This is a genomic window from Streptomyces dengpaensis, assembly GCF_002946835.1.
Lineage (GTDB): Bacteria > Actinomycetota > Actinomycetes > Streptomycetales > Streptomycetaceae > Streptomyces > Streptomyces dengpaensis.
Map to the genome: position 1 here is coordinate 1 of NZ_CP026654.1, position 54,130 is coordinate 54,130.

The 54,130-nt window shown below is 71.0% G+C and carries 63 protein-coding genes and 1 pseudogene (1 of these 64 cut by a window edge); 11 read left to right on the forward strand and 53 right to left on the reverse strand.

Annotation, left to right across the window (positions count from 1 at the left end):
• Positions 1–522: 522 nt before the first annotated feature.
• Together C4B68_RS40530 and C4B68_RS40535 are read left to right on the forward strand one after the other, a co-directional pair.
• A complete protein-coding gene (locus tag C4B68_RS40530) occupies positions 523–1,785 on the forward strand; it encodes a hypothetical protein (RefSeq protein ID WP_240634791.1) in 1,263 nt (420 codons plus the stop codon).
• Positions 1,782–4,463 (forward strand): DEAD/DEAH box helicase, encoded by a 2,682-nt coding sequence (locus tag C4B68_RS40535; protein WP_099505646.1) that lies wholly within the window; start codon positions 1,782–1,784, stop codon positions 4,461–4,463. The genes C4B68_RS40530 and C4B68_RS40535 overlap by 4 nt, the downstream gene beginning before the upstream one ends.
• A gap of 132 nt (positions 4,464–4,595) precedes the next feature.
• On the opposite strand, the gene C4B68_RS40540 is transcribed toward C4B68_RS40535, so the two are convergent.
• A complete protein-coding gene (locus C4B68_RS40540; RefSeq protein WP_099505645.1) occupies positions 4,596–5,417 on the reverse strand; it encodes a hypothetical protein in 822 nt (273 codons plus the stop codon).
• A 101-nt stretch (positions 5,418–5,518) separates the two neighbouring features.
• Here C4B68_RS40540 and C4B68_RS40545 point away from each other — a divergent pair, with 101 nt between their 5' ends.
• Positions 5,519–6,499 (forward strand): ATP-dependent DNA ligase, encoded by a 981-nt coding sequence (locus tag C4B68_RS40545; protein ID WP_099505644.1) that lies wholly within the window; start codon positions 5,519–5,521, stop codon positions 6,497–6,499.
• Positions 6,500–6,783: 284 nt separating this feature from the next.
• Here the strand turns inward: C4B68_RS40545 and C4B68_RS40550 are convergent, their stop codons facing one another.
• Positions 6,784–7,173 (reverse strand): hypothetical protein, encoded by a 390-nt coding sequence (locus tag C4B68_RS40550; protein WP_167459355.1) that lies wholly within the window; start codon positions 7,171–7,173, stop codon positions 6,784–6,786.
• Between the two features lie 10 nt (positions 7,174–7,183).
• The gene (locus tag C4B68_RS42310; protein WP_167459356.1) at positions 7,184–7,471 is read right to left on the reverse strand and encodes a hypothetical protein; all 288 of its coding nucleotides are present in this window, start codon (positions 7,469–7,471) and stop codon (positions 7,184–7,186) included.
• A 438-nt stretch (positions 7,472–7,909) separates the two neighbouring features.
• Between C4B68_RS42310 and C4B68_RS42615 the strand changes: the two genes are divergently transcribed.
• The 3 genes from C4B68_RS42615 (at position 7,910) to C4B68_RS40565 (ending at position 10,426) form a co-directional block, all read left to right on the forward strand.
• Positions 7,910–9,244 carry a 3'-5' exonuclease gene (locus C4B68_RS42615; protein ID WP_099505642.1) on the forward strand — a complete coding sequence of 445 codons (1,335 nt, stop codon included), beginning with the start codon at positions 7,910–7,912 and terminating at the stop codon, positions 9,242–9,244.
• 388 nt (positions 9,245–9,632) lie between these two features.
• Positions 9,633–10,088: a hypothetical protein gene (locus tag C4B68_RS40560; RefSeq protein WP_099505641.1), complete on the forward strand. Its 456-nt coding sequence runs from the start codon at positions 9,633–9,635 to the stop codon at positions 10,086–10,088.
• Between the two features lie 92 nt (positions 10,089–10,180).
• The gene (locus C4B68_RS40565) at positions 10,181–10,426 is read left to right on the forward strand and encodes a hypothetical protein (RefSeq protein ID WP_099505640.1); all 246 of its coding nucleotides are present in this window, start codon (positions 10,181–10,183) and stop codon (positions 10,424–10,426) included.
• Between the two features lie 43 nt (positions 10,427–10,469).
• Here C4B68_RS40565 and C4B68_RS40570 read toward each other — a convergent pair whose 3' ends face one another.
• The 4 genes from C4B68_RS40570 to C4B68_RS42315 are packed head-to-tail and all read right to left on the reverse strand — an operon-like array spanning position 10,470 to position 13,543.
• Positions 10,470–11,306, reverse strand: a complete 837-nt coding sequence (locus tag C4B68_RS40570; protein ID WP_099505639.1) for a hypothetical protein — start codon at positions 11,304–11,306, stop codon at positions 10,470–10,472.
• Positions 11,287–12,201, reverse strand: a complete 915-nt coding sequence (locus C4B68_RS40575) for an aldo/keto reductase (RefSeq protein ID WP_099505638.1) — start codon at positions 12,199–12,201, stop codon at positions 11,287–11,289. Before C4B68_RS40575 ends, C4B68_RS40570 begins: the two co-directional genes overlap by 20 nt.
• Positions 12,198–13,373: a cupin domain-containing protein gene (locus tag C4B68_RS40580; protein ID WP_099505637.1), complete on the reverse strand. Its 1,176-nt coding sequence runs from the start codon at positions 13,371–13,373 to the stop codon at positions 12,198–12,200. Before C4B68_RS40580 ends, C4B68_RS40575 begins: the two co-directional genes overlap by 4 nt.
• A 20-nt stretch (positions 13,374–13,393) precedes the next feature.
• Positions 13,394–13,543, reverse strand: coding sequence for a hypothetical protein (locus tag C4B68_RS42315; protein ID WP_167459357.1), 150 nt, complete (start codon positions 13,541–13,543; stop codon positions 13,394–13,396).
• 165 nt (positions 13,544–13,708) lie between these two features.
• On the opposite strand from C4B68_RS42315, the gene C4B68_RS40585 reads away from it, so the two are divergent.
• Complete coding sequence (locus C4B68_RS40585; RefSeq protein WP_099505636.1) at positions 13,709–15,037, forward strand: NsdA family TPR-like regulatory protein; 1,329 nt, start codon at positions 13,709–13,711, stop codon at positions 15,035–15,037.
• Here the strand turns inward: C4B68_RS40585 and C4B68_RS40590 are convergent.
• The 3 genes from C4B68_RS40590 to C4B68_RS40600 all read right to left on the reverse strand — a co-directional run bounded on the left by C4B68_RS40590 (position 15,014) and on the right by C4B68_RS40600 (position 17,326).
• On the reverse strand, positions 15,014–15,520 hold the full coding sequence (locus C4B68_RS40590) for a hypothetical protein (RefSeq protein WP_099505635.1): 507 nt from the start codon (positions 15,518–15,520) through the stop codon (positions 15,014–15,016). The two genes, C4B68_RS40585 and C4B68_RS40590, sit on opposite strands and share 24 nt — an antisense overlap.
• Positions 15,521–15,686: 166 nt before the next feature.
• Positions 15,687–16,739, reverse strand: coding sequence for a PIN domain-containing protein (locus tag C4B68_RS40595; RefSeq protein WP_099505634.1), 1,053 nt, complete (start codon positions 16,737–16,739; stop codon positions 15,687–15,689).
• 71 nt (positions 16,740–16,810) lie between these two features.
• The gene (locus tag C4B68_RS40600) at positions 16,811–17,326 is read right to left on the reverse strand and encodes an AAA family ATPase (protein WP_099505633.1); all 516 of its coding nucleotides are present in this window, start codon (positions 17,324–17,326) and stop codon (positions 16,811–16,813) included.
• A 91-nt stretch (positions 17,327–17,417) separates the two neighbouring features.
• Here C4B68_RS40600 and C4B68_RS40605 point away from each other — a divergent pair, with 91 nt between their 5' ends.
• Positions 17,418–18,245 (forward strand): endonuclease/exonuclease/phosphatase family protein, encoded by an 828-nt coding sequence (locus C4B68_RS40605; RefSeq protein ID WP_099505632.1) that lies wholly within the window; start codon positions 17,418–17,420, stop codon positions 18,243–18,245.
• Positions 18,246–18,258: 13 nt separating this feature from the next.
• Here C4B68_RS40605 and C4B68_RS40610 read toward each other — a convergent pair whose 3' ends face one another.
• The 3 genes from C4B68_RS40610 to C4B68_RS40620 form a co-directional block, all read right to left on the reverse strand.
• On the reverse strand, positions 18,259–18,795 hold the full coding sequence (locus tag C4B68_RS40610) for a hypothetical protein (RefSeq protein WP_099505631.1): 537 nt from the start codon (positions 18,793–18,795) through the stop codon (positions 18,259–18,261).
• A complete protein-coding gene (locus C4B68_RS40615; protein WP_099505630.1) occupies positions 18,792–19,541 on the reverse strand; it encodes a hypothetical protein in 750 nt (249 codons plus the stop codon). Before C4B68_RS40615 ends, C4B68_RS40610 begins: the two co-directional genes overlap by 4 nt.
• A gap of 127 nt (positions 19,542–19,668) precedes the next feature.
• Positions 19,669–20,928, reverse strand: a complete 1,260-nt coding sequence (locus C4B68_RS40620) for a replication-relaxation family protein (protein ID WP_338059756.1) — start codon at positions 20,926–20,928, stop codon at positions 19,669–19,671.
• A 458-nt stretch (positions 20,929–21,386) separates the two neighbouring features.
• On the opposite strand from C4B68_RS40620, the gene C4B68_RS40625 reads away from it, so the two are divergent.
• Positions 21,387–21,857 (forward strand): hypothetical protein, encoded by a 471-nt coding sequence (locus tag C4B68_RS40625; RefSeq protein ID WP_099505629.1) that lies wholly within the window; start codon positions 21,387–21,389, stop codon positions 21,855–21,857.
• A 436-nt stretch (positions 21,858–22,293) separates the two neighbouring features.
• Here C4B68_RS40625 and C4B68_RS40630 read toward each other — a convergent pair whose 3' ends face one another.
• From C4B68_RS40630 to C4B68_RS40645, 4 genes and pseudogenes are all read right to left on the reverse strand, one after another.
• On the reverse strand, positions 22,294–22,620 hold the full coding sequence (locus C4B68_RS40630) for a hypothetical protein (RefSeq protein ID WP_099505628.1): 327 nt from the start codon (positions 22,618–22,620) through the stop codon (positions 22,294–22,296).
• The gene (gene mobF / locus C4B68_RS40635) at positions 22,617–24,389 is read right to left on the reverse strand and encodes a MobF family relaxase (RefSeq protein ID WP_099505656.1); all 1,773 of its coding nucleotides are present in this window, start codon (positions 24,387–24,389) and stop codon (positions 22,617–22,619) included. The genes C4B68_RS40630 and mobF overlap by 4 nt, the downstream gene beginning before the upstream one ends.
• Positions 24,390–24,616: 227 nt before the next feature.
• A pseudogene (locus C4B68_RS43985) lies at positions 24,617–24,784 on the reverse strand (excisionase family DNA-binding protein); the annotation flags it as partial.
• 271 nt (positions 24,785–25,055) lie between these two features.
• Positions 25,056–25,433, reverse strand: a complete 378-nt coding sequence (locus C4B68_RS40645) for a hypothetical protein (protein WP_143674469.1) — start codon at positions 25,431–25,433, stop codon at positions 25,056–25,058.
• A 449-nt stretch (positions 25,434–25,882) separates the two neighbouring features.
• Between C4B68_RS40645 and C4B68_RS40650 the strand changes: the two genes are divergently transcribed.
• The gene (locus C4B68_RS40650; RefSeq protein WP_167459358.1) at positions 25,883–27,031 is read left to right on the forward strand and encodes a ParA family protein; all 1,149 of its coding nucleotides are present in this window, start codon (positions 25,883–25,885) and stop codon (positions 27,029–27,031) included.
• Positions 27,028–28,137 (forward strand): ParB/RepB/Spo0J family partition protein, encoded by a 1,110-nt coding sequence (locus C4B68_RS40655; RefSeq protein ID WP_099505626.1) that lies wholly within the window; start codon positions 27,028–27,030, stop codon positions 28,135–28,137. Before C4B68_RS40650 ends, C4B68_RS40655 begins: the two co-directional genes overlap by 4 nt.
• A gap of 144 nt (positions 28,138–28,281) precedes the next feature.
• Here the strand turns inward: C4B68_RS40655 and C4B68_RS40660 are convergent, their stop codons facing one another.
• The 36 genes from C4B68_RS40660 to C4B68_RS40835 all read right to left on the reverse strand — a co-directional run.
• A complete protein-coding gene (locus tag C4B68_RS40660) occupies positions 28,282–28,809 on the reverse strand; it encodes a hypothetical protein (RefSeq protein WP_099505625.1) in 528 nt (175 codons plus the stop codon).
• On the reverse strand, positions 28,806–29,486 hold the full coding sequence (locus tag C4B68_RS40665) for a hypothetical protein (RefSeq protein ID WP_099505624.1): 681 nt from the start codon (positions 29,484–29,486) through the stop codon (positions 28,806–28,808). The genes C4B68_RS40660 and C4B68_RS40665 overlap by 4 nt, the downstream gene beginning before the upstream one ends.
• On the reverse strand, positions 29,483–30,256 hold the full coding sequence (locus tag C4B68_RS40670; protein WP_099505653.1) for an HIT family protein: 774 nt from the start codon (positions 30,254–30,256) through the stop codon (positions 29,483–29,485). Before C4B68_RS40670 ends, C4B68_RS40665 begins: the two co-directional genes overlap by 4 nt.
• Positions 30,257–30,346: 90 nt before the next feature.
• Positions 30,347–31,240 carry a hypothetical protein gene (locus tag C4B68_RS40675; RefSeq protein WP_099505623.1) on the reverse strand — a complete coding sequence of 298 codons (894 nt, stop codon included), beginning with the start codon at positions 31,238–31,240 and terminating at the stop codon, positions 30,347–30,349.
• Between the two features lie 158 nt (positions 31,241–31,398).
• The gene (gene dnaN, locus C4B68_RS40680) at positions 31,399–32,541 is read right to left on the reverse strand and encodes a DNA polymerase III subunit beta (protein ID WP_099505622.1); all 1,143 of its coding nucleotides are present in this window, start codon (positions 32,539–32,541) and stop codon (positions 31,399–31,401) included.
• Positions 32,542–32,655: 114 nt separating this feature from the next.
• The gene (locus C4B68_RS40685; protein WP_240634792.1) at positions 32,656–33,405 is read right to left on the reverse strand and encodes a hypothetical protein; all 750 of its coding nucleotides are present in this window, start codon (positions 33,403–33,405) and stop codon (positions 32,656–32,658) included.
• Entirely contained in the window at positions 33,402–34,481 is a 1,080-nt protein-coding gene (locus C4B68_RS40690; RefSeq protein WP_099505620.1) for an RNA polymerase sigma factor, read from the reverse strand. The genes C4B68_RS40685 and C4B68_RS40690 overlap by 4 nt, the downstream gene beginning before the upstream one ends.
• Positions 34,478–35,125, reverse strand: a complete 648-nt coding sequence (locus C4B68_RS40695; RefSeq protein WP_099505619.1) for an ASCH domain-containing protein — start codon at positions 35,123–35,125, stop codon at positions 34,478–34,480. Before C4B68_RS40695 ends, C4B68_RS40690 begins: the two co-directional genes overlap by 4 nt.
• Complete coding sequence (locus tag C4B68_RS40700) at positions 35,122–35,856, reverse strand: GGDEF domain-containing protein (RefSeq protein WP_099505618.1); 735 nt, start codon at positions 35,854–35,856, stop codon at positions 35,122–35,124. The genes C4B68_RS40695 and C4B68_RS40700 overlap by 4 nt, the downstream gene beginning before the upstream one ends.
• A gap of 92 nt (positions 35,857–35,948) precedes the next feature.
• Positions 35,949–36,251 carry a hypothetical protein gene (locus C4B68_RS40705; protein ID WP_099505652.1) on the reverse strand — a complete coding sequence of 101 codons (303 nt, stop codon included), beginning with the start codon at positions 36,249–36,251 and terminating at the stop codon, positions 35,949–35,951.
• 107 nt (positions 36,252–36,358) lie between these two features.
• Positions 36,359–36,673 (reverse strand): hypothetical protein, encoded by a 315-nt coding sequence (locus tag C4B68_RS40710; RefSeq protein ID WP_099505617.1) that lies wholly within the window; start codon positions 36,671–36,673, stop codon positions 36,359–36,361.
• Positions 36,674–36,858: 185 nt separating this feature from the next.
• A complete protein-coding gene (locus C4B68_RS40715) occupies positions 36,859–37,140 on the reverse strand; it encodes a hypothetical protein (RefSeq protein ID WP_099505616.1) in 282 nt (93 codons plus the stop codon).
• Positions 37,137–38,135, reverse strand: a complete 999-nt coding sequence (locus C4B68_RS40720; RefSeq protein WP_099505615.1) for an ATP-binding protein — start codon at positions 38,133–38,135, stop codon at positions 37,137–37,139. Before C4B68_RS40720 ends, C4B68_RS40715 begins: the two co-directional genes overlap by 4 nt.
• Positions 38,132–38,476: a hypothetical protein gene (locus C4B68_RS40725; protein ID WP_240634793.1), complete on the reverse strand. Its 345-nt coding sequence runs from the start codon at positions 38,474–38,476 to the stop codon at positions 38,132–38,134. The genes C4B68_RS40720 and C4B68_RS40725 overlap by 4 nt, the downstream gene beginning before the upstream one ends.
• Positions 38,477–38,486: 10 nt before the next feature.
• On the reverse strand, positions 38,487–38,951 hold the full coding sequence (locus C4B68_RS40730; protein ID WP_099505614.1) for a Pycsar system effector family protein: 465 nt from the start codon (positions 38,949–38,951) through the stop codon (positions 38,487–38,489).
• A gap of 85 nt (positions 38,952–39,036) precedes the next feature.
• Positions 39,037–39,321 carry a hypothetical protein gene (locus tag C4B68_RS40735; protein ID WP_099505613.1) on the reverse strand — a complete coding sequence of 95 codons (285 nt, stop codon included), beginning with the start codon at positions 39,319–39,321 and terminating at the stop codon, positions 39,037–39,039.
• Positions 39,322–39,325: 4 nt separating this feature from the next.
• Positions 39,326–39,883: a hypothetical protein gene (locus tag C4B68_RS40740; RefSeq protein WP_099505612.1), complete on the reverse strand. Its 558-nt coding sequence runs from the start codon at positions 39,881–39,883 to the stop codon at positions 39,326–39,328.
• A gap of 30 nt (positions 39,884–39,913) precedes the next feature.
• Complete coding sequence (locus tag C4B68_RS40745; RefSeq protein ID WP_099505611.1) at positions 39,914–40,390, reverse strand: RRQRL motif-containing zinc-binding protein; 477 nt, start codon at positions 40,388–40,390, stop codon at positions 39,914–39,916.
• Positions 40,391–40,664: 274 nt separating this feature from the next.
• Entirely contained in the window at positions 40,665–41,309 is a 645-nt protein-coding gene (locus C4B68_RS40750) for a DUF6919 domain-containing protein (protein WP_143674467.1), read from the reverse strand.
• 26 nt (positions 41,310–41,335) lie between these two features.
• On the reverse strand, positions 41,336–41,548 hold the full coding sequence (locus C4B68_RS40755; protein ID WP_099505609.1) for a hypothetical protein: 213 nt from the start codon (positions 41,546–41,548) through the stop codon (positions 41,336–41,338).
• Positions 41,549–41,668: 120 nt separating this feature from the next.
• Complete coding sequence (locus C4B68_RS40760) at positions 41,669–42,427, reverse strand: hypothetical protein (RefSeq protein ID WP_099505608.1); 759 nt, start codon at positions 42,425–42,427, stop codon at positions 41,669–41,671.
• A 234-nt stretch (positions 42,428–42,661) separates the two neighbouring features.
• Positions 42,662–43,174 (reverse strand): hypothetical protein, encoded by a 513-nt coding sequence (locus C4B68_RS40765; RefSeq protein ID WP_180289370.1) that lies wholly within the window; start codon positions 43,172–43,174, stop codon positions 42,662–42,664.
• A gap of 69 nt (positions 43,175–43,243) precedes the next feature.
• On the reverse strand, positions 43,244–43,435 hold the full coding sequence (locus C4B68_RS40770; protein WP_099505607.1) for a hypothetical protein: 192 nt from the start codon (positions 43,433–43,435) through the stop codon (positions 43,244–43,246).
• Between the two features lie 134 nt (positions 43,436–43,569).
• The gene (locus C4B68_RS40775) at positions 43,570–45,003 is read right to left on the reverse strand and encodes a DNA/RNA helicase domain-containing protein (RefSeq protein WP_240634794.1); all 1,434 of its coding nucleotides are present in this window, start codon (positions 45,001–45,003) and stop codon (positions 43,570–43,572) included.
• Positions 45,000–45,860 carry a hypothetical protein gene (locus tag C4B68_RS40780; protein WP_099505606.1) on the reverse strand — a complete coding sequence of 287 codons (861 nt, stop codon included), beginning with the start codon at positions 45,858–45,860 and terminating at the stop codon, positions 45,000–45,002. The genes C4B68_RS40775 and C4B68_RS40780 overlap by 4 nt, the downstream gene beginning before the upstream one ends.
• 78 nt (positions 45,861–45,938) lie before the next feature.
• Entirely contained in the window at positions 45,939–46,493 is a 555-nt protein-coding gene (locus tag C4B68_RS40785) for a hypothetical protein (RefSeq protein WP_240634795.1), read from the reverse strand.
• A gap of 2 nt (positions 46,494–46,495) precedes the next feature.
• Positions 46,496–48,487 carry a hypothetical protein gene (locus C4B68_RS40790; protein WP_099505604.1) on the reverse strand — a complete coding sequence of 664 codons (1,992 nt, stop codon included), beginning with the start codon at positions 48,485–48,487 and terminating at the stop codon, positions 46,496–46,498.
• A 121-nt stretch (positions 48,488–48,608) separates the two neighbouring features.
• Positions 48,609–48,812, reverse strand: a complete 204-nt coding sequence (locus tag C4B68_RS40795) for a hypothetical protein (RefSeq protein ID WP_099505603.1) — start codon at positions 48,810–48,812, stop codon at positions 48,609–48,611.
• Entirely contained in the window at positions 48,812–49,282 is a 471-nt protein-coding gene (locus C4B68_RS40800) for a hypothetical protein (protein ID WP_099505602.1), read from the reverse strand. The genes C4B68_RS40795 and C4B68_RS40800 overlap by 1 nt, the downstream gene beginning before the upstream one ends.
• 141 nt (positions 49,283–49,423) lie before the next feature.
• Complete coding sequence (locus C4B68_RS40805; RefSeq protein WP_099505601.1) at positions 49,424–51,145, reverse strand: DUF2637 domain-containing protein; 1,722 nt, start codon at positions 51,143–51,145, stop codon at positions 49,424–49,426.
• A 317-nt stretch (positions 51,146–51,462) separates the two neighbouring features.
• Positions 51,463–51,654 (reverse strand): DUF5999 family protein, encoded by a 192-nt coding sequence (locus tag C4B68_RS40815; protein WP_276311627.1) that lies wholly within the window; start codon positions 51,652–51,654, stop codon positions 51,463–51,465.
• 180 nt (positions 51,655–51,834) lie between these two features.
• A complete protein-coding gene (locus tag C4B68_RS40820) occupies positions 51,835–52,158 on the reverse strand; it encodes a WhiB family transcriptional regulator (protein ID WP_099505598.1) in 324 nt (107 codons plus the stop codon).
• 166 nt (positions 52,159–52,324) lie between these two features.
• Positions 52,325–52,513: a hypothetical protein gene (locus tag C4B68_RS40825; RefSeq protein WP_099505597.1), complete on the reverse strand. Its 189-nt coding sequence runs from the start codon at positions 52,511–52,513 to the stop codon at positions 52,325–52,327.
• Between the two features lie 82 nt (positions 52,514–52,595).
• Entirely contained in the window at positions 52,596–52,772 is a 177-nt protein-coding gene (locus C4B68_RS42320; RefSeq protein WP_167459359.1) for a hypothetical protein, read from the reverse strand.
• 147 nt (positions 52,773–52,919) lie between these two features.
• On the reverse strand, positions 52,920–53,474 hold the full coding sequence (locus C4B68_RS40830; RefSeq protein ID WP_099505596.1) for a hypothetical protein: 555 nt from the start codon (positions 53,472–53,474) through the stop codon (positions 52,920–52,922).
• 113 nt (positions 53,475–53,587) lie between these two features.
• On the reverse strand, positions 53,588–54,130 hold the 3' portion of the coding sequence (locus C4B68_RS40835; RefSeq protein ID WP_099505595.1) for a hypothetical protein. It continues 69 nt past the right edge of the window; only the last 543 of its 612 coding nucleotides appear in the window; its start codon lies off the right edge, out of view; its stop codon occupies positions 53,588–53,590.

A 54,130-nucleotide genomic window follows, 5' to 3' on the forward strand; every position in this document is an offset into this window, starting at 1 on the left:
CCCGCGGAGCGGGTACCACATTGCTGCGCAATGTGCAAGCGGGGCGGTCGCTGCGCTCCCGCTGCCCACGCGATGCGTGGGCGGATCCCTTCGCTGCGCTCCAGGATCCGGTGGGGCCGGCCGCTGCGCGGCGCGGCGGGCGCGCGGTGCGCGCCGGGCGACTGATGGGGTGTCAGGTGCGGCTAGTCGGGCCTTTCGTTGGGGAGTTGGGGAGTCCTGCGGACTCTGGGCGGGTCCGCTGCGCTCCCCCGCCTGACGGTCCTTCCGGCTGCGCCTCCAGAACCTTGGGGCTCGCTGGCGCGGGCGGGGCTGGCTACGAGGGGTGGGGGTCGCTCGTTCGTGTGGGTTTCAGTATAGCGCGTGCATCAGGTTGATGCAGCATGTACCGTTGGCGGAAACACGGGACACCCCCCAACCACCCGGGGCGGGGGCTCGGGAAGCGAGGACTCATTGAATTCGCTGGGATTCGAAAGGCGCTATGAGGCGCGGAAGGAAATTCATCGTGAGGTTACCGGATTGACGGTGGGGCAGATTCACGAACTCTGGGTGGCCTCTGGCGGCCTGGAGAATTGGGAGGGTCGGCCCCAGCCGTTCAGCACGGAGGACCGGCTGGCGGCGGTCCGGCAGAACGAGCTGAAGCGCATCTGGAACTTGATGACCAGGGCTGGCTGGGAGACCTACTCCCCTGAGAGCGACCCGGACGTACACCGCTGGCACCAGGCGCAGCAGGAGCGTCAGGCGCGCGAGAGCGGTGTTGCCACGGAGCCGGGGCCGGGGCCGGAGATCCGCTACCGGATCGTGGCGCAGCGGACTGATCCGGCGCACCCGGGCGCTGCCCTGCTGACGAACTACGCCTACGGGCGGTCGGTCGAGGAGGCCCTCGCGAAGGTCCGGGAGGCGCTGGAGAAGCCGGGCGGTCTGTACGGGGACCAGGGCCTGTACCGCGTGGTGGAGGTCGTAGAGGAGAGCCCGGACAGCGCGCTCCGGCAGCAGGAGGACGCCCGCCGGCGGTACCTGACCACCATCCTGGAGAACGCCACCGCCACCGTGCGCGGCCGTGAGCCGGACAGCCCGGACGCGGACCTGGTCAGCCTCCTGGACGACTTCTTCACCCGCGCCGTTACCTTCCCCGACCCGCACACCAACGGCGTGCACCCCCGGCCCCACCAGGCCACGTTCGGCTGGACCAGCGAACAGCCCTACATCGAGCACGCCAGCGACCCCGGCCGCGCCCTCGCCCTGTTCCTCCTGGCCTACCTGGACCACCACGGCCTGTACCTGAACGCAGCCCTCCGCGCCGGTGACCGTCCCGATCTGTCTCCGGTGGGCGAGGGCCGGCCTTCGGCCCGTGCCGCAGAAGAGGACGAGCCGTCGGCGGAACTTGTCGAGCGCGTCCTGGACATCTGCGCACAGCACTACGCGGCTGTGACCGGCACCAACTCCGACCAGTGGGACCAGGAATCGGACCGGGAACTCGTGGACATCGCCCTGCGGACCGTGCACCTGGCGGAGCGGGACACCTACTACCCGAGGGTGCTGGAGACCTACCTGCAGACGCACCGGGCGCGGCTGGAGCGGCTGTGGCGCCGCTACGGGCCCGGCAGCACGTTCGCGGGCGAGCTCGTGCTGATCGACCTGCCCGCCTGCTTCGTGCTGTGCGAGAGGATCGAAAGCACCCCGACCTGGCTCGAAGGAATCTGGACGCGGGAGGGCCAAGAGGAAAACGCGCTGGAAAGGCTTCACAACAGCTGGCTCTACGACACGAGTGAGGAGGACGGACGATGAGCAGGATTCCGCTCAAGAAACACCAGGTCACCCAGAAGTCGGCCTTTCGTAAGTGGGTCGGATTCCCTGCAAGGTCATCCGTGCCCCCACAGGGTGCCCGTGGCACGATCGTGTCAGCGACCGGGTCAGGAAAAACGATCATGGCCTCAGCGTGCGCGCTGGAGTGCTTCCCCGAGGGCCGGATCCTCGTGACCGTGCCGACTCTGGACCTGCTCGTGCAGACCGCCCAGGCCTGGCGGGCGGTCGGTCACCGCTCCCCCATGGTCGCGGTGTGCTCGCTGGAGAGCGACCCGGTGCTGAACGAGCTGGGGGTGCGCACCACCACCAACCCGATCCAGCTCGCCCTGTGGGCCGCCCACGGGCCGGTCATCGTGTTCGCCACGTACGCCTCCCTCGTGGACCGCGAGGACTCCGAGGACCCGATGGGCCAGGGGCGCGTTCGCGGGCCGCTGGAGGCCGCTCTGGCGGGCGGAGAGCGCCTGTACGGCCAGCGCATGGACGGTTTTTCGCTCGCCATCATCGACGAGGCACACGGTACGGCGGGGGATCTAGGTCGTCCGTGGGCGGCGATCCACGACAACGCCCGCATCCCCGCCGACTTCCGGCTGTACCTGACCGCGACCCCGCGCATTCTGGCCTCGCCCCGGCCGCAGAAGGGCGCGGACGGCCAGGAGCTGGAGATCGCGAGCATGATCGACGACCCGGACGGGACGTACGGCGCCTGGCTTCCTGGGGCTGAACTCGGGCTCTCGGAGGCGATCGAGAAGGAGATCCTTGCCCCGTTCGAGATCGACGTGCTGGAGATCCGCGACCCCTCCCCCGTGCTCGGGGTGTCGGAGGAGGCGCTGCGGGGCCGGCGCCTGGCCCTGCTGCAGACCGCGCTCCTGGAGCACGCGGCGGCCTACAACCTGCGTACGACCATGACTTTCCATCAGAAGGTGGAGGAGGCACAGGCGTTCGCGGAGGCGCTGCCGAAGACCGCTGCCGAGCTGTACGTCACGGACGCCGATGACGAGACGATGGTGAAGGCGGAGAAGGAGCTGCCCGCGTCGTCGATCGACGCGGAGTTCTACGGCCTGGAGGCCGGCCGCCACGTCCCGCCGGACCGGGTGTGGTCGGCGTGGCTGTGCGGCGACCACACGGTGGCCGAACGGCGGGAGGCGCTGCGGCAGTTCGCCAACGGCATCGACGCCAACAACCGGCGCGTGCACCGCGCGTTCCTCGCCAGCGTTCGCGTTCTCGGGGAAGGCGTCGACATCACCGGCGACCGGGGTGTCGAGGCGATCTGCTTCGCGGACACCCGCGGCTCGCAGGTGGAGATCGTGCAGAACATCGGCCGGGCCTTGAGGCTGAACCGCGACGGCAGCACGAAGATTGCCAGGATCATCGTGCCGATCTTCCTGGAGCCGAACGAGGACCCGACCGACATGGTCGCCAGCGCCAGTTTTCGCCCCCTTGTGGCCGTTTTGCAAGGTCTGCGCAGTCATGATGAGCGACTTGTCGAGCAGCTCGCTTCCCGCGCTCTCAGCCGGGGCAAGCACGCCCGCAAGGTCCACGTGCAGCGCGATGAGGAGGGCCGGATCGTCGGCGCGGACGGCGAGGGTGACGGCGAGGACCAGGAGCACGACGACACCCAGGCCGCCGCCGAATCGGCCCTGCTCCACTTCAGCACTCCCCGGGACGCAGCGACCATCGCCGCGTTCCTGCGCACCCGCGTCTACCGGCCGGACAGCCTCGTCTGGTTGGAGGGATACCAGGCCCTCATCCGGTGGCGGGCGGAGAACGAGATCACCGGGCTCTACGCCGTTCCCTACGACGTAGAGGTCGAAGTCGGGGTCACGAAGGCATTTCCGCTTGGGCGATGGGTCCACCAACAGCGGAAATCCCTGAGGGCCGGGGAGCTGGAGCCGCGGCGCAAGGAGCTCCTGGACGCGCCGGAAGCCGGGATGGTGTGGGAACCGGGCGAGGAAGCCTGGGAGACCAAAATCGCCGCGCTGCGGTCCTACCGGCGGGCCACCGGGCACCTTGCTCCGCGTCAGGACCAGGTGTGGGGCGAGGGCGACGCGATGGTGCCCATCGGGCAGCATGCCGCCAATCTCAGGCGGAAGGGCGGCCTCGGCAAGGACCCGGAGCGGGCGGCAGAACGCGCGCAGCAGCTGACGGCGATCGACCCCGACTGGGACTGCCCGTGGCCGCTGGACTGGCAGCGCCACTACCGCGTCCTCGCCGACCTGGTCGACGCCGACGGCGTCCTGCCCGAGATCCAGCCCGGCGTGCTGATGGACGGCGACGACATCGGGCGGTGGCTCCAACGGCAGTCCCAGCCGGGTACTTGGGCGCAGCTGTCGACCGAGCAGCAGGAGCGGCTGTCCAAGCTGGGCGTGAAGCCCGTCCAGGCGCCGTCTCCGGCCCCTGCGGCTACACGTGCGACGAAGGGCCCGGGCAAGGCGCAGCAGGCGTTCCAGCGCGGCCTGGCGGCCCTCGCGCAGTGGGTGGAACGGGAAGGCGCCCACCGGCCTGTCCCGCGCGGCCACGCTGAAGAGATCGCCGTCGACGGCGAGACAGAGCCGGTAGTGATCAAGCTCGGCGTATGGACATCGAATGTCCGTTCTAGGCGGGACAGGCTCACCCAGGAGCAGCTGGACGCGCTGCGGGAACTGGGCATGGAGTGGGCGTGACACCGGCCGCGGCTGGTCGTTGAACCGGGTGGTCAAGCGAAGTGCACTGAGAGGCCCCGGGCGTTGTAGCCCGGGGCTTCGTGCTGTCGGCGGGTGGGCGGCGGCTCTGCCCGGACATGGGGCCGGCGGTCGTCAGGCCGAGGTCGGGAGCGAACCGCCCCAGCGCAGCGCGTGGCGCATGGTCGCGGTCATCCACTCCATCGCCTGGGTGTCGGTGGGTTCGGTCATGCGGAACGTGGCACTGATGGAGCGCATGCCGCCGTTGTGTTGGGAAGTCCGGCTCAAGTACTCCCAGACGTAGACGCGCGGCTCTTCGCGGCGCCGCTGCCGGCGGTGCGTCGGCTCCGGTGGGATCTGCTGATGGACCCAGTCGCGGTCCTGTTCGCCCTGGCCGTGGCAGGCGCGCAGCAAGACGTCGTTCCACTCACCGAGGCCGGGGTGAGGCAGAAACTCGAGGATCGCGTCGCGGAACCATCCGGTGAGAAGCGCGTCGTCATCAGCGATGCGGTCCTGGCCGCCGCTGTCGACGTGGCGGCCGACCAGCTGGCCAAGCCGGGCGACCGGCTCCAGATCCCCGCTCCACCGGTAGTCGACAGCCTCGAAGACCCGCCAGGTCTGTTCGGTCCAGTGGCCGTCGTCGCACGGCTCACTGCTGATGCCCCAGCCCGCACCCAGCCGGAGGGCCTGCCACATCTGCATGCCCTTGTTGCTGACGAACTTCCTTCCCGTGATCCCCGTCAGGCGGTGCGGGACGTTCGGCGTGCGCGAGCGGTGAAAGCCGAGCTCGGGCGACCAGCACCACGGGTCGCGCTTATAGAGGAGCGGGAACTCGGGATCGACCATGAGTCCGTCGTGGTGCCAGCCGTCGCCGTCGTCGAAGCCGCTGTACGGCTGGCAGCGGTGGCCTCGTTCAGGGGCGTGGCGGCACAGGGGCGCCAAGAGCGTGGTGGTCATGTCCGTTCAACGAGCACCACTCAGGACGGCCGTACCGCTGAACGAGGGAAGGCGGCCGTCACAGCCGGAGCCGTGTCCTGCGCGAGCGGAAGGGATGGGAGGTGACATGGACGCTGCCGGAGCCGATGCTGACCACCCCCGTGTCCGTGCCCGATCTGCGGCCGGGCTGTGCTGCGGAGCCGAAGTGGGACGGATTTCGGGCTCTCGTCTCCGTCGACGCCGACCAGGTGGTGCTGCGCTCCAGGCGCGGCACCGAAATGGGGCCGTCGTTTCCGGAGGTCGTGGCCGGGGCCGTGCAGCTCCCGGACGCGACCGCGCTGGACGGCGAGCTGATCGTATGGGACGCCGCGGGCCGCCTCGCGTTCGAGCGGCTGCAGAACCGGCTTGCCCGGCGTGGTGCCGGGGCCGCCCGGGCGGCTCAGGAGTGGCCGGCCCACTTCGTCGCGTTCGACCTGCTGCGGCTGTCCGGGACGGACACGACCGGGTGGCCGTACCGGCGGCGCAGGGCCGCATTGGAGTCCGTGTTCGCCGCCCGCCGGCTCATCGCGCCGTGGACGCTGTGCCCGTCGACCACCGAGGCCGACGTCGTGCGCGAGTGGCTGACGTGGTCGTCCGTCGGGATGGAGGGGGTGGTCTTCAAGAGACTGGACGGCGCCTACAAGCCGTCGGTGAGGGGCTGGGAGAAATTCAAGGTCCGCGAGACGGGCGAGGCGGTCGTCGGCGCGATCACCGGCTCTCTGGCCGCTCCCCGCACGCTGCTGCTCGGCAGGTACGACACCGAAGGCCGCTTTCAGTACGTCGGCCGCACCACCACCCTCGCCCGGGCGGCAGGTACGGCGGTCGCCGGTCTGCTCACTGCGGGGCAGCGCGGTCATCCGTGGACAGGCTGGTCGTTCAGCGCCGGGTGGGGCAGTCAGGAGAAGCTGAACGTCACGCTGGTGGAACCCGAGCTGGTGGTGGAAGTCGGCGTCGACGTCGCCCGCGACGCCTCCGGCCGGTGGCGGCATCCCGCACGCTGGCATCGTGCCCGCCCTGACCTCTCCCCCGCCGACGTCCCCCGCCTGACGTCACCGCCGCACTGACGGCGGTCTGGCGCGGAGGCCCCGCCGACGCGCAACACCGAAGAGCGCGCCCCGATCCCCGGCTGCGTCCGCGCCGCCCATCCCGCCCTCCCTCATCCTCAACTCCAGCCAGGGCATGGTCGAAGGGGGTCGCAACGGGGATGTCAGCGACCCGACCACGCCGTACGCCCGCGGTGACCTGGTCGGACTCCAGTGCGCTGCGGAGGCTGGCGCAACACCTACCGCAACACTCAGCGCAACACTTGGCGCAACCTCTACCGCAACACCCAGCGCAACACGGCGCTCTATGAGGTGGAGCGACGGCCGGGCGTGCTGGTCACGGTGTCGCCCTGCGATCGGGTGCCCAGGATCTGGAGCTGGCCGCTGGTGGCGCGCACGACCAGGTGCAGCACGTCGTCCAGGGCGAGCCGCAGTTCCCGGCCGTCCTGCGACGCGGCACGGGTCGGGGAGTCCAGGATCGCGGCGCACCGCGCCGCGACGGGTGCGAGCCGCCCGTGGGAGACCTCGGGGCCGGCCGCACGCAGCCCGACTCGTACGGCATGGGCGCTCGCCCCGCCTTCCGCCTGCATCGCCGTCGCCATGACGTGGTCGTACTCATCCGGCTGCCAGTCGTGTGCGTCCAGCTCGCTGCGCAGTTCGGTCAGCGCAGCCAGCACCTCGTCGGGGGTCGCCATGCTTCGGACCCTACTCGGTCAAGTGGAAGGCCCCGGCGGCGAGCCCTGCCCTGCGGGCGGGGGCCTGGCTGCTGGCTCCGCCCCGCTCCCTGTACGACGTCCCCGTCTCGTGGCGCTGCTGGGCGACCTGCTCCAGCACGGCCCCTCCGCACCCCATGCGGCGCCCCGTCCACGACTCCGTCCAGCGAGTCCGCTGGACGGAGTCCGGGCACCGTCCGACCTGACGTACGGCCGCCGCAGACGACGGCACGGGTCTGTACTTCGCCCGCAGACCCTGCGCAGCGAAGTAGTCGGCCATCAGGCCAGCGCGTATCCGGCCCTTGTCGACCTGGTCAGGAGCGTGCTCTAACGCCAACTGTTAACCAGTCGAGGCCATATGAGGGGCACTACGAGAAGCACTACGAGGGGCACCAAGAAGGGCGCCAAGAAGGGCAATACGAGAGGCAACCAGCCGCCTCACGGTCTCTGCAGGCGTTAGCGGTGCGCTGACTAGCCGTGGTCGGGGCTGGACGTGGCATGGCCGAAGGCGTGGTCGGGGCAGACCACGCTGCCGACCACGTGGCGGCTCCCGGGCTCCGCCGGACGCCCGGACGGGTGACTTTTTCCCTCGCGTATGCGAGCGGGTATCTAAGCGCATACGCCCAACTTGCCTGCTTTTCTTAGCACTTGACAGTTTTTTATGCACTATGTCACGTTCTGTTGCGGTTAGTCGCCGCTAGGCCGAAGGAGGCAATTCGTGAACGAGGTGTTGACCGCGTCGGCGGTCCAGGAGGACGACGTCGCGCCGGACCGGGCAGCCCGGGGCAAGCCGCTGAAGTTCGTGAAGGGAGTGCCGGCGTACGCAAGCGGCCGGGCACCGGCGTTCCTACGGACGAAGGCCCAACTGGGCACGGTGCGGCGCAAGCCCGCTGCGGGACAGCGGCCGACCGCGTACGTCTACGCCCACTGGTACGGGACTCGGATCGCGCTGTGGGACCCGGAGCAGTCGGTGAAGATGCGGCCGTTGTCGGCTCTGCAGCGTCGGCAGATGCAGGCGCGCCGTACCTGCACCGACTGCGGCGAGGTGTTCCCGGTCCCGGTGTGGGGGATGTGCGGCGTGTGCGAGGACCGGGAGTCCCGGCGCCGGGCGGATCTGCGCCGTCGGACGTGCCAGGACTGCGGCACCGTCTTCCGGACCCCGGCGCCGGCCAGGAGCTGGGGCGACGGGATGTGCCTGGCGTGCGACGAACGTCTTGAGCACGGGCGGCGGGTGGCGCTGTCGCTGGTGGATCGCTCCTGTCGGCGGTGTCTGGTGCAGTTGTTCCCGCTCGCGGTGTGGGCGGCGATGAGTGAGCGTGAGCGGGCGGTGGCCGACTGGCACTGCACTCCGTGCGACCAGGAGATCGAGCAGGAGCGCATCGAGGCGCAGCGGCGGGCGGACCGTGCCCGGTGGGACGATCTCGGGCCGACCATCGCGTGGGCTCAGAAGATCCTCGCCGACCCGGACGGGTACGCGGTCCTGGACACGGAGACGACGGGGCTGACCGCGACGTCGCGGATCGTGGAGATCGCCGTCACCACGGCGTCCGGCGAGGTTCTGCTCGACACGCTGATCAACCCCGGCGGCGAGCCGATTCCTGCGGAGGCCACGGCGATTCACAAAATCACCGATGCCATGGTCGAAGACGCGCCCACCTTCTCCGAGGTCCTCCCTCGTCTCACCGAGGCCCTCGCCGGGCGCCGGGTCGTGATCTACAACCGGGAGTACGACACCGGACGGCTGGGGTGGGAGCTCCACCTGCATCACGTCGCCCAGGGCACGGTCGACTTCGCCAAGCACCCCCGGTACGGCGCCCGGCGGCACGCGGCCGGGCAGGCCTGGCTGGACGCGCAGGTGTGGGAGGAGTGCGCGATGGAGCAGTACGCCGCGTTCTTCGGCGACTGGCACGACTACTGGGGCAGTTACACCTGGCAGAAGCTGCGCGGCGGTCACCGGGCCCTGGGCGATGCGCGTGCCGTCATCTCACGGCTTGAGGAGATGGCCGCCTACCCCAGCCCCTTCGAGAACGCGGCGGATCCCGCTGCCGCGTGACGCCGTCAGGGCCGCGCTCGTTGAGCAGCGCCTGCGGAGCAAGGGATGAGCCTCCGGGACCGGCCAGGTTCCGGAGGCTTCGTCGTCCCGCCCCACCGGCAGGGCGGCGTAAGCGTTCGTTGCTCAGACGCCCAACACCTTCACTCCGATCACCCCGGCGGGAGTCGTAAGCGCTCGTATCCCAGACGCGGGCGGAGCGGGACACTGGAGGCGTGTCACGAGGACTCGGGCGAGTACAGCGGGCCGTGCTGGCGCACGTACGCAGCGAGCCCGGCGGCCTCAGCACCGTCGACGGCACCCGCTGGCCACCTCGGTCACCGGCCTCGCCCGCGTCGTCTACGGAGTCGAGCAGCCGACCGACGCCCAGCGCGCCGCCGTACGCCGGGCGGTGCGCTGCCTCGAGGCCGGCGGCCACGTCGAAGTCCACCGTCGGCCCGTCGGCCGCACCTACACCCAGCAGCGCGCACACCCCCGCTTCTGGCCGCCGCGCTACGACCGGCGCCTGACGGCGTGCACCGGCAAGGACGACTGTCCGGGGTGCACGGCGGGCGACCGGCCGTCGACATACTTCACCGCGGACGTCGTGGCGATGTTCATCGAGCACTACGGCAGCCTCATCGAGGGCGACCGCCAGCTGTGGCGGGCGACCGCGCACGGCTGGCACCTGTACCCCGTCCCGCTGCCCCGTCCCGCAGACGACTACCGCACGTACGAAGTCGAGATCACCGAACTGTGCGTCCGGCGGGCCCTGACCGCCGAAGAGCACGCTCAGGCCGAACAGCGGGCGCAGGCCTTCATCCGGCCCTACGCCGACGCCATCCGCGCCGCGCTCCGGGGTCGCTGAGCAGCACGGACGTGGGTTATCCACAGGCCGGAACGCGATCAGCGGTTCCTCCGTACGCTGCTGCCCGAGTCGATCACACGGGGGTGTGCGGGATGCGGTACGGCGTGGTGGTGGAGGAACTCGCGGTGGAGGTCATGGCGCAGCTGCCGAACGACCAGGCCCGCCAGGAGGTGATGGCGCTCGTGGAGGTCGCACGGATGGATCCGCGGGCCTGGCCCGACGTCCGTGACCCGGGCTCGGTGGAGGAGATCCGGGAGGCGTTCGGACGGCGCTGCTGGATCCAGTACATGCCGCACGCCGGAGCGATCGAGGTCCGTGACATCGGATGGGCAGGCTGATCACTGACCGAGCCCCGGCAGGACGGCGCGGGCCGCCCTGGTGTCAGCGGCGACGGAGTTCGTCGGACCAGTCCCGGAGCCGGTCGGCGAGGATGAGGTTGTCTCCCCGGTCCACGGTCTGGAGCAGCTGCGCGCACACGGTCGCTTCGGCGGCGAGGCCGGCCGGACTGCCCAGGACGGGGAAGGCGGCGCGGACGCGGGCGGCGGTGTCCGACCGGAGCAGTGTGTAGGCGTAGAGCGTGGCGCAGTCGAAGCCCTCAGGGGCCTGGCCCCATCCCTCCCAGTCGAGCGCCTGCAGAGGCGATCCGGTGAGGTTCGCCCAGTGCAGGTCCGCGTGGGCTGTGGTCCAGCGGGTCACGGCGGGCGCCGGGATCCCGAGGAACTGCGGGATGGCCCGGTCCATGTACTGCTGGCGTACGGCGACGCGGCCGGTGTCGACGGCCGCCACCTTCTCCAGCGTTCCGGCGAGGTCCTCCCACCAGGTGTCCGGCAGCTGGAGTTCGTGCTGGAGGACCGGGTCGTCGGACAGGACCGGCTCTTCGACACGGGCCGACAGTTCCGCCCGGTAGGCGGTGGTGTCGTCGAAGGCGTCGTGCACGCCCAGGAGCGCGGGACGGTGCCCGTCAAGGTCACCGAAGGCGTGCTGCGCGTCCAGGGCGCCGTCCCACAACTTCCCCGAGGCCTTGTCCTCGGGCGCGGCCACCAGGCGCAGCCAGGCGGGCTCTCCGGCGGCGGTGCGGGCCGGAGCTCCCAGGGTGCGTCCGGCCCACCCCCAGAACTCCGAGCCCTGCTCCGTCCGGACGTCCAGAGCCCGGGCGGCGCTGGCGTGGTGGGCGCGCATGCGGCGCTCGGTGTCTGGGTCAGGGGGAGGCGAGTACACCGGTGATCTCCCTCAATCGGGCCGTGTCCAGAGGGGGTTGGGCGACCGCGTCGGCGGCCTCCTTCCAGTGTGGCGTACTGGACGCGGCCACGAGGACGTCCGTCACTCCTGGGCATGACGCGGTGGCCAGGATGCACGCCTGTGCGGGAGTCAGGCCCGGCTGTACGAGGTCGGCGAGCTCCTGGTCGACGATGCCGGGCAGTTCACCGCCGTGCAGCGGAGCCGAGGCCATCACCCGCAGCCCCGCCCCGGCCGCTGCCCAGAGCGGGCCCCGGCCGTGCAGGGCCTGGACGATCGGCGTCATCATCACCAGGCTGACCGGCAGCTGGACGGCGACCAGGTGGTGGTACTGCTGTCCGCCGGCGACCTCACCGGCCAGGGCGAGCAGTTCCTCCACCGTGAACGCCTCCTCTTGAAAGCCCGCCCACGTGGCGATGCCGTACCCGGCCATGTGCCCGGCCGCTACGGATTCCTCGAGGACGGCGAAGGCGTCCCGGATCGCACGGTGCAGGGCGGGGCGGTCGCCGGGGTGGGCGCGCTCGGGGTTGTGCAGCAGGACCATGTCCAGCCGCTCCCGCCCGAGCTGCTCGCGGTTGCGGCGGATCTGCCAGCGCACGTACTCCGGTGCGAGGCTGTGCCCGGTCACCGCCTGGTCCTCGGTGAGGACGCCGGCGTTCACCGCGTCGGCGCCCGTGGCTGCGGTGAAGTAGCCGGCCTTCGTCGCGATCCGCAGGGACGGGCGGGCGGCCAGGGCCGGAGCCAGCAACTCCTGGGCACGGCCGGTGGCGTAGTTGGGGGCGGTGTCGATCCACTGCGCGCCGGAGGCGGCCGCGCAGACGGCCGCCTCCGGGATCGCCCGGCACCGGTAGGTGCCCAGAGCGAGCTGTGCCGTCACAGAAGGCTCCCCACCGTCGCGGCCTGCCCGGCAACGAGTTCCTGGACCAGCCCGACGACGTCCTCCAGGGCGAGGCCGGCCGCGTCGGCGAGCGCGGCCAGGTCCACGGTGCGGCCGTCGACCAGCGGGCGCAGCACCGCCTCCGCCGCGGGCGCGAACTCGAACGTGCTCCCGGCGGCGGACAGCGTCACCGTGTCCTCGCCGACCTCCAGCACCGCGCGGGCGGTCGTCAGCCGCACCCGCAGACCACCGTCGACCGGGATGCCGTCGATGTACGGCAGGCTCGGCACCATCCGGCCGACGGCCTGCCCGTCCATTGCGGCCCGGTAGCGGGCGAGCAGCCCGGGGTCGTCCAGCAGTTCGGCGAGCCGCTTGCGCATCCCGTCCACGGCGTCGGCCTGGACGTCCGGCGCGGCGAGCAGCGGCAGGTCGCGGCGCCAGTCCTCGTGCGTGAGCAGCTGCTCGGACACCCACGCCATCAGGTCCGTCGCCGTGTGGGTCTGGAGTCCGCAGGTGACGTGCAGGGAGCGGGTGCCCTGGTCGGCAGAGACCGCGTGCCACACGCCGCGCGGCACGTACAGCACGTCGCCCGGCCACAGGACCAGGTCGGCGACCGGCTCGGTCGGCGCCTCGCCCGGGTCCTCGATGTCGCGGTACAGCGGGAACGGGCGGGTGGTGCCGTAGATCCTCCACCGCTTCGCGCCCTCCAGCTGGACGACCACGGTGTCGTGATCGTCCCAGTGGACGCCGAAGCCCTCGGTGCTGGTCCACGACGCGTAGAGGTTCGCCTGCACGCGGGTACGGAGGTCGCGCTCGATCGCTTCGCAGAGGCGGGCGAGGGGCGGGTGGAGTTCGTCGACGCTGTCCAGGGCGAGCGAGGCGCCCTCCTTCAGGCGCGCGTGCAGTTCGGCCGGGTGGAGGCGGTGCCACACGGTGTGGCGGCGTGTGGCGACCGGTGTGGTGTAGCCGCCGACCAGCAGCGTCTCGCCGTCGCGGGACAGCCGCATGCGCGGCGGTTCCAGGCGGTGGGCGGCCAGGATCTGGTTGAGGTCGTCCCAGGTCATGATCCCGGCGACATCGAGGGCGCCGGGTACGTGGCGGTGTTCGCGGTGCAGTGCCTGGGCGAGGAATTCCTCCCCGCCCAGGCACGCCGCGATGGACGTGTGCGTCATCGCGTCAGGGCTCCCGCTCGTCAGTCGTTGCCGTCGCTCTTGCCGGTGCCGCCGCCGTCCGAGGGGATGGCGTTGCGGCCCCGGGCGGCGACGATCGCCCGGCGGGAGCGGACCAGGCCGCCGGTCGACGGCCCGGACGTGGCGGGCGGGGGCTGGACGGGACTCTGCATGAGGACCCTCCTCCTGATCGGTCGGCCGGGCCCTGGACGGCACGGCCGCGAACACCGCCAGTACAGCCACGGAAAGCCCTGGCGATAACCCCGTGACGGGGCCCCCACGGTGGGTATGGTCGTTGGGCTGACGCTTCGTCATTCCACGAGAGTTCTGGGGGACTTGTGGACGACTTACCGCCGTCACCCGCCCAAGTGCCGCACCACCTGCTGACCGACCCGGTGTTCGTCCGGGCCCTGCGCGCGCGGGACTTCACCACCGTGTTCGCCATGGCCCACGACGCGGGTATCTCCTTCAACCGGATCGCGGAGGCGTGCGCGCTCAAGGCCGAGCGGGTCAGCCAGACCGCCCGGGGCATCACATCTGTCACCGCCCTCACGACTGTCGAGCGAATCGCCGACGGACTGCGCATTCCCGGTGCCCTACTGGGGCTTGCTGCGCAACCCTGGGAAGACACCGCCGTTCTCAGCACGGAGTCCGACCATGGAGAAGATCCGATGAAGCGCCGCAACCTGCTGCGTGGCGCGCTGGCCGCCGGCCTCACCGCTCCGGCCCTCGCCGCGCTCACCGCCGCCCGGACCGACGTCGACCAGACCCTCTCCCCCGACGTTCCCCAGGACCTGGCCGACCTCGAGGCCGCTGCCGAGAGCTACGGGTACGGCTACCACGGGCAGCAGCCCACCCGCGTCCTGGCCGACCTCGTCACGGACTTCACGACCCTGCGCCCGCTGCTCACCGTCCCGCAGCCCGCTCCCGTCCGGGCGCGTCTGTGCCGGACGGCCGGGCAGATGGCCGGGATGACGGCGATCGTGCTGCACGACCTGGGCAGCCGCCGCGAAAGCCGCTCGTGGTTCGGTACCGCCGCCCGGGCCGCCGCCGAATCCGGCGACGACCAGCTGCACGCATGGGTGCTGGCCAGGGAGGCGATGGTGCCGCTCAACTACGGCGCACCGAGGGCAGCGGCAGAGCTCGCCGACCGGGCCCGGCTTGCCGCCGGTACCCGGCCGACCGCCGCCGCTGTGCTGGCGGCGGCCGTCGCCGCCCGGGCCTACGCCCTCAACCACCAGAGCGAACAGGCCCGCGCCGCGCTCACCGCCGCCGACGCCCTCATGAACCGGCTCCCCGCCTCCGAGCGGTCGGACACCTGGCTGACGTACGGCGAGCAGAAGCACCACGTCCACCTCAGCCACGCCTTCACCACCCTCGGGGATACCCGCCGCGCCCGGGAGAGCCAGCAGCGGGCGCTGGAGCTGTCCGCGCCGACCAGCAGCATGACGCGCACCCTGCTGAACATCGACGCGGCGGCGTGCTCCCATCACGACGGCGACACCGAGCAGGCGTGCCGTCGTACGGTCGACGCCCTCACCGCGCTGCCCGCCGGCTTCCGCACCGGCCTGGTCCGCCGCCGCGCCCTGGACCTGTTCGAGGCGATCCCCGCCCAGTGCCACCGCGAGCGCGCTGTACGGGAACTACGCGACGTCGTAGCCGGTTGACAACGACCGCTCCCACAGGGGGCGGGCCTTGCCGGTCCCCTCGCAGTGGAAGCACTGGCCGCCCCCTGGTGTGCTGCGGGCGCCGATGGTGCCAATGGAGTCCCGCAGGAGCTGGGTGAGGCCTGCGACGTGGCCGGTGTGCAGCGGCAGTTCCTCTCGCACGGCGATCATGAGCTCCAGTGCGACGTCGGGCACGAGAGCGTACTCGCCGAACCCGCTGCCCTTGTCGAGGTCGTGCGCCACCGTGCCGAGTACGTCGCGAAGGCTGCGCACCGGCTCTCCCTCGAACAGTTCCACCCGCGCAGAGAGGACGATGTCCTCCGGCTTCACGATCGATAGCCGTGCCGCCGGCCGCTCGAACGGCCAGCCGAGGCCGACCGGATCGGGATGGGTTGCGTGGAGACGGGCCATCGCGTGCCACAGGTCGCCCGGGTCGCCGTTTCTGGCCGGCGCTTCCTTGTTCTGCTGCTTGCTGGGCCTCATGGCTGCCTTCCGGTTGATGACGTCGGAGTACCTGAGTACGCCGTCGCCAGGGCACGGTGTGCGCCCTGGGCCTTGTCATCCCGCCGGGTGGCGCGGCGACTTCGGGAGCCGTCCCGCCGGGCGCCCCCGCGACTTTGGCTGCGTCTTGGAGGCGCCCGGGTCAGGTCTACTTCCGCACCGGACGGCCGACGGTCCACAGGTCGCCGGGAGCGCGGACGAACGCGCCGTGGTCCTGCATGTCCCGCTTCAGCTGCGCGGCGGAGATGATGTGGCCGCGCCGGGCGAGCGCGTCACGCAGCTCGCCGGGCGTCAGGGGTCGGCCGCAGCGCGCGAGGTACCGGGCCGCGAGCTGCTCGCGGGTGGGATAGACCGGCGGCTCCACCACCAGGAGCGAGTCGCTGAGCGCCCGGTGCTCGGTCATCCCGGCTTCCGCCAACTCCAGCAGCGGCTTCGCCACACCCCCTGCCTGCGACAGGCGACGTCTCCAGTTGTCGCGGGTCAGGTAGCCCTGGCGGTGGCACCACCACAGCAGCCCGCCCACGGCGGCCGTCGTGGCCAGCGGGTTGTTCGCGGCGAGGACCACCAGGCGGTGAACGCCGGCACCGAACAGCTGGAACGCGATGTCGATGAGTTCCAGCGCGTTCGCGGCGGTGGCCTCCAGGCCGGCCAGGCGCAGCATGCACTCCGCGACGGGGATCCAGTCGATGACGGCGAGCCCGAAGCGGGAGAAGACGCTGTCCTTGGAGACGATGACGCACGGTCCCAGGAACTCCGCGAGCGCCATGGTGGGCGCGTCGTCCGGGTCGCCCCGGTGCCGCTTCGGCATCTCCCGGTCGACCCGCAGGATGTGGCGGGTCTGCGGGGCCAGGTGATCGCGGATCTCCAGGTCGACCACGCGAAGGGCAGGCAGGATCTGCTCATTGAGTACGCGGCGTGCCTGCCGTTCCGGCGCCTCGTGGTCGGCGGCCACCTTGGCGAGGTGTTCGTCGATTTCGCCGGGGATGTGCGCGGCGATGTACGGGGTGGCGCGGCCGGTGACGGCCAGCGCGGTGACCCGGTCCGGTCGGCCGCCGTGCTTGGCCAGGGCGCAGGCTTCGACCAGCAGCGCGTTGGTGTCGAGGACGGGCAGCAGCATCCGCCGGTCCAGCACCATCGGGTTGAACGCCGACCCGGAGGGGATCAGCAGGGGCGGTGCCGCATCGGCACGGTCGAGCGTCATGGATCAAGTGTGATCGCCGCCACTGACATCCGTGCGGGATTTTCGGGCCCGGACCGCCTGGTGACAGGTCCTCAGCGCCCGTCGGCCGTCAGCTGGAGCACGGCCGTATGGCCCTCGCCGACCAGGGCGGGCAACGCCGCGGTGATGGCCGCGTGCTGACGCGCCACGTCCGCGTCGGGCACCTGTCGCTGCCGCAGCCCCTGGCGGGCCAGGCACGTCGGGAGGGACGCCCTCAGTACGAGGACGACGGTGCCCATGCCGTGCGCGGCAGCGATGGCGCGTACGGCGGCGCGGCGCTCGGGCTGGCAGTGGGTGCCGTCCACGATCGCCTGTCTCCCGGCGGCGCAGTGGTCTTCCAGTTCCGCCCACGCCGCTGCCAGCGCCCGCTCGCCGACCGGTTCGGTGCCGGTGTCGCCGCCGGTGAGGCGCTGGTGGCTGTCGTAGGAGACGACCACGGCGCCCGTCGCCGCGGCGAGCCGTGCGGCGAGGGTGGACTTGCCCGACCCGCTGGCGCCCATCAGCAGTACGCACCGGCCGGGCCCCATCTCGCCGATTACGCAGGCCAGTTCCTGGGAGAGGATGCTCATGCCCCGCAGGATCGCGTGGCCGTGTAGCGCTTGTGTCGCACGGTCAGTCCCGGTCTGCTGCCTGCTGGCCGACTACACAGAGGAGATCTCCATGCCCGTCCTGCGGGTTGTCACCTTCAACACGCTCTTCGGCGGGCACACGGACTCCGGGTTCGGGCCGGCCGACCGCTGGGACGGGCAGATGGCGTTCCTGCGCTCCTTGAAACCGGACATCCTCGCCCTTCAGGAGTGCAACTTCTGGGAGGTACTGGGCAGGCAGCGCCTACACCGTGCGGTCCGCCAGCTGGGCATGGCCCGCGGCTTCCTCGCGGAGGCCAACGTCACGACGGCCGGCCACCGCTTCCACTCTGCGATCCTGCTCAGCAGCAGGGTGGCCGTCGATGCCGAGGACGCGGACCGTGCTCGCTACCACCACGTCATGGGCTGGGCGAACCTGCGACTGGCGGGCGTGGAGCTGGAGTTGCGCAACCTGCACCTGGACCCGTCCGACCCGCGCAACCGGGCGCGGGAGGTCGGCCCGCTGAAGTTCCTCGCCGGTCCCGGGCGGAAGTCGCTGATCGTCGGGGACATGAACTCCATCGGGCTCGGCTTCCCCGAGCCGGACTGGACACGGCTGCCGCCGCACCTGCTCGACTGCCATCTGCGGCCCCCCGGCCACGGCCCCGAGCAGATCGCCGACCGGGAGGCGGTGGAGCTGCTCGCCCGCGCCGGGTTCGTCGACGCCGCCGCCCGCTTCGGCCAGGAGACGGTTCCCACAGCCGCGTTCGGCGTGGACGACGTGCCGCGCCGCCAGGACCTCATCTTGGCGAGCCCGGCCCTGGCCCCCACTCTGGTCGACTACCGGGTGTACAAGGAGGCCGTGGACGGCGGGCTGTCGGACCACGCCGCCGTGGTCGCTGACTTCGACCTGACCGTGTGACGCCGCGCGCCGGTCAGGCGATGGGGTCGGCGCCGCTCAGGTGGTGGTGGGCGATCTGGTGCTTCGCCCACCGTGCCGCGTCCTTCATCAGGGTCCCGCCCGGCCACTGGTCCATGGAGGTCAGTTCCATCCCGCCGAAGCCCTGGGTGATCGGCTCCCGGTACACCGCGAGGTAGTGGAACAGGACGGACAGCTGCGAGTCGTCGTCCAGGTCGTGCCCGTGCTTCGTCAGCCCGGCGCGGACGGCGTCCTCGAGGGAGACAGCATCACCCGAGCCGGGCTGCGGGGCCGTGAGCGCGTCGACAATCTTGTCGACCGGGGCGTACTCCGGCCTGCTGATGCCGCCCACACCGGCGTAGAGGACGAACGCGACGGTGGGCAGGGCGTGCACGAAGGGGCCGCTGCTGTAGTCCTTCGGCCACGCCGGTTCGAGCAGGGTGGCCGACCGGCGTACCGCCTGTTCCCACGACTCGTTCAGCCACTTCTTCTCCGTCGACACCGGGAAAGCCGTCTTCCCCGCCCGCCACCACAGATCCCGCAAGTCCGTCATGACGGCAAACCTATGGCCTGCGCGGTTACCCCGTCCCGCGTCTTCGATGACGTTCGGGAGGGAGCCCTTCCGGGCGCGGTCGGCGCGGGCAGCCACCACGGGGGCGCAACCGGGGCGCGGGTGTTGGGCCAGTCCTCCAGCAGACGGTCGTCCTGATGGTCGTCCTCGTGACCGCGCTCTCGGTCGCAGTACCAGCGGCCCCGGCCAGAGGAGTGCATCGCCGGGCATGTCAGCTTCCCGCCGAACCGCACCCGGATCTCGTCCTCGATGCCGGGGGCCGGCTCCACGTCGAAGGAGGCCGTCTCCAGGGCGGACACGACAGCCCGTACCGCGTTCAGCGCCGCCTCCGCTTCGGTATCGGCATCGGCATCGGGCCACACGCGCAGGAAGCCGCCGCGGTACACGTCCCGGGAGAATGCCGAGCCAGCGATGACGAACGGGTGCCGATGGCGACCGCCGAACAGGGCGCGCTCGATCAGCTCGTTCACGAACTCGTGCGGATCAACGAGAACGTAGCCGGTCCGCCGCAACGCACCGCCGCGGCCGTCCTCGTACGGGTGCAGGCGGCGGCCGTCGATATCGCGCGGACGCCGGCCGGTGACCGCGTCAGCGATCCGGTACCGGTCCGTTCCACGGTCCCGCTCCAGGATCCGTACGTACCGGGGCGAGCCGCTCGCCGACGCGCACGACCGGTAGATCTGGCCGCGCTGCAGGTGGACCTGCGCGACCGGGAGTTCATCGTCCACAGCATCTCCGGGAGAGTGTTCAGCAGCGTCGAAACCCTATCGGCCCGGACCTGCCCGGAACTCCGGCTCGTGAGAGGCGTCCGGCTGTCGCAGCGAGCAGTCACCGGACCGGGCAGTCCCCGCACGGTCAGGCCCGCCGGCGGAACAGGCCCCGGAGCCCGCCAGGTTCCTGGCCGTCGTCCGCCTCCGGCTCCGCCGATACGGCCGCAGCCGCGCGGGCGGCTTCGGCAGCGGCCTGTTCACGGGCGACGTCGTCGGCGTGGCAGGCCGCGCACACGCCCAGGTCCCCCGCTTCCCACCGACGTCTGCGCATGCTGGTCTCCTCCCAGCGTTCGTCGGTGAACTTCGCCCCGCACCGCGTGCACACCGGCCGCTGCGCCTCCCGCTCAGCGTCCCGGCGCTGCTTCTCCTCCGCGTCGGCGCGGGCGGCTTGGCGGCGGTAGAGGGCGTCGCCGTCGGAGTTGTCGAGCGCGGCCGTCAGCGTCACTTCGCCCTCATGTCCCAGCCGCCGCCACACCGCCGCGTCCGCGCCGTGCTCCTGGAGCTGCTCCAGGGTGGTGACGACAACGGGGACGGCCTGGCCGTAGTCGCGGGCAGTGATGCCCCGGTGGTAGGTGTCGTACCGGCGCGGTGCCCAGTAGCGTCGGCCGGCCTCCTCCAGCACGGCGACCGTGTTGGCCACCTTCGCCTCCGTGGTGTCCGCGAACACGAACGCCACCGGCGCCAGGCCCTCCCGGCCGGTCGGCGGGTAGACCCGGCGCCACAGCCGCTTCTCGTGGTCGACGTGCTCGATCGCGTCCGGCCGGGAGCGGGCCAGGTCCGCGGTGTACTTGTCAGTGCCCGGCGGCAGCATTCGGCCCCACTGCCAGTACCGGCGCAGCTTGTGCACCAGGTCGTGGGCGTCCTCGCTGCGGCGGTCGATCTCCAGCAACATGACCGGCACTCCCGAGGCCGGCGCCCGCATCACCAGGTCGGCCCGCTGCACGTATCCGTTGCCGAGCCGGTGGGCGACCTCGGTCTGGAAGCCGAGCCGATGCCCGATCCCGGCGCGGTGCAGTTCGGCGGCAGTCGAGGTGACCGCCGCGGCGTGGTCGTCGTAGCTGCCGCCCAGCAGCGCGCCGGTGACGGGGTGGTACTTCTCCCTGCGCAGCACGGACACGCGTATGCCCTTCGGCTCCAGCAGCCGCTTCGCTTCCTGGTGTCCTCGGGCGGTGAGTACCCACACCTGACGCTGGTCGTCCTGTACGGACTCGATCCTCACCAGCTGGTGGTCCTGGAGATCAAGGAGGTTGTCCCGTGTCAGCTTGTCGTGCTGGTTGTCCGGTCGGGTCAGCTTCCACAGTTGGTCAGGAGTCGCTCTCTGAAAGATCCCCAGTGCTTGTATCAGTTCCCTCCGCCTTGGCTCTGTCGAGTTCTTTCTATGTGTAGGACGCCTTTGGCTATGAGGGTTGTCGGAGCTACGACGACCCCTTGTCTGTTGGGGCTGGCCTGCGGAAACGCTCGATTCTCGGTGCTGGGGCGCGGAGGGGGTCATGGAGGGGTCTACGGAGGGGGTGTTGCGGGCGCGGTCACGGGCCTGTTCTGGCTCGCCAGCGGTGCTCGCCACGAGGTGCTCCTGGGCGGTGGGGCGGGCCGATCCCGCCGTTCACCTCCTACGGGTACGACGAACGCCGACGGTGTGACGCCGTGATCCAGGGCTTTGCCGAGCCGTGATCACATCGTGAAGGTGCAGGTGGGAGGAGACTTCTCCCCCGTCCGGCTCCGGAACTTATCCACAGGTGACCTGGCAGAAGGTGATCGAAGACGTCGTGACCGGCACGGCGATCGCCCTGTGAGGAGCTGTCCATGTCCCAGACCGCCGTTACTCCGTTGTTCGCCCCGATGACCCCGGACGCGGTACAGAGTGCCTTCAACTACCTGCGGGCCGTTGAGGCCGAAGATGCCGAAGCCGCAGCCGAGTTCGCGGCCCAAGCACCGGAGCTGACCCAGATGCTCCTGGACGTCGCCGAGCGCGTCATCATCCCCGTCACCGTCCTGATCCGTGACCGTGAGGAGATCCCGACCGCGAGCTCGTTCGCCCTGGCAGAGCTCGGAGGCGTCTTGCTGGACGCCCTGTGCTTCTGGCAGGGGAAGACCGGCCCGCAGGTGACCGAGTTCCTGGCCACCTCGATCATCCACTTCATCGAGCAGATCCTCGCGCAGGAGCACGAGACCGTCGGCGACGTCTTGCACCACCTGCATGACGTCGCCTTGGGCCAGTCCCTCGATGCGCACCCCGCACCGGGTGCGCATCCGGTGCGCACCACCGACGTGTAGCGCGCACCGCGCCGGGCCGGTGCGGTGCGGTGCGGGTGGTGCGGACGATGCCGCGCATCGTCCGCACCACGGTGCGCACCACCCGCACTGCGCACCGCACCTGGTGCGCACCGGAATCCGGCCGGGCGCCTATATCACGCACCCCCTTGTCCGCGACCCGATCGGCGGTCGCAGCGAAAGCTGTCAAGGGGAAACGTGCTGGGTAGCGGACTCTGTCAAGGGGAAACGCGCCGCCGGACCGTGCCGACAAGGGGTCAGCCGGATGCCCTGCGCACCCGGATTCGGTGCGGTGCGCATCCGGTGCGGCGCGGTGCGCAGGACGATGCAGAACATCGCGCAGGTGCGCATCGAGTGCGGCGGGGAGAGTGAACTTCATCGCCGGTGCGCATCGAGTGCCCGGCATCGGATGCCGGGCATCGTGCGGTGCACTGCATCGTCACCACAGCCATGCACTGGAGTGCCGCAGCCGGGACAGGGCGCGCGCGTCGCGGCGGCTGGCCGCGCTGCCGATGCGGTTCCGCCGGGGGCGGGGCCGACGGGACTGCCCGGTGAAGAAGCGCCGGCGCCCCGCCCGCTGGAGGCGCTGGCGCTGCAGGTGCAGCCGCTTCTTCTTCTCCGCCTTCGTCAGCGGCTTGCGGGGCCGCTTCCAGATCGGCTGCCATGGCGCTGGTGCCGGCCCGAGCACGGCGGCACGCTCCTGGGCGCCCTGCCGCATGCGGGCGAGGGCGGTTTCGATCCTCGGGTCGTCGGGCGAGATGGTCATCGGACTCCTCCGGTGGGTGTGTTCGGGCCCGGCGCAGGCTGGGCTCCGGGCTGCTGGGTGTGGGGTGCTGGGGCGGGCTGCGGCCGGGGGCCGTGTGCGGCGGCGCGACGGGCGGCGCCGTCCCGGAGCTTGGCGGCCATCTGGGCAGCGGCGGCCTCGATCAGGCGGCGGCTCTCCTCCACCGTGGCGACGTCGGTCGTCTGCTCCTGGTCCAGGCCCGTCTTGCGGACCGCGCGCCCGGTACGGGCCTCGCCCCGGTCCCGCCTCGAGCGCGGCGGTGGTCCGGCGGGCACGGCGACGGTGTGCGGAAGGGAGCGGGAGCCGAGCCGGTGCGAGCGGCGCACCGCGTTCACGCGGGCGGTCAGGGCGCCGGCGGCGAGGCGGGCCTTGTCGTAGCGGGACGCCGACCGGGCACGGGTCAGCGGGCGGATCACAGCCTGGTCCTCGATGTCGTGCGGATACAGGGCGCGCAGATCGGCGGTCATCATCGTCTGGCCAGCCGGGCGGGTGTAGCCGTCGACAGCCGTCTGCACGATCTGTTCGTCCAGGCCGGGCTCGTGCGGGCGGCCACGCAGGATGTGGGCGAGGTGGCGCCGGGCTTCAGCGAGCAGGTGGTGGCGCTTGAACGCCCCGCGCATCACGTACACCACGGCGGTGATGTCGACGGCCGCCAGCGCTATGTCGACCACCGGCCGCACCCGCGCCCACACCGCCGCAGCCGCCGCCCGCGCCCGTTCCGCCAGCCGGTACACCGTGTCCGCGCCGAACGCCCGGATCGCCGACTTCCGCCAGCCCTCGCGCAGCTCGGACAGCGACCGCGGCGCCTTGCGCTTCGGCGGGCGGGTCCGGTCAGCGGCCTGCCGGTCCAGCGCCTTGGCGGCCCGCTCCCCCGGCTGGTGCCCGTGCGTCTCTTCGTAGTCGGCGATGAGGATGGGCAGCGCGTCCGCGATCTGCTGACGGCGGGTCGACTGCCAGCCGATGAGCCGCTGGTCGATCCCCGCGATCTCAAGGACAGGCCTCCTGCCGGGCGTCACCTCGCGCGGCTCCCACGCCCACCCGAGCCGGGCGGACACCTCCTCCATGAAATAGAGGGTGTAGAGGGTGTCGGCCGCGACGATGTGCGTCAGCATCGAGTCCGCGGAGAAGTTGCCCCACGTCCCCTTCGTGTCCGGGCGCTGGGCACGGATGGAAATCACCGCATGATCGTGAAGTAGCGGTTTTGCGGCTCTGGACTCGTAGTGCCGGAAGATCGCGACGATCAGCCCGTCCTTCACCGGCTTGCGCTGCTTGCCGCCGCTCCCCCAGCGGATCTCCGCGACCGCCTTCTCCACCCACGCCAGCGTCTTGTCCCGGGCGATGTCCTGGCACAGCTCCAGCACCCGGCGGGTCGCGTCGTCCAGCAGCGCCCACGCGATCTGAGCGGTCGACGGCGCCCGGAACGTCAGATCCATGGCCAGCCAGGGCGACCGTTCCTTCGCGTTCTCGGTCTCCGGCGACTTGTTGTGCTCGATGGGCCTGCCCAGCACCGTCGCCCGCCGCGTCTCAGCCGGGCTCTTGCCCGCGTCCAGGAGCTCGCGCTCGATCCGGTCGGCGTCCGGGTGCCGGCCTTCCCCCAGGAGCAGTTCGGCCTGGCGCTCGGTCACCACGTCCCCGGCCGCCAGGCCGAGCGCGGCCAGGCCCCGGCCCTTCCAGATCCCGGGCGGGACACCCGCTTCGTCCTGGGCGTCGCGCAGTGGCTTGCCCGCCGGGCGGTGGCCGTCGCCGACCATCACGCCGTTGCAGTAGTAGGGCCACCCTCCCGGGCCGATCTTCGCTTCGCTGATTGTCACCCGGTCATGGAAACCCGCCCGTGACCTGCATAAAAGTGTGATCCGAGGTGCCTCCCGCAGGGCGGGAGGGCATCACCAGATTTTTGCCGCCGCGCCCGCCAGGCGGGCCGTCACGCAAGCCATGGACGGTAGCCCTGCCCTACGTCGGGACTACCGGCCGCGCTGAATCAGCTCACGCTGCGCAAGCTGTCCCGCAGGTATTCATGCACGGCTTCCTCAGGCACCCGGAGGGCCCGCCCCACACGGACAGCCGGAAGATGCCCATTGTGGACCAGGCGGTACACGGCAAGTTTCGAGGACCGCATGATGACGGCGACCTCAGCGACGGTGAGGAGCCGCCCGCCATGCCGCGGCTGGGGTGCATCCGGCTGTGCGGGCTCTTGCCGGGCGGCTGGTGCAGGCTGCTGTGCATTGGCCTGCGGCTGCGGACCGGGAGATCCGTCCGTGCCCACCTGTGTGGTGACTGGTCCGTCCTGGAAGGCGGGGGTGACTCGGGCCAGCGCGTCGACCAGTTGGTGGAGAAAGCCCTGGCGGGCAGGGCGCGATGTCGGCTGGAAGGCCGGGGTGCTGCGTGCGAGGGCGACGCAGAGCTGGGAGCTGAAGAAGTCACGCCGCACCAGGTCCTCCTTGCGCGGAAGCGTTGGCCGTCTGAGCGGGCACGCCGGGGGCCGCTTGCGGCAGGGGTTCCACCGCCTGGTGGGCCAGGCCTTGCCGGAGGAACTGCTCAACGATCTTCGGGGCGGCTATCCCGACGGCGAGGGCACCCAGTGGACCGGCGACTTGAGCCGACGCGCCGAACGCGGCCGCCAGGCCCCCGCCCAATACGACCCGGATGACCACGGAGGCCAGGTAGGCGGTGAAGGCGACTTCGCCCTTCTTCCGCCAGGGGAAGTCTTTGACCCGGTGGATCGCGCGGTACAGGGCCAGGCTCTCCACCGAGGCCGCACCAGACAATCCCCACAGCGCCGCCACCCACCACAGCACCAGAGACTCCCCTCCCCCGCCCGACACCGACCCGGCATCCGACACAGGATGCCGCTCCCCATCGGCAACCACGAGAGCGGCGACGGCCATATTCCCCAGCCAGCCGCCGGGATCCAGACAGATGGACCGCCTCCAGGCGGTGATCGCGCCGCTGATCCTGGGCGCTATGGCGACGGTTGACGACGTCGTGCGAATACTGCGGGACAGTCAGCCACCCACACCTCACCCGACGCGCCGACCCACAGCAGCCAACTCCACCGCCAACCAGCACACCCACTGTCGCGGGAGGGCTGCGTCAACACGCGCTGTGGCAGCGTCATTTCGGGTGTCCACCTGTCGTCGGCGGTTCCTCGTTTCCCCAGCGGTACGCCCGCTGCGTGAGCCTCAACAGGTGATACGTGAGCCGACTTCCCTCGGAGCGAGCAGCGCGCCTAGTAAAGTTCGGCCGCATGAGCATCCCGAGCCCCAGAGGAGAACGAGAGAAGCTAATTACTGCTCTCGCTCCGAAGCTGCGTAGGCACCTGAAGATCCGCGCCTTTGAGCACGGAATGGACATCCAGGACGCGACCGAGCACGCCATCAAGGCCTGGTACGAAGCCGACGACGTCCCCGAAGTCGACACCGACGGAGCCAAGACCTGGGGGACGTTCCTCCCTGTCGGTGGCCCTGACGAGTTCAAGGCCGCCTGCTCGGAGCGCGGCATCACCTACGTGCAGGGGCTCGCGCAGGCGTTGACTCTGTGGCTCGGTAACCATCCCTCCCCCACGACCCCGTTGGTGTCGCAGCCGGTCGTGCGGGTCATAGTGGCCAACCAGAAGGGCGGCGTCGGCAAGACGTTCATCTCCTCCGGCATTGCCCAGGCTCTCGCGGAGGCTGGCCGTCGCGTCCTGATCATTGACTACGACCCGCAAGGGCACCTCACTGCCGAGCTCGGCTTCGAAGACCTCATGTACGAGGACGACGTCGAGACGCTGATGATGCACATGGACGGCACCGCGAAGGGTGACATCCACGACCTGCTGGTCGCCTTGGACCAGGAGCGCTTCGGTGAGCGGCTGCACCTGCTTCCCGCGTCCGACGACGCGTTCCTCCGGGATGTCGCCCTGTCCAAGGTGAGCTTCAGCGAGGCCGCCTTGGAACGCGCTCTGGAGCCGCTGGAAGAGGACTACGACGTCATCATCATCGACGGTCCGCCCAGCCTCGGTCTGAACATGGACACCGCCCTGTATTACGTGCGCCGCCGCGAGGGTGAACTAGCGGACCGATCAGGCGTCATCACCCCGGTCTGGGCAAACAAGGCGTCCCACCGCGCCTTCCGCCTGCTGAAGTCCCAGAAGGACGACCTGTGCAAGAAGGGCCGGATCCAGGTCGACTACCTGGGTCTGATCATCAACGCGTACGACAGCCGCCGCGGCAAGCTCGTCAAGGAGAACAAGGATGAGTGGGAGAAGAGCAGTTCCCCCGCTGTTCTGGCGGTGATCGGCGACCTGAAGGAAGGCCGCGAGGCCGCTGACGGCGAGATCCCGCTGCTTGAGTACGCACCGGACAGCGAACATGCGCAGGCAATGCGCGACCTGGCGAAGGAACTGGCGGTATGAGGAACACCAGCAAGAAGAAGGACGGCCAGCCGCGGGTCACACGCGGCTTCAGCATGGATGAGGATGCGGCAGGCGGAGAGCAGGAATCTCCCCGGCGCATCCGGACGCGCACGCAGATCATGAACGGCGAGGGCAAGCGGCCCCCCGCTGCGGTGGAACTGAGGCTGCTGGCCCACAACCCGTTCAACCCGCGCGAGCAGCTCACCAACATCGAAGAAACCGCGGAATCCCTGCGGGCTAAGGGACAGATCCAGCCCGTCACCGTGGCACGGCGAGCTGCCTTCCTGGCGGCGCACCCCGGGCAGGAAGACGCGCTTGGTGAAGCTGAGTACGTCGTCATCGACGGCAACCGGCGCCTGGCATCTGCCCATCTGGCCGGCCTCGAAGAGCTGCGGATCGACGTCAATGACGATCTCGCGGTGAGCGCTGCGGACATCCTGGAGTCCGCCCTGATTGCCAACATCCACCGCGAGGATGTGCCCCCGCTCGATCAGGCCCGAGCGATCCAGGAGCTGCTGGTCAAGCACAAAACGCAGGTGACGGTAGCCAAGCGGCTGGGCAAGACGGAAGCTTGGGTGTCCCAGCGTCTCGCCCTCCTTGAGCTCCCCGAAGACCTGCAGGAGAAGGTGGAGTCGAAAGAGCTGACGGTTAAGGACGGGCGCCGTATCGGGCGTCTGCCCAAGGATCAGCAGCGACCCGAGGCAGTCAAGGCTCTTAACCGGGTTAAGACCCCTCGCAAGCCGCGCGGTAAGGCCACCGCCCCTGTTGAGAGCGGCACGCCGGTGCCGGAGAACACAGGCGCTGCTCTGCCCCACCAGGTGTCTACCGAAGGGGGGACGCCTGCGACCGCTCTTAACCCGGTTAAGACTCCCGCCCAAGATGCCGACTCTGACTCGGACGCGACGGAGCAGAGTGAGACCGGTGAGTCGAAGCGGCTGCCGTATGACGACGCCATCTACATCGTCCAGCACCTGCATACGAAGATGACCACCGACAACTTCGTGCAGGGTGCGCGCTTCTGGATGGCAGTCCTGCACGATCAGCACCCTGAGGAGTACCGAGCGCTCCTGCTCGAACTGTCCCAGCAGGAGCAGCAGCCGGCCTGACCCGGGCACAGCCGCCGATCCACTCTTAACCCGGTTAAGACCCGCTCCCGCCAAACAGGGCCGAAGAACCCGGGAACGCAAAAAGGCCCGTACTCCCCGCCGTTCGCGGGGAGTACGGGCCTTCGTCATGCTCAGCCGTGTGCGTCAGGGTGCCCAGGCGGCGGGTGCTCCCTGGTCGGGATCGGGGACTCCGGCAGCGGTCACCGGAGCGGCGGGGTGCCGCATGGCGGTGATCGGGATGGCGCCGGGCTCAGAGGACGGAGCCCAGACCACGCGCCAGGTGTCTTCCCACTCGCAGCCACAGGGATGATCCGGATGCGGATGCTTCAGGAACACCCCGAAAGTGTGAACGGCTCGCGGAATGCGGGGGGTGAGCGCCGAGGGGTCATCGCCGGGGTACAGGTGCAAGTTCCGCCAGCCGTACACGCGATCCATGTATGCGGCGGCGCCCTCGATGACATCAGCCCACCTGTGGCGCCCGAGCAGGACGAACGCGACCGGGTTGGGGCTGTCGTCGTTGTGAGCTTCGATGCCAGCGACGTACAGCCCTCGGTGGACGACGAACCCGTTGTCGGCCGCGTCTTTGCCTTCGGGGGTCCAGATGCCTTCGGCGGGGATCATCGTGCCGTCGTCGGCCTCGCTGGTCTCGATCTCGTACAGGGCCGTGGTCACACCGACACCTCCCGGGCGATAGCGGCAGCCAGGAGCACGGCGGGGTCGGCCGCGTACGGGTCGTCGTAGCTCTCGTGGTCGCTGACGTCGAAGAGCGCCCCCTTCGCAACGACGCTGAAGCCGGGGATGACGGTGGCCGCCTTGCCCGCCAGTTCGGTGTTGAGGCGGTCGGCGTCGTGGTCGGCGAGCCAGGTCTGGTTGTAGGGACCGAGGCGGAGCACGACGTAGCCGGTGTTGTCCGGCCGCCGGGCTTCGACGTGTACGGCGTAGTTCGCAGCCGGCATGCCGACGTCGTCGGGGAGGTCCAGGCCTGCCGCGGCGTGGGTGAGCGGCGCGTAGGCCGGGTTCCACATGCCGAGGATCTTGTCCGTCTCGCAGCGCAGCCAGCCCAGCTTCCGGTAGCGGTCGCCGTAGGGCGTGTACAAGCCGCCGGGGTGCTGCAGGGCGATGGCGATGAGGTCGGGCCCGTGGTCGTCGCCGGGCCGGGTGTGGGCGCGTTCCACGAAGGGGCCGACTCGGACCGCGATGTCCTCGCAGCGGCCGGGGGTCCAGGGCTCCGCGTCGCGCAGCGCGGCGAGCATCGTGCGGAAGGCGTCGACGGCGGCCTGGTCCTCGGGGGTGAGGGCGCCGGGCGCGTGGCCGCAGCGGCGGAAACGGGGGACGGAGAGGCGCTTCATCGGGTGGGCTCCTGTTCGCGGGTGGGGTGGGGCCAGGGGAGGGCGAGGCCGTCGTCGGCGGTGCGGGGAACGAGGTGGCCGTGCAGGTGGAGCACGGTCTGCGTCGCGTTCGGGCCGCAGGAGGTGAGGTAGTTCCACTGGCCGCCCAGTTCCTGGGCGAGTTCGGCGGCGCGCAGCTGGACGGTGGCGGAGACGACCGGGTCGGTCGTGAAGTCCGCGACGTGGCCGTGCGGCAGGACCAGGAGGTGGCCGTCGGTACAGCCGCCGCTGCGGGGCCTGACCGCGAGGGCGTCGGCCCATTGCCGGACGATCGTCGCCGGGGCGCCGTCGTGGATGATCCGGCAGAACGGGCAGTCGGGGCGCGGGTGCTTGCGGGGTACCGGCGGCCGGTCGATGTGGTGGTGGGTGACCGCGACGGTGGCGCCGGCCTCTTGCATGCGCCGCCCGATCGCGTCGGCGATGGCGGGTGCCCGGTGGCGTCCGTACCAGCAGTTCACCAGGAGCTGGACCGGGTGGTAAGCGTCGGTCGCGGCGCGCAGGGCGGCGAGTTCGTGCACGGCGTCGTCGATGATGCGGGCCGCGCCCGGCGTCGCGAGGACGTAGTCGCGTACGTCGGCGTCCTGTCCGGTCTGGCGGGCGACGATGTCGGTGAGGGCCGGGTCGTCCGGCGGGTTCAGTAACTGGTTGGTGAGGTTGATGGCGAGGACGGCGGCTCGGTAGCGGGGCGGTGGCGGGTCCTGCCAGCGGGCGCCGAAGCTGTCGATGAACATGTCGTACACGGGGCCTCCAGGCTCGTGCGAGGTAGGGGTTGCGCGCGGCGGCCTCGCGGGCTGCGGGCCGCCGCGCGGGAGACGGTCGGGTCAGGGGGCGGCGAGGGCGGCGCACTGGTCCTGGCGGTGTTCGCTGGCCTCGAGGTCCGGCGCGGGTTCCGGGGAGTCATCGACGGGCCACTGGTGCCGGCAGTCGGGTGAGGGGCAGAGGTGTATGCGCTGCCCGGCCTCTTGGTCGTAGTCGAGTCCGCGGCTGGAGCGCCCGCAGGCCGGGCAGTGCACGGGGGCGCTGACGTCCTGGGTGTCGCCTTCCTGGGCGTACATCCACGTGAGGGGGAGAGCGCCAGGCGTGTCCTGCGGCACGCTGCGGAGCCGCCAGTCGGCTCGGGTGGGGTAGGCGACGAACCGGCCCCAGCCTTGGATGATGCTGTCGGCGAGGACGTGGCCGTCGAACGCGCGCAGTCGCTGCCCGCAGATGTCCCGGTAGTAGGCGCTCGTGACGGCCAGGACCTCGCGGGCGGGCGGGTGACCGACGAAGACCAGGTCGCCGTCCTCCCCGAACTCGGTGACGAGCAGGCCCCGCAGGGTGAAGCTGACGTCGTCGCCGGTCGGGACGAACACGGCCGCGTCCACGTCGTATTCGGCCTCGGGGATCGTGGCCGACGCCCAGATCCCGATGCCGTCCAGGACCGTGTCCAGCCGGTAGCGGGCGCCGTCGACGACCGGCTCGGTGCCCAGGGCGCGCGCCCACGCCGTGATGCCGTCGGTGTCGTGTTCCCCGAGACGCAGGATCAGGCTGTGCAGGGGGCGGCCCGGCTCGGGGCACATGCTGCTGGAGATCGCGAAGCCGGTCAGCGGCAGGTCGGGGTAGTCCAGCAGGAGGCGCCGGCCGATGGCGAGCTGCCCGTTCTCGCGGGACCCGTACCGCTCCAGCTGCGCCAGCAGTAGCTGGGCTCGCTCGGGTGCCGGTGGGCTGAGGGGCATCTGTGGCTCCTTGGTGGAAAGGGGAGCGCCGCGCCCGCAGGATGGCGGGCGCGGCGCTCCGGGTGTGTGACCAGATGGGGTGGTGCTGCGGGGCGGCCGGAGCAGTGTCGACGGCCGCCCCGCAGGCAGGGTGGCGCCCGTGGCCCGGGCGGGGTGGTTCAGCCGCTGATGCTGGTGAGGCGGATCGGCATGACCAGGCCTCGGAAGATGTCTGTCTGGTCGACGCCGTGCACGAGGGCGGGCTTGGTCGCGGTGGTGAAGTTGAACTGTGCGACGGGCCCGTCGATCTGCTGGAGCGTCTTGAGCAGCAGGCCCGGGTTGAAGGCGATGGTCAGCGGGTCGCCTTCGAGGTCGGCGTGGACCTGGTCGCGGCCGCGGCCCTTGTCGTCGGTGCCGGCGCGCACGGTGATCTGACCGTCGGTGACTTCGAGGACCATCGGGTCGGCCTTGCCCAGCAGCGGCTGGATGTGCTTGATGGCGTCGATTAGGGCCTCGGTGCCGGTGGTGGCGATGGACGCGAACTCGGTGGGGAACAGGGCGGCGTAGTTGGGGAGTTCGCCTTCGATGAGGCTGCTGGTGGCCCACCGGCCGGGGACGCTGATGGCGAACTGGGACTCGGTGAGGGTGAGTTCCGCCTTGTCGGCGTCGGCGAGGATGCGGGCGGCGTCGCGCACGGCATCGGCCGGTACGAGCGTGTTGCCCGCGACGCGGGGCTTGCCCTTGCCCTTGCCCTTGGGGGTCGGGTTGGGGGTCCAGGGCACGTCGGCGACGTGGAACAAGTACCGGTCGGTCGCGGAGAGCACCATCGTCGTGTCGCTGAGGCCGAACTGGACGGCGGTCAGGGTCGCGATGGTTTCGTCGGTGGTGGAGGCCACCGCGACCCGGGCGGCGGCTGCGGCCAGGGCGGCGCCGTCGACCGTGCCGCTCGCGGAGGAGATCGTCGGCAGGGTCGGGTAGTCGTCCAGCGGCAGGGTCGGCAGAAGGATGTGCGCGGTGCCGCAGGACAGGGCGAGGTCGGTGCCGTCCAGGGCCAGGGTGGTGGGCTTGCCCTTGGGGAAGGCCTTGACGATGTCGGTGAAGACGCGGCCGGGGACCAGGAGCGTGCCGGGCTCGGACACCTCGCAGTCTTCGCGGGCGCGGGCGGAGCGGTAGTAGTCGTACCCGGCGAGGGTCAGGGTGTTGTCGTCGGAGGCTTCGATCCGCATGCCAGCCAGGACCGGTGCGGGCGGGTTGCCGGGGATGGCGCGCAGCGCCCACTGGGCGGCGTCGGCGAGCTGGTCGGTGTCGATGGTGAGTTTCATCAGGGCCTTTTCGTCGTGGCTGCGGGAGCGTGAAAGGGCCCGGGCGGGCCGCCTCGAGGTGGAGGCGGCCCGCCCGGGCCGGTCGATGCTGATGTGGGGCCGCGCGGTGGCGGCCTACTGGTCGTTGTCGTCGATGCCGGTGACGGGGATGTCGCCGAACAGGTCGTCCAGGGCGCGGGTGACCGCGAGGCGGTCCTCGGGCCGGGCCGCGTCCAGGACGTCCCGGGTGAGTTCGGTGAGGTCCAGTTCGTCGAAGTAGTCGGTGAGTTCGGCGATGGTCAGCGGGTCTAGGCCGATGCCGACCTGCGGGGGCAGGCTGTTCAGCGTGGCGAGCATGGCGTCGACCGCGTCGGCGAGTTTGTGCGTGCTGGCCGTGGTGACGTCGATGCTGTGGCAGTGGGCGACGTCCAGGCCGTGCAGGCCGACGGGCCCGATGTTGATGCGGATGTCGGGCTGCTCGCCCGTAGCGGGCTCGTAGGCGAGGCCCGCGAGGGCTTCGGCCAGGGCCTGGATCGCCCGGTCGCGGCCGCTGTGGTCGTCGGCCGGGCCCTCTGGCGGCTGCTCCTGGAGCGGTGCCTCCCACATGACTTCGACGGTGTCGACGTCCAGCCGGATACGGCCGTCGGCGGTGTCGGGGAGGGCGAGGTGGCCGGTGACGCGCAGCAGGTCGCTGGGCTGGCACTCGGTGAGCAGCGTGTTCGCGAGGTCCGGCAGGCTGGTGGTGCAGGGGATGACCGCCTCCTCCTCCGCCGCGCAGTCGGCGGGGGAGGAGATCAGCCGCCAGAAGGCGGTGCCGACGGCGTCGCCGGGCACGGCGGCGGTGTCGAGGTAGCCGGTGAGGGCGAACGGTATGCGCTCCATCATCGTGTCGCCCTCCTCCTGCGCCCGGTGGCCTGGCGGCGCAGTGCGCGCGGCAGGGAGCTGACGGACCTGCGGTGCCGGGCTCGTGTGCGGGCCTGGTCGCGGGCGTCGGCGAGGCTGCACCCGTCGCACGGCTCGGTGCCGGCGGCCTCGTGGCAACGGTGGCCTTCCACGGTGCCGTGCAGGGCGGTAATGCCGTGGGCGGCGGCGAGCCGGTACAGGGTGTCGCCGACGATGCCGGTGCGCTGGGTGATGCTGCGTTCGGTGAGACCGTCGCGCAGCAGGACCAGCGCCACGGCCTGGCTGGCCGTGAGCGGGGTGAGCGCGGCGGGCATGGCGTCGGTCGCCATGGGGCGGGTCCTTCCGGAGTCCAGATGGTTGGAGGGCGCGGGCCGTCGCGGCGACGGGACACGCGGGGAGGCCTGCGGTGCTGCGCAGGCCTGCGAGGGGGAGTCGGAGCGGGAGCCGGACGCCGCCTCCAGCAGGGCGGCTTTGATCTCCGGGGTGCTCAGGTTCTGCAGCGCGCGTTCCTTGAGCATCTTGGCCGCGTACATGCTGCGGTCCATGCGCTCGCCGATCTCACCGAACGGCAGGTCGTGCCAGTAGCGCAGCCACAGGCACTCCCACTGGTCGGGTGTCAGCCCGGCCAGGGCCTTGCGGAGTTCGGCGAGGACGTCGGTCCTGGCGAGGTGCTCGGTGACCTGTTCGCCGATGTCGCCGACGGCCAGGTCCTGGTCGTACATGTCGCCCGTCGGGACCTCCCGCCGGTAGCGGGAGCTCTTGTAGTGATCGAGCAGCAGGTTGCGGGCGATCGTGGCCAGCCAGGCCCCGAAGTCGCTGCCGCGCCAGGTGAACGCACCGATCCGGGCCAGGGCCCGGACGAACACGTCGCCGGTCAGGTCCTCGCTCAGCTGCTGGTCGTGGGTGCGACGCAGCAGGTAGGTGTAGATCTGCGGCCGGTAGCGGGCGTACAGGACGCCGAACGCCTCGCGGTCGCCGCCGCGGGCCCGGTCGACGATGTCGGTCACCGGCTCCTCCGCCTCGGAAGTCCGCCGTGTCGTCGTATCTGTGGCAGTCACGCGCCGGCCCCCGCGTTCGTGTCGGCCAGCCGACCGCTCAAGTGCGGGTTCGCATCGGTGATCCGCCGCAGCAGCTTCGGCGTGGGCTTCCACAGACGCTGGGAGCCGCGGGCCGGGACGGGCGTGGTCAGCCGCTGCACCCGAGCCAGCTCCCAGTGGAAGCAGCCCTCTTGGGACCAGCGCGTGCACTCGCCGTCGTCTGCATGGATGCCGGCGAGGTCGGCGACGGCGACCACCGCACCGCGCACCAGCTCGTAGTCGTCGTCCAGGGTCTCCCGTACGGCGCCCAGGGCCAGGGCCCGGAGGTCGACCTCGGATCCGGCGTGAATGAGCAGGGTGCCGCGCCACCGAGTGGTCCACACCCTGTTCTCGATGCGCTTGGCGACCTGGTCGTCCTCGAGGGCGATCAGGTCCGACCAGGGCGGCCGGATGGTCAGGCACCGGATCGGGGTGAGGTCGTGATCCGGCGCGGTCTGGGGACGGCTGGAGACCATGGCGAGCGCCTCGAAGTTGGTGCGCTGCTGCTGAGGGGTCAGCGGCAGCGACCCGGCCGGGGTGCGGGTGCGGAAGTACTCGCCGGTGGGGATCGCTTCGCGGGACAGCCTGGCCAGCAGGGCGGTGTCCGCGACGGAGGAGAGGGTCATCGCAGGTCCTCCGCAGCGAGGGGGTGGGCGGTGGTGCCCGTACGCCCGAGGCGCCGGCCGTTGACGCTCGGCTCGTTGGCGTGGTCGGGGGTGGCTATGCGGTACAGGCCAGTGCCCTCCCGCTTGTGCTCGTACATCGCGCCCTCGGCGCCGCGCAGCACGTACGTGTAGTCACGCGAGTGCAGGTCGCTGGGGCTGGACATGCCGATGGACACCGCGACGTCGACCGCCTGGCCGTCGACGTCAACGGGCTGGTGCAGCAGGTGGTGCAGCTGCTCCAGGCGCCGATCGCGGTCGATGACGGGGCATGTGAGGACGGCAGCGAACTCGTCACCGTGCAGACGTGCGGCGAGGCCGGTGTCGCCGACCCACTGCTCCAGGCGGGAGGCGATGGCGATGATCAGCGCGTTGCCGACGTCGTGCCCGAGAGTGTCGTTGACGGCCTTGAAATCGACCGCGTCCAGGAACACGAGCATCGTCTGGTCGCCGTGGTCGTGCAGGTGGCGGGTCGCGTGCTGGACGTAGCCGGGGCGGGAGTGCAGACCGGTGAGCTGGTCGCGGCGGGCGGCCTCCAGGCGCCGGGCGGCCTCCTCCAGGTGCTGGCGTTCGGCGGCCAGACGCCGGTGCAGCGTCGCGGCGTGAACAGCCCAGCCGGTCAACGGAAGTACGGCCGTGGTCAGGAAGAGTGCGCGCTGCCCGAACCGGGCGTGTGTGCGCAGGGCGGAGTCCATACTGAGGATCTCCCTCTCGTCTCGTACGGGATGGGTTGGGCCCGGGGCAGCCGTCGAAGCCGCCAAGCACGTGCGGCTGTCCCGGGGCGGAGCTACAGATCGAAGTCGCTGACGCGGAGCCAGCTGCACGGGTCGTTCCAGCGACCAGCCGTGGCGGAGAGCCAGTCGGGCTCCCAGCCGGGCCGGTAGCCGCGTGCTCCCCAGCCGTCCGGCCGCTTGCCGGGAATCTCGAATCCGGCCTCCTGAGCGGCGCGTGCCGCGTCGTAGACCTCGTGCGCGATCCGGACGGCTGAAGAGCGGCTGTCGGCGGGTCCGGTGAAGACGTGCACACCGCGCAGGCCAGGCTGGTCGGTGCTCTTGATCGGGACGTCGACCTCGAAGTAGGGCAGGCCCATGACGCCCATCTCCTCTCGTGCTTCTCGTGGTTGAGGGGCCACTGCGACCGCCCCGGACCCGGCGGTTGCGGGGTCCGGGGCGGCACAGAGTGCGCTCAACTCGCGGGTCAGCGGATCGTTTCGAGCGCGTACCGCAGATGCGTGCGCGCCCGCGCCAGCCGATCGCGCTGGTCGGCCCCAGTGATGGTCAGCGCGTCGGTGAGGTGGCCGACCGCGTAGTCCAGTTCCTCGCCGGCGCGTTGCAGGTAGTCGACGCGGGCGGCGCCGAAGAAGTGCATGCCGCGCTCAACGAGGTCGATGAAGCCGGTCGGGGTGACGTCGCCCGGCTGCTCCTCACCGAGCAGCGCGGCGAGGTCCCTGCTGAAGCAGGCGATGAGCGCGGCGAACGTGTTGGTCGCGGCGGGCTGGACGGAAGCGGTCACGAGGGCCTCCTCGGTAGTCGAGTTGGATGGTGATGGGCCGGCCGGGGACCCCCGGCGTGGGTGTGATCGGTACGGAGGGCGCTCAGGCCGGACCGTGGGGATCGGCCTTGCTATTGCTGGCCTTCGGGCTCGGTTCCCTCGTGAGGGAGCCGAGCCCGAAGGCGGCGGTGCCGGGTGCGGGCTGGTCAGCTGGTGCTGCCGCCTTGGAGACGCTTCATCCGGTCGGCGATCGCCAGGAATTCGGCTCCGAGGTCCGCCGAGGCCAGGATCACGCGGAGGATCGAGGCGAAGCCGTCCCGCTCGATGGGGTTCAGGCGGTCCCACACGGCGTGCGCATCGGTATGAACGCCGACGGCCTGGAGGTAGGCCTCCTCGGTGGTGACGGTGTACTCGGCACCGCACCGGCCGCACCGGTAGGTGGCCTGGTCCCAGCCGCAAGCAGCAGGGCTGTCAGGCTCGGTGGTCATCCGTGGACCGCCTCCATCGCCTGTGCCTCGAGGTCGGCGTGCCCCTCGGGGTCGTCCTCCTGGCCGCTGTTGTCGGCATGGTCGTCGGCCTCCTGGTCGACGTCGTCGAAGCCGCCGTGGACGGTGCAGACGATGTCGGGGTCCTGGTCGCGATCGCCGGTGAGCGCGCCCCACAGGTCGGTGACCGTGTAGGCCGGCGCCCACGCCTCGCCCTCGCATTCGTCGTCGAAGGGGCAGGGCAGCAGGACCTCGAAGCCGATGCTGCCCTCGCCGTCGATGTCCGTGCGCAGGGCGAGGTTGAGGTACTGCTGGCCGATGCGGATCTCCGCGACGCGGTCGTCTCCGGCGAGGCGGGAGCCGTCCTTCCATCGCCACAACGGCATGAGTTCGGGACCGAAGAACCGGCGCGGCACGATCAGGTCGCCCAGGCCGTCGTCGCCGCCTTGTCCGAGCTCCCGGATCCGGATGTTGCTGATCTGCTCCAGGAGCGGCTCCAGCCGGTACAAGGTGTCGGAGAAGAAGACTTCGTTGAAGCCCTCCGAGCGCAGGTTCGGGTGGGCGGCGACCATGGCCCGGTGCTGGTCGGTGACCACACTGTCGGGCACGGCCCGGTTGGCGGGCCGGGGCTGCTGCCGCTCGATGCACACGGGCAGCGGGGTGGAGACGAGAACCGCGATGACCGGCATGTTGTGCTGCTTCGCCGCGTCGACCAGCAGGGCCCTGTCCTTGGCGAGGACGGAAGTGGCGTCCACGACCGTGTTCAGGCCTCGGGCCATCCTGCGGTTGACGATCAGGAGCATCGCGTCGACGGCGTCGGCCGTGGCGCTCTGATCACCACAGTCGTCGGACATGACGCCCCTGAGACTGTCGAGGCTGACGACCTGGTGGGGCGGCCAGGTCGCGGCGAGCGTGGACTTCCCGGAGCCAGATGCGCCGATCAGCACCACGAGCGCGTTCTTCGGCAGGTCCGGGTAGAGAGGTGCGGGCGCGGTCATTCGGCTTCTCCTTGGGGGTCAAGGACGCGGGTCGCCCAGTACAGGCGGAGGGCAACGCCCTCGGTGAGCAGTTCGGCTGCGTCGTTCAGCGGAGCGGAGGTGTCGCCGTCGCCGTCCTCGTTGAGGCGGTCGGCGGTCTGTGCGCAGCGGGTGAACAGCTGCGCGAGCTTGCCGAGGACGCCGTCTTGTGGGTCGGCCTCGCTGTGGAACTCGCGGAGGGTCTCCGCGAGTTCGGCGGCGGTGACGTCGTCGCCGGTGAGGTCGTCCTCGATCTGCTGGAGGGCGAGCATCGCGATGCCCGCCGACGCGCGGACGCGGTCGACACGGGTTCGGGCGGTCACGGCTGGCCCGTCAGATCAGCGAGCCGCCGGCGGCGGCCAGCAGCAGAGTGAGGGCGACAAGCGACAGGTCGACCGCGCGCCGCAGGTGGGTGAACTTCCGTACGGCGAGGGTGGACAGAACTCGGATGCGGGCGGCGCGGGTATCGCCGTCCATACAGCTGCGGATCTCGTCTTCGTCCAGGCGCGCCCAGTGCGGGAAGGACGCCCGATCGTCGCCGCGCAGGCGAGGCCTGACGACCAGGAGCAGCAGCACGGCGGCCGTGCCCAGGGCGAGGACGGCGAGCGCGCCGAAGACCTTCGTCACCGGCGGCAGGTCCTTGTCGGCGACGGATGCGAGACCGGCGAGGACGGCGCCGTTGAAGGCGAGCAGTAAGGACGCCTTGCCGTCCGTGCGTCCGATCTCACTAGCGACAGAAGCGAAGGCGGTGTCCAGGTTCTTGTCGATGGTGGAGGCGGGGGCCGTGAACGTCGTCATGCGCGGGGTTCTCCTTGCGGAACGTGGGTGGGGCGGCCCGCGTGGTGTGCGGGCCGCCCCGGGGTGGCTTCGGGTGGGTCAAAGGTCAGAACGGCGGTTCGTCCGGCCAGGGGTCACGGACGGGCAAGAGCCGGAGAGTCCGTGTCGGCCGGTCCCAGCACCAGCACAACTCCCCGCCCGGGTAGAGACCTTCGGACCACCAGCCGCCCTCGCCACGGCAGTCCGGGCAGCCCGGGCGAGGCCGGGGGGAGAGCCGGATGGCGTTCCGGGAGACGGTCAGCTCCCAGGCGTCGGCCTTGAGTGCGACGGCGGCCGCCGTCGCCGTGAGCGAAACGGCGGCCACGAGCAGCAGCGCGGTTCGGGCGCGCACCGTGTCAGTTCCGGGGCGGGTGCGGCAGGACCAGGAACTGGGTGCCCGTGCCGCTGGTGGTGGGCCGGGCGACCAGGAAGTCGGGCTCATCCTGTACGAGCCGGAGCATCTTCATCTTGATGAAGTCCGCCGGACGCTGGAGGTCGACACGGTCCGCGTGGAAGTCGCTGAGGTAGACGTAGTGGCGGTTGGTGCCGCCCATGCGCAGGCTCTGCAGCCGGGCGCGCACGATCTGCGCGGCCTGGTCGTCGTCGGGCGCGGCCGGGATGCCCCGGTCCATCGCGCGGCAGCTGGCCGCGTGCGTGTTGGCGAGGTCGGCGGCCTCTTTCTCCGCCAGTCGGCTGCTGTGGCTGCTTTTGACTGCGCGGTAGGTGCAGCCGAGGCAGGCAGTGGCGAAGGACGACGTTCCTCGGTCGCCGTCGGCGGTGTAGACGAGGACGATCGCGCCCTCTCGTTCTCCGACGGCGCCGCGGTAGCGCTGGACGACGGTCGTGCCGTCCGGCGTCCACGTCGCCGTGTCCAGTACGGCGGGACGGCGGGCGAACAGGGTGGTCAAGGCCATGAGTGATGTCTCCTTCAAGCGACTCGTTGATCAGGCAGCCAGACCGTGTGCGGTCGGCTCCGGGTAGGTCATGACGGTGTCGGGACTGGGCTCGTAGCCCTTGTCACACGGCTCGCACTGGCCCTGGGTGCGCAGCGGGAGGCACGCGTAGTACCGGATTCGGCACGTGGGGCATGTCTGCCTCGCGGCCATCGCCCGGTCCAGAGCCATCTCCTGGGCGAGGGTGGGTGTCCGTTTGGGAACCGCCAGGTCGACGCGGTACAGCCACGCCCACCGGTTCCCGCCCCGGCATATGAGCCGGGCGACGGGGTCGTGGCCGCCGGGGCTCAGGCCCATCGCCCGTAACTGGCGGCGGGTGGCGAGGCCGGTCTCCGGGACGGGCCCCTTGCCGCGTGCTGCGGCGCGCACGGCCACGGCGCTGGGGGCCTGGTTGTTGCCGAACTCCGGGAAGCCGTCGTCGTCGTAGAGGTCGACGTCGACCAGGTCGTCATCGTCCGGGCTGTCCATCACGCGCTCCAGGCGCCGGAGAGTCGGCGGGGCCGCTGCGGGTAGCGGGGTCCGGGACGGTGGGGGCGGGGCCGGCCGATCCGGCGGCGCGGTCGGGGGATGAGCACGTGCGATCTCCTCCAGACGTCGGTGGACAGCAAGCAGCGCGCCCCGCCGGCGCGGGTGCGTCGGCAGGGCGCGGGGTGGTGCTGGTGGCCGGTCGGCCTGTCCGGTCCTCGCCCACCACGAGCGGGTGGGCGAGGACCAGGCGGAGCAACCGGACGGTGAGGGAAAGTCAGCGGCTGGCAGAGTCGGCCGGTCGGGTGCTGCTCGCCCACGGGTTTTCCGGGTCGTGCTGGCGCTGGCCGGTGAGGAAGTCGAGCGTGACCCACAGTCGTTCGCCCGGGGTCCCGTACTCGGGGGCGATGATCGAGACGTATGTGCCGGTGCTGACCTCGCGGTAGAGGTCGCGGTCCAGCCCTGGCCACTGAATGGCCATGTCCGCGCGGCTGATTCGTCCGCCGAACGCGGTCATGGCCTCGCCGTCGCGGGTGGTGGCGACGACGGGCTCCTCCTGGACACCGCCATCGGGGCGGTAGTCGTTGATCCGGACGAACAGCCCGGCGGCGTACGCGGCGTCGACCAGGCGGTGGAACAGCGTGGGGTCGGTGACCACCAGCTCGACTGCGGCGCGCTGCTCCCACCACAGACCGTCCGCACCAGTGCCGGCGAAACCGGGCTGCGAGCAGGTGGTGACGTATCCGGCCCGGCACAGGGCGGCGAGGCTGGGCACCAGGTGCGCGGTCTCATCGTCGGGGCCGTAGCGCGGCTGGTAGCCGGGGCGGGAAGCGATCTTCCCCTCCAGCCAGAGGGCCATCAGCTCACTGAGGTCGCTGATGGTCCGGGCGGACCGCCAGCGGCGCCGGTCGGAGCGGCTCATCCACGGGAGTTTGATGTCCACGGCTGTCACCGCCCGGTCGTCGTGGCCGACGGGCTCGGGGAGGGGCTGGCGGGCTGGCCGTCCGCGCTGGTGTGGGAGCCGAGCACGATCGCGAGGACCGCCGCGGCGGCCAGCGCGAGGCGCTTGAGCAGCGACAGCTTCGGCTTGGCCGGGGCGGCGGTCTGCGCGGGGATGAACCAGCCGTACACCGGCTTCGGGGTCTGGGTGTTCTGCGGCATGACGAATCTCCTTGCGCGGCAGGGGGACTGGGGTGTTGGTGCGTGAGGCCGGACGGCCTGTCCGGTCTTCGCCCACCGCGCCGGAGCGGGTGGGCGAGGACCAGGCGGAGCGTCCGGAGGTCAGTCCCGGAAGGGGCAGCCGTTGTGCTGGTCGGCGGGCGCGGCCGGGGGTTGCACCGGGACGTGGATCTCGGGCTGGACGGTGATCTCCACCGGGCGGGCGGCGGGGCGGCGCAGGGTCAGGCCGCGCATCGCGAACGCGGAGAGGAACGTCCAGGCGAGAACGGCGAGGGCGACCGCGACGGGGCGGCTGGTGTCCGGGGTGGCCGTCCAGACCATGAACACGGTGGCCGCGCCGTGTGCGGTCCACATGGCGCGCACTCCGTTGTTCCGGGAGAGGTAGCCGAGGACCAGGGCGACGATGCCGGTGAGCAGCCACAGCGTGTAGACGGTGGAGCCTTCGACCGGGAGGCCGGCCGCGTGCTGCGCGATGTACGTGCGCACCGGCTGGTCGACGACGGCGAACACCCCGCTGGAGGTGTCGACGCCGACCTGCACCTTGGGCACGGCGGTGAGCAGCTGGTGCAGCGCCTCGAGGACGACTTCGCCGGCGGCCTTGGCCATCAGCACGACGAAGGAGACTCCGGCCACCATCAGGACGGCGCGGAGCCAGGGGGCCATGTGCCGGAAGCCGGCCTCGGGGACGCTGAGCACGTCCTCCCACATCGTGTACAGGACGCCGTTCTCTTCCCACGCGGTGTCCCACCAGGCGCGCAGCGCGGCGAACCGCGGCTTCTTGGGCGGCGCCTTCGGGAAGGGCACCGGGAGGTAGGCGAGCTCCTGGTGGTTCTGGCCGGGGGTGTGGTCGTGGGACTGCACGGGGCAACTCCAAGGTGTTGGTGGGGTGTTCACGGAGCGTGCGAGTGGGCCAGGCGGTGAGCGGCGGGCCCGGAGGCGACGGCTGCGGCCGGCGGGCAGATCCGGGATGCCGAGGTCGATGACCATGGCCGCGTCTGGATCGGCTGCGACTGGCTGTGCGGCCGGAGGGCCTGTCCCGCACCCGAAGCCCGGCCTGTCGGCGGGGTGTCGGATACGGGGCAGGGCGTCCGGAGTTCAGCGGACGTCGTTGCGGGTGCGGGAGAAAATGCCGCGCTGGTTGCTGGTGTTGTTGATCTCGGTGTTCTGGGTGACCGAGCCCTCGTACACGTTGTTGGTGACGGCGCTGCGGGCCTTGCTGATCGCGCCGCCGATCGCGGTGACGGCCATGGCGAAACCCGCGAAGGGCAGGGTCACCATCAGCACGCCGTTGAGCGTGACCGAGGCGAGGCCGTTGAGGACCAGCCAGGCGCAGCAGCCGAGACCGACGGACCCGGCGCCGACGCCGATGCTCGCGACGGCGATCCCGGCAGCCCAGGCGGGCACGATCCGCTTGTCGTCCTGATGGACGGGCGGGGTGTTGCCGTAGGCGGGCAGCGGGGTGTCGTCGCGGAACGACGTCGGCATGTGCCGTACGGGGGGCGTCTGGGGCCCGTAGAACGACCGCGCCATGATCCGCTCGGCTTCGGCCTTGGCTTCGTCTTCGGTCAGCGGGCGGGTGATGTGGTCGAAGTTCACGGTGTTCTCCATCCGGGCAGATGCGGGGGCGCCCTCCCTGCCGGGGTGGCGGGGAGGGCGCGGGGTGGGGGAGTGGGGCGGTTATCCGATGCTGCTGAGCATTCCGGCGAGGCTGCTGATGCCGTTGGTGATGGCGGGGGCGATGCCGGTGGAGGCGAGGGTGAAGCCGAACAGGACGGCGGCGAGGGCGGGCCAGATACGCAGGTAGCCGGTGCGGAGCAGGATCAGCACGGCGATTCCGGCGAGGACGACCAGGGAGACGGTCAGCGCCACGGTGGGCAACTCCTTCGGGAGGGGCGGTGTAGGTGACGGCGATGCGGGGGCGCCCTCCCTGCCGTGGCGGCGGGGAGGGCGCAGGGGGTGCGGGAGTGGGGGCGCCCCGGGGGTGGGTCTCGGGGCGCCCGTGATCACATGGGCAGGCTGATCAGGCCGGAGGCGTCCTTCGGGGCGAGCTTTTCCTCGCCGCGCAGGGTGCTGACCGTGGTGCGCACGGAGCCGCGCTTCGCGTCCTTCCCGCCGTCCTCATCGAGGGCGGCAAGGAGGTCTGCCTCGGACAGGGGGCCAGAGTCAAGCGCCGCGAGGATCCGTTCCTTGAGCGTCTTCGGCATCGCCGGCAGCGACTCGGGCTCGCCTTCGTCGCCCTCGCCGTACTCCAGGCCGTCGCTGTCCTCCGCCGCCTGGCCGCCCTTGCCGTCCTTGGGCGGCGGGTAGATCAGCTTCAGGGGCTTGCCCGGGGGCGGCGCGGACCCGTAGAGCTGCCGGATCACCGGGTCGAACCCCTCGTGCGGCGAGAGCGAGCCGACGAGGAAGAAGCGCGCCACCGACGTCGGCCGGGCCGACGTCAGGTGGTAGCACATGCCCTGGCTGTTCGGCTTCTCCTTGCTGCGGTCAACGGGCGCTCCCCATCGCTGAATACGACGGGCGGCACCGAGGATCTTCGGGATGGGCTGAAGGTTTTCACCGGTCGGCAGCAGGCCGTCGCCAACGAGCGAGGCCATCATCTGCGAGCTCCACCTGAGAAGGATGACCTCGCCTTCCTTCAACATGGCCCTCAATGTGTCGCTGCCACCGAGTTCGTCAAGGTGCCCGGCCTGCGCCGCGAGCACGATGCCGATGCCGACGCTGCGCCCGGTCCGACCGATTTCCTTGATCAGCCGTGCCGCCTCGGCCCGGAACGGGCTGCCCTTTTCGAGCAGGCGGTTGGCTTCGTCGATGACGACGTACTCGAGCGGGTCCGGGTTGTTGATCAGGAAGCCCGAGCGGCCCATGTCGGCGTACCGGTTGAACCGCTCTTCGGCCTTCGCGACGGCGGCCCGCAGCAGGCCCATGGCCTCTTTGAGTGTCCGTACGTGCGTGGCGACGTTGCCCTTCGCCTCGGGTACGGACTGCCCGCCCTTGAGGTCGGCGAGGTGCACGACGATCCCGTTGCGCTTGCACGCGGCGAGGAACGCCTGAAGGGCACGGCTCTTACCGGCGCCGGTCGTGCCGAAGATGATGATGCGCTGCGCGTTGCCGGTCTCGGGGTCGTGCACCCGCATCCGCAGCGGCTCGCCGTCGTAGTACGAGCCGATACGGATGCAGCCGTTCTCGTCCAGCTGAAGGTCTTCGAGGGTGATCGCGCGCATCTTCGCGAGCGGGTTCACGGGGAAGACGCGGACGACGGCCTGGCGGCCCCGCCCCTGCTCGAAGATCACGCGGCTGGGGTCGTCGACCTCCAGGAGGTCGCACAGGGCGTCATGGTCGGCGCCCTTCACGCCGCCCGGCCTGGTGCGCAGCATGTACTCGCGCATCACCTCCTGCTTTTCCTCAACGTGCTTCTTCGCGAGGGCTGCCGGGGTCACGGGTGGAGCTCCTTCGACATGTCGTACTCGTTGATCTCGGTGAGGGTCACGCCGGGCAGCGCGGACCGGCCGATCTCCGCCCAGACGTCGTCGTCGGGCGCCGGGCCCGCCTCAGGCTTGGGGCCGATCAGCAGCATCGCGAATCCGGCGCCATGCCCGGGGATCGCCTGCATCTCAAGCAGTTCCTCGGGCACGTTCATCAGGGCCGACAGGCGCTTGATCTTGATGTCGGGTACGGGCTCGCCCTTCTCAATCGCGGTGAGCGCGACGGCGACGCGGCGCCGGTCCTCGATCGCCCGCACCGCGATCACGCGCGTGCCCTCCGCGACGCCGTCCTTCTTCGCCGCGTTCAGGGCCCACCACCGGCCCGCCGGATCGTCGGGAATCGCGATGGCGACCTCGGCTTCGGCGCCCGTGCCGTCTCCGTCGCCCTCGGTGTCCTCGGTCTCGATGACGGGCTCGGGCCACTTCGCGACGCGCTTGGCGAGCTTCCCGGGGCGCAGCCACCACACTCCGGCCGTCCACAGCACGGCGACGCCGCCCTGGACCAGGCGGCCCTCGGTTGCGTCCCACGCGAGCTCGGTGATGAGGTTGGAGACGAGCACGGTGTGCGGCGTCAGGTAGATCGTGTAGACGATCGGCTTCTTCATCGGGTGGGCGAGCTGGAAGCGGGGCGACAGGAACGCCCCGCCCAGTCCGGCCGCGATCGTGGTGAGGATCGCGGGCAGGGTGCCGGCGTCGGTGAACAGCCCCGCCGTCATGGCGCTGCCGCCCGCGAGGGTCGCGAGCCGGCCGACGCCGCTGACTGCGGCCGAACCGGCGCGGCGGGTGGTCTGGATGTACGTGCGCAGCGGCATCGCCGGCACTCCTTTCAGGTATGCGGAAGGCGCCCGGCCCCTCGTGCGGGGGCCGGGCGCCTTCAGGGGCGGATTCGGTCAGCGGTTGCTGTACCACTCACGTTCGGCGACGTCGGCGGTGCCGGACTGCATCGCCTCGTTCACGTCGCCGTAGTCGCTCTCGTGGTCACGGGCCGCGTTGTCGAACTCGGTCGACATCTCAGCCGCCTCAGCGGAGAGCGCGTCGGCGAGGGCGAGGGACTCCCGCATCGTGGCTGCCGCGTCATGGTGCGAGGAGGTGACCGAGTCGTCGACGGCCAGCGACGCGGCGACGTCGGCAAGCCCGTCGACGGTCTGCGCGCAGTCCTCCACGTACGAGTACGCGCCCTTCACGGCCTGCGAGAGCATCCGCATCGCCACCGCCGCGATCCCAAGGCGCGCGATGACGAGCATGAACGTCATCACGTCCGCGATGACGTCGACGATCCGGCCCCCGTTCAGCGGGGTGACCTCGCCGCCTTCGGCCGGTGCGTCCGTACCCTCGCCCGGGGCGGGCAGGTCGGACGCACCGGACGCGGTGACCTCCGCGCTGGTCTGCACGTTGGTCGGTTCGATCGCGCCTCCGCTCCCGGAGGCTTCGACTTCAGTGCTCATGGTCAGGCCCCGCTTCGGTCGTGGTACTCGCGCTCAGCCGGTGCGACGTGCCCGGCTTCCTTCACCCGGTCGGCGCGCAGCTTGTCGGCTTCGACGGCGGTGTCGCGCGCCGTCAGGATCGCCTCGGAGGCGCGCGGCAGGGAGTCCCGCAACGCCTCAGCCTTGTCCTGCACGCTGCCGGCCCGCTCCATGAGGCGGATGCACCACATCACGAGGACGCCGGGCACCTTCTTCTCGATGCACATCGCGTAGAGCGATTCGAGCCCGGACTTCAGGCCCTCGCACTTCGCGGCAACGAGGTTCATGTGATCGACGCCCTGAAGGATCTGCTCACCCATCTCTTCGTCGGACTCGATCAGGTCGTACACGGTCAGTTCCGCGTCGACGAACTGGGTGTCGCCGACCTCGCCGACTGCAACGGCTGTACCCATGACGATCGGGCTCTCTTTCGGTACGGATCGGGTGGGCGTGACCTGACCGGACGATCCGGCGGGCAGCTCCCTGCGACCTGCGGTGATACCGGCGGGCTGACGTCGCCGCGGTTCGGGCCGGATGACCTCGACCTCGACCTTGTAGGTGACGTCCCAGCCGGGCGGGGGGCGCAGCCACTCGCCGTCGCCGCCGGGCATCGACCCGGGGTCGGTCGTGGTGCGGCCCTTCCTGCGCCGCCGACCCGTCCTCGGTCCCGTCGTGCTCCCCTTCGGCTTCGGATTCCGGCGCCCGCTGCGTGGCTTCTTCGTCCGGGGCGGCTTCGGCGTCTTCTTCGTCCCACCCTTCGAACTGGTCGGCTTGGGCTTCTTGGTCAGGTCGACCTTCTGGGTCGGGGTCGGCTTCGGTTTCTTGGTCAGGTCGACCTTCTGGGTCGGGGTCGGCTTGGGCTTCTTAGTCAGGTCGACCTTCGAGGTCGGCTTCGGCGGCGGGGTCGGGGTCGGGGTCGGCTTGGGCTTCTTGGTCAGGTCGACCTTCGAGGTCGGCTTCGGCGTCTTTGGGCTAGTGCCGCCGGCCTTCTCGCGTTCGCGCTTCGCCTTCCGCTTCTCGGCCCTCCGCTTGCGCCGGTCGGCGGCCTCGGCTGCCGCTTCCTTCCGGGCCGCCGCGCGGTCGGCCAGGTCGGCCTTGCGCTCATCGGCCGTCGCCTGACGCCCGGCCTTCGCTTCGTCGTTCTTGCGCTGCTGGCGGCCGGTCGCGAGCTTTCCGAGCGTGCCCGGGGACCTCTTCGCACCGCTCGTTGAGCCCCTGCTCGATCCCGAGCCCGGCCCCGACGATCCGGTGCCGCCTCCGGCCGCGCCCTTCGAGCCCTTGCCCGATGAGCCCGGCCCCGAGGTACGCGAGCCGCCGCCAGCAGGTCCGTTCTTCGAACCCTTCGGACCCGCGCCCGCACCCGTGCCGCGGCCGCCGGCCCCGGCAGATCCGTTAGCCGAGCTGCCCCGGCCGCCGCCCTTCGGGGAGGGCCTCTGCTGCTGCCCGAAGGTGCCGCGCCCCGAGCCTCCGCCGGCGCCGGACCCGCCCGAGCGACCGCCGCCGCCCTTGCCGGTCGCGCCGCGTCCGAACTCGGGCCCGGACTGCGCGCCCTTCTTCGCACCGGCCGCCGCGTTGGTGACCTTCTGCTTGTCGGCCGCCTCGCGCGCCTTGTCGGCGACGGCGTCGTGATGCTCGCGCCGCGCCTTCAGATAGTTCGCCACCGACCACGTGCCGCGCAGCGCCGCGACGGCGATCGCCGCCATCGTGACCATCGCCATCGAGGCCGTCGCGCGGGCCGGTGTTCCGGTTCCGCTTGAGGCATTGGCGACCATCTGTGGGGCGACGTCGTCGGGGTCGACGGTGCTCGAATCGTCGTCGTCACCGGGGGTCGGGAACGGCAGGAAGAAGTCGGGCGGAGGGGCCAGGTCACCGGCTTCCGGCGGGGGTGGAACCCCGTCGTCGGGAGCGCCGCCGGGGGGCGCCAGGTTGAGCATGGGGAGCGTGATGACGTCCGCGCCCCGACCGTCGTCGGTCATCTTTTCGTCCTCACTTGACGTAACCGCCCGCCTCGCGTACGCGCGCGCGTGACGCGCGCGTGTGGCAACAGCCGGAGCGGCCGGATTCCTTGATTTGAACGTTGATTTTGAACGCGGAGAGTTACGAGCCGAAGCCCTGCTCCTTCAGGTACTTGCCGAGTTGGTCGGCCATTGACGCCCACATCGGATCGTCGTCGGGAAGGTGCGCTCGGGCCGCGTCGAGGAGGACGACGACCCGGTCGCGAGGTGTGGCCGCCCCGTTGATCCGGGGCGACCACAGCTCGAAGGTGAGGCGCTTCGTCCGCGCGGGATCTTTGCCCGGCATCACGCGCCCTTGTTGAGGTGCGCGAAGAACGGGTGCGGGTCCTCAGCGGGTTCCGCTTTCGGCGCAGGTGCGTCGATCTGCGGCTGCCCGCCGCCGGCCTTCAGCTCTTTCAGGCGCTGCCGCTCGGCTTCCTTCTCGGCCCGCTTCTCGGGCAGTTCCTCGTAGCTGCGCCGGTACCGCGCGCTGTACGTGGTGAGCTGGACGATCACGTCCTCGAGGTCGGCGACGACCTTCTCGAGCGGCCGGACCGTGTGGTGCGCCCGCAGTTTCGCCTGAAACGGCAGGTCACCGGGCAGCTTGTCGGCCTCTTTCAGGTCGGCCTCGATCTCGGCGAGCAGGGCCTTCGACTCTGCGAGCAGGGGGGCGAGGTACTGCCGGCGCTGCTCGATGAACACGCGTCGCTTCTCCGGGCCTTCCGCAAGCAGGTCAGGCGTCCACACGCCTTTGTTGGGCTTCCTCGTCTCGCTCATCAGGGTTTTGCTCCTTTACAGGGTGGTGCGATCCGGATCGGGGGAGGCTTGGGGCGGCGTTTCGGCGCCTTCACCGCGTCCCCGAGTTGTCAGCAGCAGCTCGGGGGCCGGTGGAACCGTCGAAACAGCGGTTCGTGCAGGTCACTGCCCGGGGCGGTAGCCGCTGGCGAGCAGTTCGGCCGCCTCCTGGCGGTACTTCGAGGCCGTGTCCGTGGAGGACACCGCCGTCTCGCGCTGGACGTCGGCGATCGAGACCACCCGGGACAGCGCGGGGTGGATTTCGTCCGTGCCCAGGCCGACCGTCACCAGGCCGGCCGCGAGCGCCATGCGCGCGACCTTGCGGACCGCCCGCTCGCGCGAGGTGAGCTTCGCCTCGTCTTCCATTTCGACCGCGCGCCGCTCGACTTCGGCGACGGCGAGCCGCGTTTCGGCAGCAGCCATCTCCGTTTCGGCCTCGCGCAGCCGGGCGGCCTGGACGTTGGCGTCAGCAGCCGCCCTGCGGTCGTTCTCCTGCGCCGCCAGCCGGTCGGCTTCGGCAGCGCGGCGGCGCGTTTCGGCAGCGGCCATCTCCGTTTCGGCAGCACGCCGATCGGCTTCGGCAGCACGCTCGCGAGCCTCAGCGATCTCCGCCGTCTCGATCGCCTGTGCCTCCGCCGCGGCGACCCGGTCGGCCTCCGCCGCTGCCTTCCGCTTCTCCGCCGCGCGCCGCTCCAGTTCGGCCGTTTCCAGGTCGGCGGCAGCCGCCGTGCGGCGCTCCTGGGCTTCCTTGCGCTCCGCCTCCGCCTCACGGGCGCGGGCTTCGGCGACCAGGGCGGTTTCCAGCGCCTTCTCCTCCAGCTCAGCGGCCCGCTCTGCGGCGCTGGCCTGGGCTCGGGCGTAGGCGCGGGCCTGAGCGGTCGTGCCTTCCACCCGGGCGCGGACGGCTTCGAGTTCGCCGCCTGCCTCCAGCCGGTCGGCTTCGGCCTTCTTCTGCGCGACCTCCCGCCGCGTCTCCGCGTCCAGGTGCCGGCGCTCGGCTTCCTCCGCCCGCTCCTCAGCCTGGCGTTCCTGCTGCTCAGGCATCGCGAGGGCCTGCGCGACGGTGTAGCCGTAGGCGGCCATCTTCATCGGCAGCCGCTCATCCTCGGACGCCTTGTTCAGGTCGCCCTTGTACTTGCGCTTGAGCCACTGCTCGTAGGCGGTGAGGTCCTGCTGACGGCGGATCATCTCCGGGTAGGAGGTGACCCCGTACAGCCTCATCCGGCGGTAGAACTTCGGGGTCGCCAGCGGGGCGAGGATCCAACGGTGCAGCGGGATGCGGTCGGCGTGCGTACCCGCTTCGAGCTGCGCCTTCTTGATGAACAGCCGCCGTGCCGCCTCCACGCCGATCACGAAGAGGACCGGCATGACGCCGTGCGAGGCGGACTGGACCGGGTCGTTGCCGACCGCCCCCTGCGAGGACGCGTTGAACCACACGGTGGCGCCAGTCATGCCGTGCGCGGCCATCCGCAGCACCGGCCACGGGATGCCCTTGAGGATCAGGTACAGGTCCAGGGCCAGGAACGCCAGGATCGAAGCGTCCACGCCGATCGGGAACCAGGGCGCGAGGCCCTCGCTGAATCCCCAGCTCAAAGCAACTTTGGCGAGGGTGTCGTACGACATAGCGAAGCCGATGGCGCCGACCAGCGTGCCGAAGACCGCTGCGACGTACGGCAGGGCGGCCGTGAAGCGGTCCCGCTTGGGCTTGATCCGGTTCCGCTTCCGTGTCTCCGAAACGCCCCCGGCCGCTCCCGAAACGAACTCGGGTGCGTCCGAAACGGCGGTCGGCGTCCTCGAAACAGGGGTGTCGGGTGCCGCAGTCTGCGGCATGTCGGTGATCGTCATGAGGGCCTCCGGAGGGGGTCGTTCAGGGGGTGGGCGAAACGGTGGGGGCCGCTCCCGAAACGCGGGCGGCTGCTCCCGAAACGGCGGTCGGCGGAGCCGAAATCGGCCCCGAGGGGCCGTTGCCTTCCCGGAGCGGGCCGTGCTGAAAAGCCGTCGCCCGTGGTGCGGGCGGCGGGTCCGGGGGAGTGCTGGGGGGCGGGATCGAAACTGTCCGTGGCTCCCGCCGGGCGGGAGCGAAAGGGACTGTCCGACTCCCCGTCACCGCCCGACCCGGCCCGCCGTGGTGCGGCGGTCGGTGCGAGCGGATCAGGCAGTCGTCAGGCCGTGATCGCGAGGGGACGGTGCGGGTCGATGACCCGGCCGTCGGGGAGCAGCTCGCCGGTGTCGTCGAAAACCACGACGTCGTTGCACAGCAGGCTCCAGCCCTGCTCCGGGTGGCCGGCCACGACGCGGGCGGCCTCCGCCGCCGGGCTGTCGGCCGACGGGCACTTCGGGGTGTGCGTGCACAGCGAGTCCGGCAGCCGGGTGGTGCCGGTGGCGGTCGTCGCGGTGTCGAGCTGGGTGGTCGTCGTGCCCATCAGGGCCTCCCTGGGCTGTCGGTCCGGGCTGTCCGGCTCCCCGTCACCGCCCGTCCCGGCCGCCGTGGTGCGGCGGCCGGGACGGGCGGATCAGGCAGCCGCCAGAACGGATCAGGCGGAGGCGTTGCGGGCGCGCTGGCGGTCGCGGGCCTCACGGCGCTTGATGCGGCGGCGCTCGTTCTCGCTCATGCCGCCCGACACGCCGTGCGTCTGGCCGGTCTCCAGCGTCCAGGCGGCGCACGTCTCCAACACGGGGCACCTGCGGCAGACCGCCTTGGCCTCATCAATCTGGAGCAGCGCCGGGCCGGTGTTGCCGATGGGGAAGAACAGCTCGGGGTCCTCCTGGGCGCAAGCGCCCCGGGCCCGCCAGTTGCTGTTGACCGGCAGGTCGGCGGAGGGGGACTGGGCGGTGCGTACGATGGAAGAGCGGTTCATCAGGGCCTCCCAGAAGGTCCGTTGTTGTGTACGAGACAGCCCCAGGGCGGCCACCCTGGGGCTGTGTGCGTTCTAGCGACGGCCGGACGGCCAGAGCGGGGTGACATCCCGACGCTCTCCGCCGGCCCCGCCCGGTGAGGGCGGAGACGACGGGCAATGCCGGAGGTCAGCGGCGCTGCTGCTTCTGCCGGGCCTGGTAGGCGTCCTGGAGCCGGGCGAAGCGCTCGTGGATCGGCGCCCCGCCCACGCACTCCTGACCGTCCTGGCAGGCCTCGCAGTTGGTGGTGTGCTCGGTGGAGTCCTGGAACGCCTTCATGTAGCGGACGTACAGGTCATCCGTCTGACGGGCGGTCATCGGCGGTTGTCCTCCGACCGCTTGTTCTGCTCCGCGTTCTTCCGCGAGAGCTCCGCGCGCTCCGCGTCAGTCAGGCTGGTGATCACGCCGCCACCTCCCAACCGGCAAGCGCCGGGGCGGTGTTGGGCAGGAGCACCAGGACGACGTCGACGCGGACGGCGTCCTCGGGCTCGTAGCCCTCGGCTTCGTCCTCTTCCTCGATGTCGTCGATGATCCCGGCCCGCGGCTTCAGCGCGGAGCGTGCCATGCTGTTCTGCATCAGGTCCTCCAGACAGGTCCTGGACAGCCCCCGGGATCCCTAGTCCCTGGGGCTGTCGCCGTTCTGGCTGCCGTACGAGCAGCCACGGCCCCGGCCGACCCGAGGTAATCGGGTCGGCCGGGGCCGTGGTCGATCGTGCGACGCTGGTCAGACGGCGCCGGCCGGAAGAGCGCGGGACACGAAGCCCTTCGCCTTCTGGAGGATCGGCGCGGGAATGCCGTGCCGGACTCCGACCTCCTCAACCTCTGCGTCGCTGAGGCCGTAGTACATCGAGGCACCGTTCACGTAGATCGACAGCGCCTCGTAGTTTTCGTCCGGGAGGGCACCGCCGTTCTGCGTGACGATGTCGGCGAACTGCGGAAGCGCGCGGTTGAGAACGGTGAAGGCGTAGGCCCTGTCCTCCGGCCCAGGCCCGGCCTTACCGGCCTCACCCGCATCCGGCTGCTCCTGGACCATCCGAGGGCGGGCCTCCAGCTCGGCAACCCGCTCCTCGGCACGCGTCGCCCGGGAGTCTGCGACCTTGTACGCCTCCTGCGCCGCCTTCCGGGCGAGACGAGCGACATTCAGTTCGCCGGTCAGGCGCTGTACCTCGCCGTCCTTCGCCTCAACGCTCGCGGCCTGGGCGACGACTTCCTCCTCGGCACGGGTGAGCTTGTCGCGTAACGCGTCGGCGGTTGTGCGTCGTACAAACGGCAGCTTCATGCGGCTGTCCCCTTCATGTTGCTGTTCGACTCGGCTGGTCCGTACGAGCAGCCACGGCCCCGGCCTTCCCGCGTACGGGATGGCCGGGGCCGTGGTCGTTCGTGCGTGGCGGTTCAGCGCGCGGGGCGCTTGGGGTGAAGCGTGGTCAGCGGGACCAGCGGGCTGCCCAGCGGGGCGTCACCGGCGGGCAGCTGCGCGCGCCGGGTGTCGGCGTCGCGTACCGCCGTCTCCGTCGACGCCCACTTCATCTCCCGCAGCAGCCACAGCGCCCGACCGTCACCGGGCTCGTCATCCGTCGGCGCCGTCTGCTTCTGCGCGGCGATCTGGCTGACGGCCGGGGCCAGCGCGACCTTCGGCTTCCGCAGCACGGTGGTCTTGCGGCGGTGAACGGTCTCCGAGTTGCCGTCCTCCAGGCGCTCCTGCCACTTCTTGACCGTCATGTCGACGGTGACCAGGCGGTTGCTGCCCAGGCGGCAGCGGACGGCCGCGTCCTTGCCCGCCAGGCCCGTGTCGTGCGGCACCACCTTGGGCCTCTTGGTCTGGAGGCCGCTGATCGGCACCCACGTCTTGCAGTCGGGGCAGATCAGCGACGCGCAGGCCGGACGCAGATCGACCTGGTGAGGCTTGAGGGTGGAGATGACGAGCGCCGGGCGGGC

Coding starts and splice junctions, on each gene's coding strand:
- C4B68_RS40705 (WP_099505652.1), bottom strand. CDS start 36,251: ATGGGCCTGCCCTACTTCGAGGTCGACGTCCCGATCAAGAGCACCGAC.
- C4B68_RS40675 (WP_099505623.1), bottom strand. CDS start 31,240: ATGCCCCTCAGCCCACCGGCACCCGAGCGAGCCCAGCTACTGCTGGCG.
- C4B68_RS40685 (WP_240634792.1), bottom strand. CDS start 33,405: ATGATGGAGCGCATACCGTTCGCCCTCACCGGCTACCTCGACACCGCC.
- C4B68_RS42320 (WP_167459359.1), bottom strand. CDS start 52,772: ATGCAGAACAGCATGGCACGCTCCGCGCTGAAGCCGCGGGCCGGGATC.
- C4B68_RS40540 (WP_099505645.1), bottom strand. CDS start 5,417: ATGACCACCACGCTCTTGGCGCCCCTGTGCCGCCACGCCCCTGAACGA.
- C4B68_RS40730 (WP_099505614.1), bottom strand. CDS start 38,951: ATGACGACGTTCACGGCCCCCGCCTCCACCATCGACAAGAACCTGGAC.
- dnaN (WP_099505622.1), bottom strand. CDS start 32,541: ATGAAACTCACCATCGACACCGACCAGCTCGCCGACGCCGCCCAGTGG.
- C4B68_RS40740 (WP_099505612.1), bottom strand. CDS start 39,883: ATGGCCTTGACCACCCTGTTCGCCCGCCGTCCCGCCGTACTGGACACG.
- C4B68_RS40550 (WP_167459355.1), bottom strand. CDS start 7,173: ATGGCGACCCCCGACGAGGTGCTGGCTGCGCTGACCGAACTGCGCAGC.
- C4B68_RS40595 (WP_099505634.1), bottom strand. CDS start 16,739: ATGACGCTCGACCGTGCCGATGCGGCACCGCCCCTGCTGATCCCCTCC.
- C4B68_RS40755 (WP_099505609.1), bottom strand. CDS start 41,548: ATGCCGCAGAACACCCAGACCCCGAAGCCGGTGTACGGCTGGTTCATC.
- C4B68_RS40785 (WP_240634795.1), bottom strand. CDS start 46,493: ATGAGCACTGAAGTCGAAGCCTCCGGGAGCGGAGGCGCGATCGAACCG.
- C4B68_RS40765 (WP_180289370.1), bottom strand. CDS start 43,174: ATGGAGAACACCGTGAACTTCGACCACATCACCCGCCCGCTGACCGAA.
- C4B68_RS40805 (WP_099505601.1), bottom strand. CDS start 51,145: ATGACGATCACCGACATGCCGCAGACTGCGGCACCCGACACCCCTGTT.
- C4B68_RS40720 (WP_099505615.1), bottom strand. CDS start 38,135: ATGACCGCGCCCGCACCTCTCTACCCGGACCTGCCGAAGAACGCGCTC.
- C4B68_RS40825 (WP_099505597.1), bottom strand. CDS start 52,513: ATGACCGCCCGTCAGACGGATGACCTGTACGTCCGCTACATGAAGGCG.
- C4B68_RS40665 (WP_099505624.1), bottom strand. CDS start 29,486: ATGAAGCGCCTCTCCGTCCCCCGTTTCCGCCGCTGCGGCCACGCGCCC.
- C4B68_RS40820 (WP_099505598.1), bottom strand. CDS start 52,158: ATGAACCGCTCTTCCATCGTACGCACCGCCCAGTCCCCCTCCGCCGAC.
- C4B68_RS40655 (WP_099505626.1), top strand. CDS start 27,028: ATGAGGAACACCAGCAAGAAGAAGGACGGCCAGCCGCGGGTCACACGC.
- C4B68_RS40590 (WP_099505635.1), bottom strand. CDS start 15,520: ATGAGGCCCAGCAAGCAGCAGAACAAGGAAGCGCCGGCCAGAAACGGC.
- C4B68_RS42310 (WP_167459356.1), bottom strand. CDS start 7,471: ATGGCCGACTACTTCGCTGCGCAGGGTCTGCGGGCGAAGTACAGACCC.
- C4B68_RS42315 (WP_167459357.1), bottom strand. CDS start 13,543: ATGCAGAGTCCCGTCCAGCCCCCGCCCGCCACGTCCGGGCCGTCGACC.
- C4B68_RS40700 (WP_099505618.1), bottom strand. CDS start 35,856: ATGGACTCCGCCCTGCGCACACACGCCCGGTTCGGGCAGCGCGCACTC.
- C4B68_RS40625 (WP_099505629.1), top strand. CDS start 21,387: ATGTCCCAGACCGCCGTTACTCCGTTGTTCGCCCCGATGACCCCGGAC.
- C4B68_RS40795 (WP_099505603.1), bottom strand. CDS start 48,812: ATGCCGGGCAAAGATCCCGCGCGGACGAAGCGCCTCACCTTCGAGCTG.
- C4B68_RS40715 (WP_099505616.1), bottom strand. CDS start 37,140: ATGACCACCGAGCCTGACAGCCCTGCTGCTTGCGGCTGGGACCAGGCC.
- C4B68_RS40780 (WP_099505606.1), bottom strand. CDS start 45,860: ATGCCGCTGCGCACGTACATCCAGACCACCCGCCGCGCCGGTTCGGCC.
- C4B68_RS40650 (WP_167459358.1), top strand. CDS start 25,883: ATGAGCATCCCGAGCCCCAGAGGAGAACGAGAGAAGCTAATTACTGCT.
- C4B68_RS40605 (WP_099505632.1), top strand. CDS start 17,418: ATGCCCGTCCTGCGGGTTGTCACCTTCAACACGCTCTTCGGCGGGCAC.
- C4B68_RS40535 (WP_099505646.1), top strand. CDS start 1,782: ATGAGCAGGATTCCGCTCAAGAAACACCAGGTCACCCAGAAGTCGGCC.
- C4B68_RS40800 (WP_099505602.1), bottom strand. CDS start 49,282: ATGAGCGAGACGAGGAAGCCCAACAAAGGCGTGTGGACGCCTGACCTG.
- C4B68_RS40600 (WP_099505633.1), bottom strand. CDS start 17,326: ATGAGCATCCTCTCCCAGGAACTGGCCTGCGTAATCGGCGAGATGGGG.
- C4B68_RS40695 (WP_099505619.1), bottom strand. CDS start 35,125: ATGACCCTCTCCTCCGTCGCGGACACCGCCCTGCTGGCCAGGCTGTCC.
- C4B68_RS40670 (WP_099505653.1), bottom strand. CDS start 30,256: ATGTTCATCGACAGCTTCGGCGCCCGCTGGCAGGACCCGCCACCGCCC.
- C4B68_RS40790 (WP_099505604.1), bottom strand. CDS start 48,487: ATGACCGACGACGGTCGGGGCGCGGACGTCATCACGCTCCCCATGCTC.
- C4B68_RS40745 (WP_099505611.1), bottom strand. CDS start 40,390: ATGGACAGCCCGGACGATGACGACCTGGTCGACGTCGACCTCTACGAC.
- C4B68_RS40830 (WP_099505596.1), bottom strand. CDS start 53,474: ATGAAGCTGCCGTTTGTACGACGCACAACCGCCGACGCGTTACGCGAC.
- mobF (WP_099505656.1), bottom strand. CDS start 24,389: ATGGTCGGCGACGGCCACCGCCCGGCGGGCAAGCCACTGCGCGACGCC.
- C4B68_RS40630 (WP_099505628.1), bottom strand. CDS start 22,620: ATGACCATCTCGCCCGACGACCCGAGGATCGAAACCGCCCTCGCCCGC.
- C4B68_RS40580 (WP_099505637.1), bottom strand. CDS start 13,373: ATGACGCACACGTCCATCGCGGCGTGCCTGGGCGGGGAGGAATTCCTC.
- C4B68_RS40565 (WP_099505640.1), top strand. CDS start 10,181: ATGCGGTACGGCGTGGTGGTGGAGGAACTCGCGGTGGAGGTCATGGCG.
- C4B68_RS40610 (WP_099505631.1), bottom strand. CDS start 18,795: ATGACGGACTTGCGGGATCTGTGGTGGCGGGCGGGGAAGACGGCTTTC.
- C4B68_RS40750 (WP_143674467.1), bottom strand. CDS start 41,309: ATGAGCCGCTCCGACCGGCGCCGCTGGCGGTCCGCCCGGACCATCAGC.